Annotated in this window: 33 protein-coding genes; 23 read left to right on the forward strand and 10 right to left on the reverse strand. The window is 57.6% G+C overall.

What is annotated here, in order from left to right; all coding sequences use genetic code 11:
- The 3 genes from glpD (C8N30_RS18955) to C8N30_RS18965 all read left to right on the forward strand — a co-directional run.
- The coding region (glpD, locus tag C8N30_RS18955; protein ID WP_120222910.1) for a glycerol-3-phosphate dehydrogenase at positions 1-849 on the forward strand (849 nt) is incomplete at its 5' end.
- Positions 846-2339 carry a glycerol kinase GlpK gene (gene glpK, locus C8N30_RS18960; RefSeq protein ID WP_015063185.1) on the forward strand — a complete coding sequence of 498 codons (1494 nt, stop codon included), beginning with the start codon at positions 846-848 and terminating at the stop codon, positions 2337-2339. The genes glpD (C8N30_RS18955) and glpK, both read left to right, overlap by 4 nt.
- A 67-nt stretch (positions 2340-2406) precedes the next feature.
- A complete protein-coding gene (locus C8N30_RS18965; RefSeq protein ID WP_015063186.1) occupies positions 2407-3060 on the forward strand; it encodes a GntR family transcriptional regulator in 654 nt (217 codons plus the stop codon).
- A 3-nt stretch (positions 3061-3063) separates the two neighbouring features.
- On the opposite strand, the gene C8N30_RS18970 is transcribed toward C8N30_RS18965, so the two are convergent.
- The 5 genes from C8N30_RS18970 to C8N30_RS18990 all read right to left on the reverse strand — a co-directional run bounded on the left by C8N30_RS18970 (position 3064) and on the right by C8N30_RS18990 (position 8250).
- Positions 3064-4047 carry a class 1 fructose-bisphosphatase gene (locus C8N30_RS18970; RefSeq protein ID WP_015063187.1) on the reverse strand — a complete coding sequence of 328 codons (984 nt, stop codon included), beginning with the start codon at positions 4045-4047 and terminating at the stop codon, positions 3064-3066.
- A 177-nt stretch (positions 4048-4224) separates the two neighbouring features.
- Positions 4225-4878: a LysE family translocator gene (locus C8N30_RS18975; protein WP_015063188.1), complete on the reverse strand. Its 654-nt coding sequence runs from the start codon at positions 4876-4878 to the stop codon at positions 4225-4227.
- Positions 4879-4881: 3 nt separating this feature from the next.
- Positions 4882-5952 (reverse strand): isopenicillin N synthase family dioxygenase, encoded by a 1071-nt coding sequence (locus tag C8N30_RS18980; RefSeq protein WP_015063189.1) that lies wholly within the window; start codon positions 5950-5952, stop codon positions 4882-4884.
- Between the two features lie 63 nt (positions 5953-6015).
- Entirely contained in the window at positions 6016-7356 is a 1341-nt protein-coding gene (locus C8N30_RS18985; RefSeq protein WP_015063190.1) for an ATP-binding protein, read from the reverse strand.
- 129 nt (positions 7357-7485) lie between these two features.
- Positions 7486-8250 (reverse strand): SDR family NAD(P)-dependent oxidoreductase, encoded by a 765-nt coding sequence (locus C8N30_RS18990; protein ID WP_015063191.1) that lies wholly within the window; start codon positions 8248-8250, stop codon positions 7486-7488.
- Between the two features lie 224 nt (positions 8251-8474).
- Between C8N30_RS18990 and repA the strand changes: the two genes are divergently transcribed.
- From repA to repC, 3 genes are all read left to right on the forward strand, one after another.
- On the forward strand, positions 8475-9659 hold the full coding sequence (gene repA, locus C8N30_RS18995; protein ID WP_015063160.1) for a plasmid partitioning protein RepA: 1185 nt from the start codon (positions 8475-8477) through the stop codon (positions 9657-9659).
- 3 nt (positions 9660-9662) lie between these two features.
- Positions 9663-10622 (forward strand): plasmid partitioning protein RepB, encoded by a 960-nt coding sequence (repB, locus tag C8N30_RS19000; protein WP_015063161.1) that lies wholly within the window; start codon positions 9663-9665, stop codon positions 10620-10622.
- A gap of 153 nt (positions 10623-10775) precedes the next feature.
- Positions 10776-11876, forward strand: coding sequence for a plasmid replication protein RepC (gene repC / locus C8N30_RS19005; RefSeq protein WP_025060863.1), 1101 nt, complete (start codon positions 10776-10778; stop codon positions 11874-11876).
- A gap of 65 nt (positions 11877-11941) precedes the next feature.
- Here repC and C8N30_RS19010 read toward each other — a convergent pair whose 3' ends face one another.
- Entirely contained in the window at positions 11942-12283 is a 342-nt protein-coding gene (locus C8N30_RS19010) for a RidA family protein (protein WP_015063163.1), read from the reverse strand.
- A gap of 255 nt (positions 12284-12538) precedes the next feature.
- On the opposite strand from C8N30_RS19010, the gene C8N30_RS19015 reads away from it, so the two are divergent.
- The 14 genes from C8N30_RS19015 (at position 12539) to C8N30_RS19080 (ending at position 25867) form a co-directional block, all read left to right on the forward strand.
- Positions 12539-14833: a bifunctional salicylyl-CoA 5-hydroxylase/oxidoreductase gene (locus C8N30_RS19015; RefSeq protein ID WP_025060864.1), complete on the forward strand. Its 2295-nt coding sequence runs from the start codon at positions 12539-12541 to the stop codon at positions 14831-14833.
- Complete coding sequence (locus C8N30_RS19020) at positions 14830-15549, forward strand: SDR family NAD(P)-dependent oxidoreductase (RefSeq protein ID WP_015063165.1); 720 nt, start codon at positions 14830-14832, stop codon at positions 15547-15549. Before C8N30_RS19015 ends, C8N30_RS19020 begins: the two co-directional genes overlap by 4 nt.
- Entirely contained in the window at positions 15546-16022 is a 477-nt protein-coding gene (locus C8N30_RS19025) for a MarR family winged helix-turn-helix transcriptional regulator (protein WP_015063166.1), read from the forward strand. Before C8N30_RS19020 ends, C8N30_RS19025 begins: the two co-directional genes overlap by 4 nt.
- Positions 16023-16024: 2 nt before the next feature.
- The gene (locus tag C8N30_RS19030) at positions 16025-16825 is read left to right on the forward strand and encodes an enoyl-CoA hydratase family protein (protein ID WP_037967720.1); all 801 of its coding nucleotides are present in this window, start codon (positions 16025-16027) and stop codon (positions 16823-16825) included.
- Positions 16825-17976 (forward strand): acyl-CoA dehydrogenase family protein, encoded by a 1152-nt coding sequence (locus C8N30_RS19035; RefSeq protein WP_015063168.1) that lies wholly within the window; start codon positions 16825-16827, stop codon positions 17974-17976. Before C8N30_RS19030 ends, C8N30_RS19035 begins: the two co-directional genes overlap by 1 nt.
- Positions 17977-17979: 3 nt before the next feature.
- Entirely contained in the window at positions 17980-19617 is a 1638-nt protein-coding gene (locus C8N30_RS19040; protein ID WP_015063169.1) for an AMP-binding protein, read from the forward strand.
- A gap of 71 nt (positions 19618-19688) precedes the next feature.
- Complete coding sequence (locus C8N30_RS19045; RefSeq protein ID WP_015063170.1) at positions 19689-20831, forward strand: ABC transporter substrate-binding protein; 1143 nt, start codon at positions 19689-19691, stop codon at positions 20829-20831.
- Between the two features lie 61 nt (positions 20832-20892).
- Entirely contained in the window at positions 20893-21813 is a 921-nt protein-coding gene (locus C8N30_RS19050) for a branched-chain amino acid ABC transporter permease (RefSeq protein WP_015063171.1), read from the forward strand.
- Entirely contained in the window at positions 21810-22793 is a 984-nt protein-coding gene (locus C8N30_RS19055) for a branched-chain amino acid ABC transporter permease (RefSeq protein ID WP_015063172.1), read from the forward strand. The genes C8N30_RS19050 and C8N30_RS19055 overlap by 4 nt, the downstream gene beginning before the upstream one ends.
- Positions 22786-23535 carry an ABC transporter ATP-binding protein gene (locus tag C8N30_RS19060; RefSeq protein ID WP_015063173.1) on the forward strand — a complete coding sequence of 250 codons (750 nt, stop codon included), beginning with the start codon at positions 22786-22788 and terminating at the stop codon, positions 23533-23535. The genes C8N30_RS19055 and C8N30_RS19060 overlap by 8 nt, the downstream gene beginning before the upstream one ends.
- Complete coding sequence (locus tag C8N30_RS19065; RefSeq protein ID WP_015063174.1) at positions 23532-24218, forward strand: ABC transporter ATP-binding protein; 687 nt, start codon at positions 23532-23534, stop codon at positions 24216-24218. Before C8N30_RS19060 ends, C8N30_RS19065 begins: the two co-directional genes overlap by 4 nt.
- A gap of 13 nt (positions 24219-24231) precedes the next feature.
- Positions 24232-24630, forward strand: a complete 399-nt coding sequence (locus C8N30_RS19070; RefSeq protein ID WP_232222769.1) for an acyl-CoA thioesterase — start codon at positions 24232-24234, stop codon at positions 24628-24630.
- Complete coding sequence (locus tag C8N30_RS19075; RefSeq protein WP_015063176.1) at positions 24627-25037, forward strand: RidA family protein; 411 nt, start codon at positions 24627-24629, stop codon at positions 25035-25037. The genes C8N30_RS19070 and C8N30_RS19075 overlap by 4 nt, the downstream gene beginning before the upstream one ends.
- Before the next feature lie 77 nt (positions 25038-25114).
- A complete protein-coding gene (locus C8N30_RS19080) occupies positions 25115-25867 on the forward strand; it encodes an SDR family NAD(P)-dependent oxidoreductase (RefSeq protein WP_015063177.1) in 753 nt (250 codons plus the stop codon).
- Positions 25868-25870: 3 nt separating this feature from the next.
- Here C8N30_RS19080 and C8N30_RS19085 read toward each other — a convergent pair whose 3' ends face one another.
- The gene (locus tag C8N30_RS19085) at positions 25871-26629 is read right to left on the reverse strand and encodes an N-acyl homoserine lactonase family protein (RefSeq protein WP_025060858.1); all 759 of its coding nucleotides are present in this window, start codon (positions 26627-26629) and stop codon (positions 25871-25873) included.
- A gap of 24 nt (positions 26630-26653) precedes the next feature.
- Between C8N30_RS19085 and C8N30_RS19090 the strand changes: the two genes are divergently transcribed.
- Both C8N30_RS19090 and C8N30_RS19095 read left to right on the forward strand, forming a co-directional pair.
- Positions 26654-27784: a pyridoxal phosphate-dependent aminotransferase gene (locus tag C8N30_RS19090; protein ID WP_015063179.1), complete on the forward strand. Its 1131-nt coding sequence runs from the start codon at positions 26654-26656 to the stop codon at positions 27782-27784.
- Positions 27785-27892: 108 nt separating this feature from the next.
- Entirely contained in the window at positions 27893-28822 is a 930-nt protein-coding gene (locus C8N30_RS19095; protein WP_232222770.1) for a 2-dehydro-3-deoxygalactonokinase, read from the forward strand.
- 66 nt (positions 28823-28888) lie between these two features.
- On the opposite strand, the gene C8N30_RS19100 is transcribed toward C8N30_RS19095, so the two are convergent.
- The 3 genes from C8N30_RS19100 to C8N30_RS19110 form a co-directional block, all read right to left on the reverse strand.
- A complete protein-coding gene (locus C8N30_RS19100; RefSeq protein ID WP_025060859.1) occupies positions 28889-32335 on the reverse strand; it encodes a TonB-dependent receptor in 3447 nt (1148 codons plus the stop codon).
- A gap of 10 nt (positions 32336-32345) precedes the next feature.
- Entirely contained in the window at positions 32346-50933 is an 18588-nt protein-coding gene (locus C8N30_RS19105) for a beta strand repeat-containing protein (RefSeq protein ID WP_025060860.1), read from the reverse strand.
- 334 nt (positions 50934-51267) lie between these two features.
- Complete coding sequence (locus tag C8N30_RS19110) at positions 51268-52236, reverse strand: DMT family transporter (RefSeq protein WP_015063183.1); 969 nt, start codon at positions 52234-52236, stop codon at positions 51268-51270.
- A gap of 228 nt (positions 52237-52464) precedes the next feature.
- On the opposite strand from C8N30_RS19110, the gene glpD (C8N30_RS19115) reads away from it, so the two are divergent.
- On the forward strand, positions 52465-53279 hold an 815-nt coding region (gene glpD / locus C8N30_RS19115), incomplete at its 3' end, for a glycerol-3-phosphate dehydrogenase (RefSeq protein ID WP_120222911.1).

Raw genomic sequence — 53279 nt, forward strand, 5'->3', positions numbered from 1 at the left:
GGCGACATCATCCAGACAAAGCTGCGGGTAAACTCCTCCGAGGGGGTCCGTCTGGTGCGCGGCTCGCATATCGTCACGCCCAAACTTTATGATCATGACAAATGCTATTTCTTTCAGGGAAGTGACGGGCGCATTATATTCGCCATCCCCTACGAGACGGATTTCACCCTGATCGGCACCACCGATGCAGACCACGACGACCCCTCCCTTGCGCCCGTCTGCACGGACGCCGAGCGTGACTACCTCGTTAATTTTGCCAACCAGTATTTCGAGAATGACATAAGTGCCGATGATGTAGTCTGGACCTATTCAGGTGTGCGCCCGCTCTATGATGACGGGGCAAGCTCGGCCAGTGCGGCAACTCGCGATTACGTTCTCAAGGTCGATGACGCAGGTCCGCCGCTGCTCAACATATTTGGCGGGAAAATCACCACCTACCGTGTGCTGGCCGAAGATGCGATGGACATGATGGCCCCCTATTTGCCAGCGCTAAAGCCGAAATGGACCGCAGGAGCGGCCCTGCCAGGTGGTGATTTCGAGGTGTCAGAGGTGGACAGTCTTATCGCTGGCCTGCTGCGCGATTACCCCTTTCTTACGCCCGTCTGGGCAAAACGTCTGGTCCGTGCCTACGGCACCGATGCGCGAGGAATGCTGGGCACCGCCAAAGCGGCCTCCGACCTTGGCACGGATTTTGGCGCAACCCTGACGCAGACCGAAGTACGATACCTTATCACCCACGAATACGCGACCTGTGCCGCTGATATCGTCTGGCGCCGCTCGAAGCTGGGTCTGCGCATGACGCCTGCACAAATTACCGCCCTCGATGTCTACATGACGGAGCCCGCATGACCGCCAGCCATATCCTCGCAATCGATCAGGGGACGACGTCCTCGCGTGCTATTGTTTTTGATGCAGCAATGTCGATTGTGGCCAGCGCTCAACAGGAATTTCCACAACATTTCCCCCGGTCAGGCTGGGTTGAGCATGATCCCCGGGACCTGTGGCAAACCACGCTGCAAACCTGCCGCGGAGCACTTGAGAAGGCTTCGCTCACTGCTGCTGATATTGCGGCCATCGGGATCACCAATCAGCGTGAAACGACCGTGGTTTGGGATGTAGAAACGGGCGCGACACTGGGCAATGCGATTGTATGGCAGGACCGGCGCACCGCTGACACCTGCGCAGCCCTGCGCGATGCAGGCCACAGCGATATGGTGCGGGCGCAAACCGGCCTGTTGCTTGACCCGTATTTTTCCGGAACCAAACTGAAATGGATCCTCGACCATCATGATAGCGCCCGCGAGCGTGCCCGCGCGGGCAAGCTCAAATTCGGGACAGTTGACAGCTGGCTGATCTGGAACCTGACGGGCGGCGCGGCGCATGTGACTGATGCCACCAATGCGGCCCGCACGATGCTATATAATATTCATACAGGCGCATGGAGCGACGAGATTTGCGCACTCCTCGATATTCCGCAGGTGATGCTGCCGCAAGTGAAGGACTGCGCAGCTGATTTCGGCATGGCAGATCCTGCGCATTTCGGGGCCGCTTTGCCAATCCTTGGTGTTGCAGGGGACCAGCAGGCTGCCACCGTCGGACAGGCCTGCTTCATGCCGGGGATGATGAAGTCAACTTATGGCACAGGGTGTTTTGCGCTTTTGAACACCGGCACTACTGCCGTGACATCGCAAAACCGGTTGCTGACCACCATCGCCTACCAGCTGGACGGGGTACCCACCTACGCGCTTGAAGGATCGATATTTGTGGCAGGCGCAGTGGTTCAATGGCTTCGCGACGGCCTTGGTATTATCGCGGATGCGGCTGAGGCCAGCAAGCTGGCGCAGACTGCGGATACTGCACAGAACGTTATATTAGTCCCTGCTTTTGTGGGGCTTGGCGCGCCATACTGGAACGCGGATTGTCGCGGCGCCGCATATGGTTTGACCCGCGCAACCGGCCCCGCCGAAATGGCCCGCGCCGCCCTCGAGAGTGTCGGGTTCCAGACCCGCGACCTGCTAGAAGCAATGCAGGCGGACTGGCACGGCAGTGGTGCGGTCCCTACCCTGCGTGTGGACGGCGGCATGGCCGCAAGTGATTGGACCATGCAGTTTTTGGCCGACATCATTGATGCGCCGGTTGACCGACCCCGCATGACAGAAACAACCGCTCTTGGTGCCGCATGGCTTGCTGGTCAGCGCGCCGGAATTTATCCTGATATGCAGGGCTTTGCCGAAAACTGGGCACTGGAGCGCACGTTCACCCCTGAGATGGGGGCGGATACCCGCAAAAACCGCTATGCTGCATGGGGACGTGCTATTGCTGCAACGCTTGCTGTCTGATCTCCCATGGTCAAGCGGCGCAAACCTTGCGATGATGAACGCCGCACCCTCTTTTTCAGGTTCTCCAATGTCCACACCTGCTCCCCTGCCCGATCACGAAGTTACCTACCGCAAAGCGCGCGATCTGATCCTCTTCGGAGAGCTTGCCCCCGGTGAGGCCGTCACGATTAACGGTATCGTTGAGCGCCTTGGCACCGGCATAACCCCCGCGCGCGAGGCTATCCGCCGCCTTACGGCAGAGGGGGCATTGCGTGCCAGCGATAACCGCCGCCTGATGGTACCGAAACTAACACTCGAACAGTTACAAGAACTCACCTATGCCCGCACGGGAATCGAGCCGCAGATTGCGCGCCTTGCCGCCGTTGGGATGGAGACCGCGGATATTGACGCGCTGGAGGCGATCGATGCGCAGGTGAATGCCGCCCTTAAGGCCGGCGATATTCAGGCCTATTTGCGACAAAACCACGTGTTCCACTGGACGCTCTATGCCCATTCCGAAGCAGAAATTTTGATGGCTACAGCTGCTTCGCATTGGCTGCGGGTCGGGCCGTCATTGCGGGTGATCGTAAAGCGGGACCAGTCAACGCCGATGGCAGACATGCACGAAGTGATCATCGAAGCACTGCGCGATCAGGACTATGAAGCTGTCGGAGAGGCCCTGCACAACGATATTCTGCAAGGGCACTCCAACATCGCGCAAGGTCTCGAAGACGCGGATTAGGGTCTAGTCGCGGTAATACTCTTCGATGACTGCAACTTCGTCGCGGGATCCGAGGATAACCGGCACCCTCTGGTGGTGGCCTGTGGGGTCCACTTCCATAATCCGCCCCCGCCCCGTCGACGATGCACCTCCCGCCTGCTCAACCAGCATTCCCATAGGGTTCGCCTCGTACATCAGGCGCAATTTGCCACCCTGTGCCGCATTACCGCTGTCTTTGGGGTATAGGAACACACCACCACGGATGAGGATCCGGTGTACATCGGCCACCATCGACGCACACCAGCGCATGTTGAATTTCTTGGCCCTTGGCCCCGAAGCACCGCGCAGGCAATCATCAATATACTTGCGTACCGGCGCCTCCCACAAATCGTAGCGCGATGTGTTGATCGCGAATTCCTGCGTCTGCGGCGGAATGTTCATGGCAGGCTGGGTCAGCAAAAATTCCCCTGAGCCCGGGTGGTGGGTAAATCCGTCAACACCTTGACCGACGGTAATCACCAAGCCCGTCGAGGGACCATAGATCGCGTAACCCGCTGCAATTTGCTGCGTGCCCTTGATCTGAACGGCGGCAGCATCGGGCGCGGTTGCCGCGTCCAGCCGCACGATTGAGAAAATTGTCCCCACCGAGAGGTTCACATCAAGGTTCGAGGACCCGTCAAGCGGATCATAATAGACGACGAAATCACCCGCTTGCGGGGATTGTTTTCGCCAGTTCACTTCATCCACTTCCTCGGACACCAATGCAGCGACGGTCGGGTTTGCCCCGACGATCTGCTGAAAAATCTCGTCCGAGATGACATCGAGTTCTTTTTGCGTCTCGCCCTGGATATTTTCCGTATTGGCAGTACCCAGCACACCTGCAAAAGCACCGTGTCGCACGCGGTCTGCAATCATCTGGCAGGCGGTCGCGATGTCTTCCATCAACATCAGCAGATCCGTGTCTGTCTTTTGTCCCTGAAGCTGCGCACGCAAGGTTGTCTGTGTCATATCGTTTCCTTTCAGAGGCCCCTGCCTACCGGTTTTTGTCTCACACACCGCAGGCATTTCAATTGCCGTAGCGCCGCATACCTTTTGGGGGCTATCGCGATCAAGGGCAAGCCGCGGCGGTTGAGGCTGCTGCCTTTCAACATCCACAAAGCCGACAATCCCCCTGAAATGACGCCTTCAGATCAGGCCAATGTGCAGATTCACCGCAATCATAATCAGGATCAACCCCCCGGTCCACGCAAGCCTTTCACGAAACCTGCGCCGCTGGTTGATGGTGCGGGTCACCGCACCGCCCAAAATAGCAATCATCAGGTCGGACGGGATCGCCGTGAGCGGGACAAGGACGCCCAAAACAAGCAGTTGTAACCGGACATCGGAAACCCCCTCCGGTCCCGCACCCGCATATACGAACGGTGGCAGGAACAGAGCGAAGAATAACACCGTCTTGGGATTGAGTAACTCGACGACAACACCTTGCCAGACGATGGAAGATATCGGTTTCTGCGCGACTTTCTGGGCGGTAAACGAGGTTTGCGCCTCGCGGTGGGCATTGCGGATCATATTGAGCCCGAGCCACACCAGATAGGCCGACCCCAGATAGCGCAGGATGATAACAACCGACGGCACCTCCTCGAACAGTTTGGCCAGCCCCAGCGCGGTCGCCACCGCCAGTAACATCCCCCCCAGCGCCAGCCCGACAGCCGAAGCCAGCCCCGCCGCACGGCTTTGCCCGACGCTATGAGACAAGACATACAACATTGAGGGCCCCGGCGTCACACTAAGGAAAAATCCGGCCACAAGGACCGCCATCACATTCTCGATCGGTGGCATGGTTTAGCTCGCACCTTGTTTCAAACGGCCCTCGAACGGGTTATAAACCACGTCCTCTGGCAGGCCGGCGGCTCCGGCTTGCGGGCTTTTTGGCCGGTTTCGCAGATAGGGAAAATCCCGCACCAGCATACGCTCCAGATGCGCACCTGCAAAGAAAGGCTCATATTTCGCCGATTGACCAGCGCCAATCAGCTGGGAAAATGGTTTTATCAAGGTATCGTAGTTAGTTGCGACGAAATACGGAAGGGAATAACGCTCGGGGCTTAGGTTCAGAACCCGGTGCGGAGTGGAGCGGAAAATGCCGTTTGTCCATGCCTCCATCATGTCCCCGATGTTCACAATCAGCACATCAGGATCGACGGGGACATCAATCCATTTGTCGTCTTGTGTCATCACTTGCAGGCCCTGATTGCGGGTATGCAGTAGGGTGAGGCATTCGTAATCCGTATGCGCGCCCATGTTCACCGATTTATGCGCGACGGTCTGTGCCTGCCGCACGTAATGCAGCAGCCGCAGCTGTGAAATCGGTTTGTTCATATGGCCTGTCATGGCACCTGCAGGCAGGCCCAAATGCCCTTCGAGGGAGGAACAGATCAGCCGGCCTAACGCCGACACCTCACGGTAGTACTGCGCCACAGTATCCTGAAAGCCGGCCAGCATGGGCCAGACATTAGGCCCTAAAACACGATTGCCCGCGCAATAGTCGGGATCGTTGTGAGGCAGGTCGAGCCCCAGGTCGAATGCCTCGTAGCTACGGTTTACCTCGTCGGGATAGTCGCCTTTTTCGGTAAACGGCACGTACCCGCGATGATTGGTGCTTTTTGCGATATAGTACTGCTGTTTGAAGTCGTCCTGAAGGCCGAAAAACTGCTCTGCCACGCGGTAGACATCAGCGATGAGCGCGGTGTCGATACCGTGATCGCATATCCGGAAAAAGCCGATCGTGCGCGCAGCTTCACCTATGGCATCAGCTACCGACTGCACCTGCGCAGGGTCACCTGACCTCAGCGCTTTGACACTAATCAGGGGCAATTGCCCGTCTTTGTTGTCGACCGAAATTCTTGAAATCAGCATATCACCTCCAGCAGCTATTTACTTTTGGTTAACGGATTATGGTTAACAAAATCTTTCCCAACGTCACTTGGCAGGAAAATAGAGATGAAAAACAGATCCTTCTCTAGCGTCCGATACAACGTCGACCGTTCCGCCTGACTGCTGCATGAAGCCCAGCACCATCGACAGCCCCAGACCCTTCCCCTCGCCTACCTGTTTGGTCGTGAAGAACGGGTCGAATATCTGGTGGAGCCTGTCGTGGGTGATCCCGACTCCGGTGTCCGAAACGCTCAACCTGACATAATTGCCAGCGGCCAGATTGGTGGATAACGGCCGCTGGTGGCTAAGGTCGTGCACTGTGTTGCGCGTGCTGATTGCAATTCTGTCACCACGCCCCGGTGCTGCCGCCATCGCATCGCGGGCATTGCCGAGCAGATTGCCCATCACTTTTTCAAATACTTCCGGATCAAGCTCGACAGAGTGCAAGCCCTCCCCAAGGATCATGACAACCTCGTCCTGCGCTACTTTTTTAGGGTCAGCGCAATAGGCGCGTAGAATATCATTCAGATCTACACGTTGCGGGCTGAGGCGCGTGCGCTGCGAAAACGCCAGCATTGAGTCGATTACAACACCGCCGCGCGCCGCCGCGTCTTGGGCGGCCTTAAGTGTCTCACGGGGGCCGCCTTCTGGAACATCATGCTCCAGAAATTCCAGATTACCGGAAATGACTGTCATAAGATTATTGAATTCATGGGCAAACCGCCCGGTCAGTCGGCCCACGGCCTCCATTTTGCGCGCATTGAACAGCTCCGCCTCCAACGCTTTACGGTTGGTAGCTTCGCGGCTCAGCTCTGCGTGGGCCTCAACCAGATCGTGGTAGCGCTGTTTGGACCGGTCGGCCTCCGCCAACAGCTCCAGCTTGGCGGCCGTGAGGGCGGCAATCGTGATCAGCACCTCAAGTTCGGCGGGACCGAACGCACCCTTCTTGGGATGTTCGCTGTCGATGATACCAACCACACGATTGCCACAGACAATCGGAACACAAATCTCCGAACGTGCGCAAGACGTGTCAGAAATGTAGTTTTCGTCAAGGCTCAGATCATCCACAATCATTGGCGTGCGGCTTTTTGCTACCTGACCTGTAATCCCTGAACCAAACGGAATTTTTAGCGGGTTTAGGATGCTCCGGCCAAAGGGGTTCTTTTCCCCCATCGCGGCAACCTGAACCAGTTCGGTTTGCTCGTCATTGGCCTGATAGATCACACAATCAACAAAGCTCAGCGGCCCGACAACATTTTGCGCCACATACCAAAAAAGATCTTCCACCGTTGGAATTGTGATCAGATCGACCGCAAATGCATTGAGGGTTCTCAGCGTCGCGGCCTCGCTTATCCCGGCCTGTCTGTCGTTGTTGCGTCGCTGCATGTGTTATCCCTCTGTATCACTTGGCATATTTAACACAACGCAGGTTCTCTGAATAGGTATATCAAGAATTTTTCAACCATGGATTGTGCTTTCTTACGCGCAAACATTGTTTGCCACGGCTCCGACACCCTACCGTGGCGGCAACCGCACAGCCCCATCAAGGCGTATGGTGGTCCCGTTTAAAAACCGGTTGCGGATAATCTGGTCGGCAAGCAACGCAAATTCCGCCGGCGCTCCAAGGCGGGCGGGAAAAGGGATATTGGCCGTGATCTTAGCAGTGACATCTTCGGGCAAGCTTTCCATCATCGGGGTCAGAAACAAACCCGGAGCAATGGCCATAACGCGGATACCAGACTGTGCCAACTCGCGCGCGGCGGGCAGGCACATGGCAGCAATCGCACCTTTTGACGCCGCATAGGCCGCCTGCCCAAGCTGTCCGTCCTCGAACGCAACCGAAGCAGTGTTGATCACCACGCCACGTTCCCCGTCCTCCATCGGTTCTTGCTCTGCCATGCGGCGGGCGGCATGGCTCATCACATTGTAGGTGCCAAAGAGGTTAACCTTGAGCGTTTTTTCGAACACATCGAATGAGAGTTTGCCCTCGCGTCCGACAATACGGGCTGCCAGTCCCACGCCCGCACAACTGACTGCGATGCGGGGTGCGGCACCGAAATGCGCCGTCGTGGTATCAAACGCGGCACCCACCGCGGCCTCGTCGCTGACATCGGCCTGTACAGCGATTCCGCCGATTTCGTCGGCCACGGCCTGTGCCCGAAGGATGTCAAAATCAAGGATTGCTACCCGCGCACCCTGCCCCGCCAGATGCCGCGCCGTAGCTGCACCCAGCCCACTGCCACCACCGGTTACCAATGCAATTTGCCCTGAAATATCCATAAAAACCGCCCTCTCCATGCTTATACGCCCCCATGGATAACCGTTTCATTCACCAAGTATAGTCATTGTTTTTTCAGCCTTTATGGCCTGCCATTGCAGTCGCCCGCAGGAATCGGTTGCTAAACCGGTCACTTCTCCGCTAAGAAACGATATTAAAGGCGCTATCGGAATAAAGCGTTACTCAAAGAAGGCCGCAGAGCCTTTGGATACAGGTGTACAGGACAATGGCAAAGCGGCTCGCGCAATTTGATATTAATACCCGCATTCGCGAGAATGCGGAAGACCTCGCAGCAGCACTCGACAGCCATATGCTCAAGGTCTTCGCACCCGATGCGCGCAAAGTGCTGCGTCAGTTTTCGGCAGGCGAAGCGGCGCAAATGCTCGGGATCTCTACCAGCTTCCTGCGCAAGCTGCACTTCGACGAAAAAATCCCTGAAGTAGAGGCAAGCTCAGGAGGGCGCAGGCACTATGATGCGGAAACCCTGCTGGAAATACGAAAGATTCTGGAAACCACCGCTAAAGTACCGGGCACCTACATGCGCGGCCGTCGGGCCGACGACAAGGTTCAGGTCCTGTCATTCCTCAATTTTAAAGGCGGCTCCGGCAAAACGACCAGCGCCATTCACGCAGCACAACGTCTGGCCCTCAAGGGGCTGCGTGTTCTCGCGGTTGACATCGACCCACAAGCGTCCCTAACCACCCTGTTTGGCTATAGACCAGAGGTGGATTTTCTGAACTCCGGCACCATCTACGATGCAATTCGCTATGATGATCCCCTGCCCTTTTCACAAATCATTCAGAAGACATATTTCACTGGCATCGACCTCGCCCCCGGCGGCCTTTTGTTGCAGGAGTTCGAACACGAGACGCCGCAGGCGTTGCGCGCCAATGTTCAGCCCGCGTTCTATGCGCGCATGGCTGCCGCACTTCAGGAGGTGGAGGATCAATATGATGTCATCATCTTCGATTGCCCTCCGCAACTGGGCTACCTCACGCTGTCAGCACTATGCGCCTCGACCGGTGTGATGATCACTATTGTGCCAAACATGCTCGATGTGGCGTCTATGTCGCAATTCCTCCAGATGAGTGCCGACTTACTCGATGTAGTCTCTAAAGCGGGGGCAAATATGACTTTTGACTTCATGCGGTTCCTGATTAACCGCTACGAGCCTAACGACGGTCCGCAACAGCAGGTCGTGGCCTTTCTGCGGCAATTGTTCGGTGACGAGGTCATGGTGGCGCCGATGCTTAAATCAACTGCGATCAGCGATGCGGGCCTGACACAGCAGACCATCTACGAGGTCGAGCGCGCCGCATTCCATCGCCAAACCTATGACCGTGCGCTCGATTCACTCAATCTTGTGAACGACGAGATTGAATCGCTGCTACAACAGGCATGGGGGCGCTAACAGATGGCACGTAAAGGTATATTAGGCGGCGACATTCCCGCCAAGACAGAGCGACGCAAACCTGTGGAAGCGCCACACCAGCCACGCGGCGCGGTAGGTGCGTTGCAATCCTCACTGACCAAATTGCAAGAGAATGCCGTGCAGGAGATTGATGCAAGTTTGATTGACGATGCGGGCATCGAAGACCGGCTTGGTGTGGATAGTGCCGCGCAAACCCAGCTGCGCGAGAGCCTGAAAGCCTACGGACAACAGGTGCCTGTCCTGCTCCGCCCCCATGCCAAAAAGCCGGGGCGCTTTGAAATTGTCTATGGCCGCCGCCGCCTCAAGGCGCTGCGGGATCTGGGCATTCCTGTAAAGGCCATGATACGCCAGCTTGACGATCACGCCCTTGTCATGGCGCAGGGGCAGGAAAACACGGCACGGCAAGACCTGAGCTTTATCGAGAAAGCTTCTTTCGCTGCGCAATTGGCCGCCCAAAACTACGAGCGCCAGACGATTGCCGATGCGCTGTCGATTGATCTGCCGATGGTTTCGCGGATGCTCAAGGTTGGCACTGCTTTCCCCCTGCCCTTCTTGCGGCAGATTGGGTCTGCACCTGGGATCGGTCGCGACCGCTGGATGGCGCTGGCCAAGGCGCTGGAGGACAACAACAGCCGCGGGCACACAACCGCTCTGATGAACACGCCCGAATTCGGCGCGCTGGGATCAGATGCACGGTTCGAGGCGGTGTTCGAGCGCGCCGCCCGTGTCACCCCTGCCGCACCCAGGATCACCCCAAAACCGCGCACCCTGCGCGGCATCAACGGCAAGGCTTTGGCCGATATAAAATCAACATCCAAGGGAGTCACCCTGACCATAAGTGCAAAAGGCGCTGAAGGGTTTGACACATGGGTCGACGGCAATGCCGAGACGTTGCTGCAAGAGCTTCACGACCGCTGGCAACAACAGCGGCGCGAGGACTGAGGAAGTAGTAATAACAAAAAGAAAGGCACGACCCTAAGGACAAAAAGAAAAAGCCCCCCAGGATTACTCCCGGAAGGCCATTCTCGATCTTTGCACATCTGAGATAGCCGCCTCCGGAAACTCTGTCAACTCTGCATCACGGTGCAGGGGCGGATGCTTATTGTCTTTCGTGAAAATCCGATGAAACACTCCCACCAAACGTCGTTTGGGCGGCACATCTCGGCTGTCCCTATCAAACCCAAATCCGTTGTTTCCGACGCTATGGTTGAAAGCGCGGAGCAATGGGACAAATGGCATCTCCTCACCGCGCTGACCCAAGCTGCAGAGGAGTTTGGGCTGACCCACAGAAGCATCGCAGTCCTGCGCGCCCTGCTCAGCTTTCATCCCACGCGGGCGATCGGCATCACACCCCACAGCGCCATCGTGTTTCCCGCGAACAACACATTGTCACAGCGCCTTGGCGGTATGCCCGAAAGCACGTTGCGCCGCCATCTGGCCACGCTGGTCAGCACCGGTATTGTCAGCCGCCGTGACAGCGCAAATCGTAAACGGTTTGCAAGGGCAGCCTCAGGCGGCACACGCCTTGCTTTCGGTTTTGACCTGTCACCACTGGCACGGCTGGCAACAGATATCATGGCCGCCAGCGAGGCCGCACAGGCCAGGCGCACACACTTGCAAACCTTGCGTGCCGAACTTGCCGCTTTGCGTCAGGAAGCGATTGACCACAGCGGGCCGGATACAATGACTGATACCGCATTCAAACTACTGCGCCGCAAGCCCGATGAAAAAACGCTAAAGGCCGCAATTAGTGATCTACAAATTCGCGCTGACACAATAAAAACGAGCGCCGCTGACGCCCAAAATGAGCGGCACATACAACCTGAATCTAAAATATATTCAAAACTAGAACAGCAGTTGGATCAATGTAACACAACACAAGAACCTTCTTTTGAGGCAGTGGTTGGATCATGCACAGAGTACCTGAGCTTTTTTCCAGAGCCTGTGCGAAACTGGCATGACCTGTCTCGGGTTGCCTACGCGCTGGGGCCGATGATGGGAATAGACAGACCTACTTTGGAGCAAGCCAGCCGGCAGATGGGGCAGCGGCACGCAATCGTCGCTGTTTTATGCATCCTTGAAAATCTGGAGCGTATTGGAAATCCCGGCGGGTATCTTATGCGACTGGTCCAGCAATCCCGTGAGGGGCAACTGGACCTCGCAACGCTTCTTAACCAACGCACATTGCTGAAATGATCAGGAATTGTCAGCTGACAATCTGTATTATACATGTATTACAAAGGCTTGCATATTTAATGTCGTCAAAGATAGGCGGCTTCGACTATAAATTCCACCTTGAGTTCGGGGCGCGCCAGCTTTGCCTCGCCGCACGCGCGGGTAGGGGCATGGCCTGCGGGCACCCACGCATTCCAGACCTCATTGAGGCCCGCAAAGTCCTTCATATCGGCCAGCCATATTGTAACGCGCAATATATGCTCGCGCGAAGATCCGGCTTCTACCAGAAGCGCGTCAATCTTGGCCAGACAGGCACGGACCTGATCCTGTATTGTGTCGCCTTCTGCTACCTGTCCTGTAAGGTAGGCAACGCCGTTGTATTTCACGATTTTAGAAGAGCGTTGGCCGGGTTCGATGCGTTCAATCATAGATGTGTCCTGTAAGTTGAAAGTAATACATATGTATGGCTACGGACTGTGCGATAGGCAATCGGGCCTTCACGCGCAGTCGAGGGTGGTAATCTTCAACATCGCGTTGAGCACGAAGGCGCAGCACAGGCATGGTCAAAATTTAAGCGTTTTCTCGAAGTTCAAAAATATACTTCAACCCTAAAATATATTTGCTTGAAATAAATTCATTGCCGTCATAGCCTGAATTCAAATCAGTGGGAGCGAGGGTGGATGATGCGTATTGCGTGCCTTGGAGGCGGACCAGCAGGTTTGTATTTTGCGATCTCGACCAAATTACGAACCCCTGATGCAGAGGTGGTCGTCTTTGAGCGCAACAAGCCCGATGACACCTTTGGCTGGGGTGTGGTGCTGTCTGACGAGACACTTGCCAACCTCGAAGCGAACGACCCGGTCAGTGCCTCAGAAATCCGCGCCAATTTCGCCTATTGGGATGATATCGCCCTGTTGCACAAAGGCCAAAAACTGGTGTCCAGTGGCCATGGTTTTTGCGGCATCGGGCGTAAGACGATGCTGATTATTCTGTACAAGCGTGCGCAAGAGCTGGGTGTTGATCTGCGCTTTGAGACGGAGGTGGGCAAGGCCTCTGATTACATGAGCGAATTCGATGTTGTCGTGGCCTGTGATGGTCTGAATTCCAAAACACGGATGGAGTTCAAAGAGACATTCAAACCCGATATCGACACCCGCCTGTGCCAGTTTGTCTGGCTGGGGACGCGTCAGAAGTTCGATGATGCGTTCACGTTCATTTTTGAGGAAACGGAAAAAGGCTGGATCTGGGTCCATGCGTACCAGTTTGATGCGGACACCGCGACATTCATCGTGGAATGCAGCCAGAGCACGTTTGACGCCTACGGGTTTGGCGAAATGAGCCAGCAAGAAAGCATCGCGGTCTGTGAGGAAATATTCAAGGACCACCTCGGCGGTCACTCCCTGATGACAAACGCCAATCACGTCCGCGGTTCTGCATGGATACGGTTTCCGCGTGTGTTGTGCGAAAAGTGGAGCCATAAGAATGTTGTGCTGCTCGGTGATGCCTCTGCGACCGCGCATTTCTCGATCGGCTCGGGGACCAAGCTGGCGCTGGAAAGTGCAATCGCACTCGCCGAGGATATCGCAACACAGCCCACGCTCGACGCAGCATTCGCAAATTACGAGGACAAGCGGCGAATGGAAGTATTGCGCCTGCAATCGGCGGCGCGCAATTCGGTCGAGTGGTTCGAGGATGTAGAGCGCTACGTACATCTCGATCCGGTGCAGCTTAATTACTCCATGCTCACCCGCTCACAGCGGATCAGCCACGAGAATCTGCGCGCGCGTGATCCCGCATGGCTGGCCTCTGCCGAAGAGTGGTTCATGACGCAGGCGGGGGGCACCTCGAACGGGCCTGCACGAGCGCCGATGTTTGCTCCGTTTCGCCTGCGTGATATGCATCTGAAAAACCGTATCGTCGTCTCGCCGATGGCGCAGTACAAAGCAGTGGAGGGCGCGCCCACCGACTGGCATCTGATCCACTACGGCGAACGTGCAAAAGGCGGTGCGGCGCTCGTTTATACCGAAATGACATGCGTGTCCGCGCAGGGGCGCATCACGCCGGGGTGTCCGGGGCTTTATGCGCCAGAACATCGCGACGCTTGGGCGCGGCTAAACACATTCATCCATGCCGAGACGGAGGCAAAGACCTGTTGTCAGATCGGCCACGCAGGGCGCAAAGGATCGACGCGCATTGGCTGGGAGGGGATGGACCAGCCGCTGGCGCAGGGAAACTGGCCGCTGCTGTCGGCCTCGCCGATTCCGTGGTCGGACCAGAATGCAGTGCCAAAAGCGATGGACCGCGACGATATGGATGCCGTTAAGGCAGAGTTTGTTACTGCGGCGCACATGGCGCAGGAGGCTGGCTTTGACATGATCGAGTTGCATGCCGCGCATGGCTATTTGATCTCATCGTTTATCTCGCCGCTCTCGAACAATCGGAACGATGAATATGGCGGCAGTCTTGAGAACCGTATGCGCTATCCACTAGAGGTTTTTGCAGCGATGCGCGCGGTTTGGCCGGCGGCCAAGCCGATGTCGGTACGCATCTCCGCCAGCGACTGGGCCGGTGATGATGGTGTGACTGCGGACGAGGCGGTGCAGATCGCCGCGCTGTTCGAGGCGGCTGGCGCGGACATCATCGACGTGTCTGCGGGCCAGACCTCGACCAGTGCAAAACCGGTCTACGGCCGGATGTTCCAGACGCCGTTTTCTGACCGGATCCGAAACGAGGCCGGGATCAAGACTATGGCGGTGGGCAACATCTATGAGGCAGACCACGTCAACTCGATCCTGATGGCCGGACGAGCAGATCTGGTGTGCATCGGACGGCCGCATCTGGCTGATCCTTACTGGACGTTTCATGCTGCCGCCGCCGTTGGCGATCGCCACGAGGTCTGGCCGCTGCCCTATGATGCGGGGCGCGATCAGGCGTGGCGACTGGCTGACCGCGAAGCCGAAGTGGCGGGTCGCGTATGAGCCGCGTTCTGGTCACTGGCGGCGGGTCGGGCATCGGGCGCGCTGTCGCGCTCGATTTTGCGGCACAGGGGCATGACGTTACCATCGCCGGCCGGCGAATGGATGCGCTGGAGGAAACGGCGCAGGGCACAAAAATGAACTGCCATGCCGTGGACATCACGGACGAGGCGGCGGTGCGCGCACTGTTCGATACGCCTTTTGACATCGTCGTGGCCAATGCCGGAACGGGGGCTGCAATGCGGGTGGCCGATACGCCGCTGGACGTGTGGCAGAACACGCTTGCCGTCAATCTGACAGGGGTATTCCTGACCTTCCGCGAAGCGCTGCGCGGAATGGGGCAGGGGGGGCGTCTTATCGCGCTCGCCTCTACGGCGAGCCTAAAGGGCGGTGCGAATATCGCGGCCTATGCGGCGGCAAAGCATGGCGTTCTGGGCCTTGTACGCTCTCTCGCCATTGAGGTGGCGCGGGACGGGATCACCTGTAACGCGGTCTGTCCCGGTTTTGTGGACACAGAAATGGGGCAGGCGGCCGTGACAGGCGTGATGGAACGCTTAGATACCCCCCGCGACAAGGCCGAGCGGATGGTCGTTTCGGGCAATCCGATGCGCCGCATGATTACAACTGATGAGGTGACAGCGGCTGTACGCTTCCTCGCGTCGCCAGAGGCATCGATGGTCAACGGTCACGCGCTGAGCGTTTCGGGGGGCGAAATATGATACGGGCGGAACCTCTGGACAAGCCGCTCACACCGTCAAAGGAACGTCTGCGCCTGTGGCTGCGGTTTCTCAAAACGACACGCACAATCGAGGCGACACTGCGCGAGAATTTGCGCCGCGAATTTGCAACAACGCTGCCCCGCTTTGACGTAATGGCCGCCCTGTCACGCTATGACGAGGGGCTCAAGATGAGCCAGCTTTCGGGCGTGCTGCGTGTGTCCAACGGTAATGTAACGGGCATTGTTGACCGGCTGGCCGATGATGGCCTGCTGGTGCGTGTGCCGGTGCCTGGTGACAGGCGCGCCTCGCTGGTGCGGCTGACAAAGCGCGGCACACAGGAGTTCGCCCGTCAGGCCGCAGCGCATGAGGCGTGGATCAATGAAATGCTGGGCGAGTTTCCGGCGGAGGAGGCGCATCACATTGCTGCGCGCCTCGAACAGCTTGGCACCAGTCTGGATGAGGAAATAAAATGACAATGCGCACCAATGTTGAACACTTCAAATGCGAGATTGTGGACGGGATTGCGACCATCGCACTGGACCGGCCAGAGCGCAAAAATCCGCTGACTTTTGAAAGCTATGCCGAGATGCGCGACTGGTTCCGTGATCTGCATTATGCCGATGATGTAAAAGCAGTAGTGTTTGCCTCGAACGGGGGTAACTTCAGTTCGGGCGGGGATGTGCATGATATCATCGGGCCGCTCACAAAAATGTCGATGAAAGAACTGTTGGCATTCACGCGGATGACCGGTGATCTGGTCAAAGCGATGGTAAATTGTGGCAAGCCGATGATCGCGGCAATCGACGGCATTTGTGTGGGGGCAGGGGCCATCATCGCCATGGCCGCCGATCTGCGCATTGCCACGCCCGAGGCTAAGGTCGCATTTTTGTTCACACGCGTTGGCCTTGCGGGGTGTGATATGGGCGCTTGTGCGATTTTGCCGCGCATCATCGGGCAGGGCCGCACGGCCGAGCTTTTGTACACAGGTCGCGCAATGAGCGCGGACGAGGGGCACGCTTGGGGCTTTCATAACAAGCTGGTCGCGGCGGATGATCTAACGGAGGAGGCGCATGCACTGGCGACACGCATCGCCGCGGGCCCGAATTTCGGCAACATGATGACCAAAACGATGCTGGCGCAGGAATGGTCAATGTCGATCGAACAGGCGATCGAGGCGGAGGCGCAGGCGCAAGCGATCTGCATGCAGACCGTGGATTTCGAACGGGCCTACAACGCCTTTGTTGCTAAAGAAAAACCAGTGTTCGAGGGTAACTGATGGCCGATAAATCATTCCTCACATGGCCCTTCTTCGAGGAGCGTCACCGCACACTTGCCGCTGGTCTGGATGATTGGGCCGGTGAGCATCTGGGGCAGATCGATCACAGTGATACCGATCAGGCCTGCCGTGATCTGGTGGCTGCGCTGGGGCAGGGGGGCTGGCTGAACCATGCGGCTGTTGATCCTGCGGGCGTTGACGGCCTCGATGTGCGCAGCCTGTGCCTGATCCGCGAGACATTGGCGCGGCACGACGGTCTGGCCGATTTCGCCTTTGCCATGCAAGGGCTGGGCACGGGGGCAATTTCGCTGTTTGGATCTGACGCCCAAAAAGCGGAATGGTTGCCGCAGGTGCGCAGCGGAACAGCAATTTCGGCTTTTGCGCTGACAGAGCCGCAATCAGGCTCTGATGTGGCCAATTCGACGATGACTGCCGCGCGCGATGGTGACAGCTTTGTGCTGAACGGTGAAAAAACATGGATCAGCAATGGCGGGATCGCGGATGTCTATACCGTCTTTGCCCGCACGGGCGAGGGGGAAGGCGCGCGGGGGCTTTCGGCGTTTGTCGTTCCTGCGGATACCCCGGGCCTTGAGGTGGTGGAGCGGTTGGAGACGATTGCGCCGCATCCGCTTGCGACCCTGCGGTTCAGCGATTGTCGCGTGCCCGCAGCCGCCCTTATCGGAGAGAGGGGTGCGGGTTTCAGAATTGCGATGTCGGTACTGGATGTCTTCCGCTCGACCGTGGCTGCGGCTGCTCTTGGATTTGCGCGCCGCGCATTGGACGAGGCGCTGACCCGTGTTACCACACGCCATGTGCAGGGTGCGCCGCTGTTTGATTTACAGATGGTACAGGGGCACATTGCCGACATGGCCGTTGATGTCGATGCTTCCGCGCTTTTGATTTATCGGGCTGCATGGGCCAAGGACAATGGCGCGCCGCGTGTCACCCGCGAGGCGGCAATGGCAAAACTGTTTTCGACCGATCAGGCGCAAAAAGTGATCGACCGCGCCGTGCAGTTGCATGGTGGTGACGGGGTCCGCTCCGGCCAGACCGTCGAAAAGCTCTACCGTGAAATCCGTGCCTTGCGCATCTACGAGGGGGCTTCTGACGTGCAGCGGGTCATCATTGCACGGCAAACATTGGGGCAATAAATCATGACAATCGCCAGCGCGCACACCGATACTTTCGCCCGCGATAACCTGCCGCCGCAGGAAAGCTGGCCCGTCTTCAATCTGGATGCGTTCCCCTACCCCGAGCGATTGAATGCCGCGGTAGAGTTGACAGATGCAATGGTTGCAAAGGGGTTCGGCGATCATACCGCGCTGATCGGCAACGGGCGACAGCGCACGTATAAGGAACTCACCGACTGGACAAACAAGCTTGCGCATGTGCTGGTCGAGGATATGGGCGTGCAGCCCGGCAATCGTGTGCTGATCCGGTCTGCCAATAATCCCGCGATGGTCGCCTGTTGGTTGGCCGCGACCAAGGTGGGGGCGGTTGTCATCAACTCGATGCCGATGCTGCGCGCTGGCGAATTGGGCAAATATGTTGATAAAGCGCAGATCGAATTTGCCCTCTGCGATACGCGTCTAATGGAAGAAATGGAGATTTGCGCCGCCGCTAACCCGACGCTCAAGCGGGTGATGGGATTTGACGGCACGTGCAACCACGATGCAGAGTTGGACAGGCTGGCGCTGGAAAAATCGGTCCGGTTTACCTCTGTGCAAACCTCGCGTGATGATGTGGCACTTCTGGGCTTTACCTCAGGCTCGACCGGCGATCCAAAAGCGACGATGCATTTCCACCGCGATCTGCTGATCATCGCGGATGGCTACGCCCGCGAGGTGTTGGGTGTCACGCCTGATGATGTGTTCGTTGGCTCGCCGCCGCTGGCGTTTACCTTCGGCCTTGGCGGACTGGCCATTTTTCCGCTGCGGTTCGGCGCGGCCGCGACCCTGCTCGAAACGGCATCGCCTCCCAATATGATCGAGATTATCCAGAAGTACCGTGCCACGGTTTGCTTCACTGCGCCCACTGCCTACCGTGCGATGCTGCGGGCGATGGAGGAGGGCGCGGATCTGTCGTCCCTGCGTGCCGCTGTTTCAGCGGGCGAGACGCTGCCCGCGCCTGTCTATGACGAATGGATTGCCAAAACGGGCAAGCCGATGCTTGACGGGATCGGGGCGACGGAGATGCTGCATATTTTTATCTCCAACCGTTTCGACGATCACCGTCCTGCGTGTACCGGCAAACCCGTCAGCGGATACGAGGCCAAGGTCGTTGGGCCCGACGGTGCGGAACTGCCTCATGGGACGGCGGGGCGTCTGGCTGTGCGCGGACCTACCGGCTGCCGCTATCTGGGTGGACAGCGTCAGGATGAATATGTGCAGGATGGTTGGAACATTTCCGGCGATACATTTGTGCAGGCCGAAGACGGGTATTTCCATTTCGCGGCACGCAACGACGATATGATCGTCTCAGCGGGCTATAACATCGCTGGGCCGGAGGTTGAGGCGGCACTGTTGGCGCATGGCGATGTAGCGGAATGCGCTGTCATCGCGGCGCCGCATGCCGAGCGTGGGATCATCGTCGAGGCGCATGTGGTGTTATCACAGGGGGTCGCGGCAACGCCTGCACAGGAAAAGCTGCTTCAGGATCATGTGAAATCGGTCATTGCACCCTATAAATATCCGCGCAGTATTGTGTTCACTGCAGCACTGCCAAAAACACCCACCGGAAAAATCCAGCGCTTCATGCTCGTGCCGGGGGGCGCATCCAAATCGCCCGACTGAACCGGGCGTAGAATACGACACCGAACCAAGGGCACAACGCCCACACGATAACCAACAAACGGGAGAGACTCATGAAACTGAAATCACTCATTTTGTCCGCAGCACTCGCGGCGCTTGCCTCTGGTGCATCCGCCGAGGGCGAAGGCATCAAGGTCGGCATGATCACCACGCTGTCGGGCGGCGGTGCCGGTTTGGGCATCGACGTGCGCGACGGCTTTATGCTCGCGATTGCGCAATCAGGCCGCGAGGATATTGATGTGGTCATCGAGGACGACCAGCAAAAACCCGACATCGCGGTCCAGATCGCCGACAAGATGATCCAGTCGGAAAAGGTTGATGTAATGACCGGTATCATCTGGTCGAACCTCGCAATGGCAGTGGTGCCGTCTGCGGTCGCACAGGGAAAATTCTATCTGTCGCCGAATGCGGGCCCCTCCGCGCTCGCCGGTGCGGGTTGCAACGAGAATTACTTCAACGTCGCATGGCAGAACGACAACCTGCATGAAGCGGCAGGCGCCTATGCCACCGGCGCGGGCTACACCAACAGCTTCATCCTTGCGCCAAACTATCCCGCCGGTCAGGACGCGCTGACGGGGTACAAGCGGATGTACACGGGCGAGTTGTCGGGCGAGATATTCACAACGCTGGGCCAGACCGACTATGCTGCCGAGATTGCGCAAATCCGCGCCTCGGGGGCCGATAACGTCTATTTCTTCCTGCCCGGCGGCATGGGGATTTCCTTCCTCAAGCAATATGCGGACAGTGGTGTCGATATCCCGCTCGTCGGTCCTGCGTTCTCTTTCGATCAGGGGATTTTACAGGCGGTTGGCGATGCTGCACTTGGTGTGGTGAACACCAGCCAGTGGAACAAGGACATTGATAACGCCACCAACAAAGCCTTTGTAGAGACGTTTCAGGCCGAATATGGCCGCTTGCCATCGCTTTACGCCAGTCAGGGTTTTGACACGGCAAATCTGCTGATTTCCGCGCTGGACGTGGCACAGCCTTCTGACGCGGAGGCATTCCGTGCCGCACTGAAAGCTGCGAATTTTGACAGTACCCGTGGCGCGTTCAAGTTTGGAAACAACAACCACCCGATCCAGAACATCTATGCGCGTGAAGTGATCAAAGAGGGTGATGTTTACACCAACAAGATCATTGGTGTAGCGCTCGAAAACCACGGTGACGCCTACGCTGCCGACTGCAAAATGTAAGCGAAACCACCTGCTTCGGGCGGGCGCGCGTCTGCCCGAAGTCCCTCAAGGAAGGCCCATCATGTCCACAATCCTGATCATCGAGCAGATTTTGAACGGTCTGCAATTCGGCATCATGCTGTTTTTGATGGCAGCCGGCCTCACGCTGATTTTCGGTGTGATGGGGCTGATCAATCTCGCTCACGGCTCGCTTTATATGGTCGGCGCATTTGCGGCGGCGGCGGTGGCGGGGTGGACTGGATCATTTGTGCTGGCGCTGGTGGGTGCGATGGCGGCGGCCGCGATCGCGGGTGTGCTGGTCGAGATGCTGGTGATCCGGCGGCTTTATGCGACCGATCACCTTGATCAGGTGCTGGCGACCTTCGCGCTGATTTTGATATTTTCCGAAGGGACGCGTTGGGTGTTTGGCTCGTTCCCGCTGTTTTTGAATATCCCCGATTACCTGTCGGGACCGGTGACCCTACCAGGCGGCATCCAGTATCCGTTTTACCGGCTGGTGCTGATTTTTGCCGGACTTTTGGTGGCTGGTGCGCTGGGTCTGCTGATCACCCGCACCCGCCTTGGCATCCAGATCCGCGCAGGCGAAAATGACCGCGAGATGATTGCCGCTCTCGGGGTGGATATCTCGAAGCTTTATACACTGGTCTTTGCCCTCGGGGCGGCCCTTGCCGGATTGGCGGGTGCACTGGTGGGCGCGATCCAGTCGGTGCAGGTCGGAATGGGTGAACCTGTGCTGATCCTTGCGTTTGTGGTGATCGTGATTGGTGGCATCGGGTCGATCAAGGGGGCGTTGATCGGCGCGCTTCTGGTGGGGCTAACTGATACCCTGGGTGGTATTTTTCTGCCGCAGGTGTTCAAGCTGTTCATGGAGCCATCGGCGGCGCAAACCTCCGGCTCGGCGCTTGCCTCGATGGCGATCTATATTCTGATGGGGGCCGTCCTGATCTGGCGCCCGACCGGATTGTTCGGAGCACGCACATGATCGCCGAGCGTTATGTCAATGCCGCCGTGCTGGTGCTGCTGCTGGCTGTCCCGCTTTGGGCGCTGGCGGCGGACGAGCCGTTTACGATTACATTGGCTACCCGTGCGGCGATTTTCGCACTCGCAGCTGTCGGGCTTAATATTGCTCTCGGGCTGGGCGGATTGGTGAGTTTGGGGCATGCTGTATTTTTTGGCATCGGCGGATACTCAATGGGTATTCTTGCCTACCATGCGCAGACGTACACGCCGCTTTTGGACGGGCCGCTGGTGATTGCGGGCACCAATTCGATGCCGGTGATCTGGCTGGTCGCGATGCTGACCTCGGCGCTGGCGGCACTGTTGATCGGTCTTTTGTCGCTGCGCACTGCGGGCGTGTATTTCATCATGATCACGCTGGCCTTCGGGCAGATGTTCTATTTCTTTTCGATCAGTTGGAGCACCTATGGTGGTGAGGACGGGCTGTCGATCTATGTGCGCAACCAGTTTCCGGGTATCAATACGCTGGTGCCAATTAACTTTTTCGCAATTTGCTTCGGGCTGTTGTGCACGGTGCTTTTCTTCAATGCACTGCTTGCACGCTCTCCCTTTGGTCTGGCGCTCAACGCTGCACGGCAAACGCCTCAGCGGGTGCAAACCATCGGCCTTGATCCGACACGGCTCAAGCTGGTGGCTTTTGTGATTTCAGGCGTCATTACGGGGCTGGCGGGGGCGCTGTTCGCCGATCTGAACCGGTTTGTCAGCCCCACAATGTTCAGCTGGCAGATGTCGGGCGAGATTATGGTTTTCGTTATTCTGGGGGGTGTCGCGCGGCTGTGTGGTCCTGTTGTTGGTGCCGTCACATTTGTGATGCTCGAGCATTTTTTGGGGGGGCTCAGCGAATATTGGCATATCTATCTCGGCGCACTGTTGCTGTTGATTGTGCTGTTTGCGCGCGGCGGTCTGGTGGGACTGGTCGCGGGTCGGGGGGTTGCGCATGACTGATCCTGTTCTTGCCACGCACGGCCTGCACAAGACATTTGGCGCGCTCAAGGCAACTGACGATGTGTCAATCGAGCTGCGGCAAGGCGAAATCCATGCTATCATCGGCCCGAACGGGGCGGGGAAATCCACACTTATCGCACAGATCTGCGGCGGGCTGCGGCCTGACGCGGGGCGGGTCGAACTGTCGGGCCGTGACGTGAGCGCGCTCGACACCCGTGCGCGGACGCGTGCGGGTATTGGGCGCACTTTCCAGATCTCCGCACTGGCGATGGAAGATACGGTGTTGCAAAATGTGCTGCTGGGGGCGATTGGAGCTGCCGGCTCGCCGTGGCGGTTTTTCAAACCCGCACTGGGGGATACGGCCCTGCGCGAACATGCGGTCGAGGCGTTGCGCCGCGTAGGCCTCGAGGATCATCAGGCCGTTGTGACCGCCGAGCTAAGCCATGGCCAGCGCCGCCAACTGGAGGTAGCCGTAGCGCTGACCCTTACACCCAAGGCCTTTGTGATGGACGAGCCGATGGCCGGGCTGGGGGCGGAAGGGTCCAAAACCCTCACCGGATTTCTGGACGGATTGCGCGCACAGGCCCCGATTTTGCTGGTCGAGCATGATATGGACGCGGTATTTGCCCTCGCCGACCGGATCAGCGTGCTGGTTTATGGCCGGATCATCGAAAGCGGGACCGTCGCCGAGATCCGCAACAGCCAAGCGGTGCGCGAAGCCTATCTGGGGGAGGGCGCATGACGCTTCTCAATCTTGAGCATATCGCAGCCAGCTATGGCGCGTCACGGGCGCTGTTTGACGTTAGCCTCACGGTTGAGGAAGGCGAGGTCGTGGCCCTGATGGGACGCAACGGCATGGGAAAGACAACCACCGTTAAGGCGATCTGCAGGATGATCCCTGCCACGGGCACCTTGTTGTTTGACGGCACGGACATCAGCGCGTTGCCCAGCTACCGTGTGGCGCGGCTGGGGGTGGGGCTGGTGCCCGAGGGTCGGCGTTGTTTTGCCGATCTTACGGTGACGGAAAATCTGATTGCTGCCGCGCGCAAGGGGCCGTGGGATATGGCCCGCGTCACAGCACTGTTTCCGCGCCTCGCAGAGCGTCAGTCCCAGCGGGCCAAAACCCTGTCCGGCGGGGAGCAACAGATGCTTGCCATCGGCCGCGCGCTGATGACAAATCCGCGCCTGCTTGTCCTCGATGAGGCGACCGAGGGATTGGCGCCGATCATTCGGCAGGAGATATGGGCCGCAATTGCAAAACTCAAAACCGAGACGGGTATGGCAATCCTTGTGATTGATAAATCCATGGCAGAGCTGCGGCAGGTCTGTGACCGCGCCACCATTCTGGAGCGTGGCGCATCTGTCTGGACGGGGACGATGGCGGCACTGACGCCCGACATCTCCGAGCGGCTGATCGGGGTGTAACATGACGTTTTCCATGAACCAGAAGGTTTTATTCAAACACTGCGATCCCGCGGGCATCGTATTTTATCCCCGCTATTTCGAGATGATCAACGATTGCGTCGAGGCGTTTTTCGCGGAGTGCGGCACCCCCTTCGAGGTGTTGCTGAAGTCGGCAGGCGTTCCAACCGTGCAGATCGCCGCGACATTCACTGCCCCCAGCAGGCATGGTGACCAGCTTGTGCTGGCTCTTGATGTGCTGCGCATCGGAGCTTCAAGCCTTGATCTGGAAATCAACGCCGACGCGGACGCAGGCGCGGCGCGGCGGTTCACTGCAAATTCGACCCTCGTATATCTTGGCGTAGCGGGGCGGCCGACAAAATGGCCTGATGCCTTGCGCCTTAGTTTCACATCCCACCTCCGGAGTACCCCATGACAAATACAGTAATTCAACCCGCAGGATGGGCCCCGGCCAAGGGATACGCCAACGGTATGCTGTCCGCTGACGGTACACTTTATGTGGGTGGGCAGATCGGATGGACCGCGGAACAGGTGTTCGAGACGCATGATTTCATCGGCCAGATGGAGCAGGCTTTGCGTAACATTCTGGATGTGGTTCAGGCCGCAGGCGGGCAGGCCGAAGACATCACGCGCCTGACGTGGTTTGTAATCAACAAAAAAGAATACCTCGCCCGCCAGCGCGAGATCGGCGATGTGTACCGCCGCGTTTTGGGTCGCCATTTCCCTGCAATGTCGATGCTGGTGGTCGCCGGTCTGGTCGAGGACGAGGCCCTGCTTGAAATCGAAGCGACGGCATTTATCGCGGGCGCAAAACAGGTGTGAGGGTGCTGTAGTTCGTTGACCAAAAGGCAGCGAAAAGCGTTGCGCATGGCGTAGTACGCTAAAATCTGGAACATAAGATGACTGATTACACGAGGGAGACAGGCGTGAATAAAATTGCGGTAGTAACAGGTGCGGCTGGCGGGATGGGGCGTGCAATTGTGGCGCGTCTGATCGCGGACGACATGACGGTCATTGGTCTGGATGTCGATGCCGCAGGCCTTGAGGAGATGGGGGCCGATCCTGCCTTTAAGGGAATAGTCACCGACCTGACCAGCAGTGCGGCCATTGCTTCGGCCTTCGCGCAGATCGCCGCCGCGCATGGCGGTGTTGACGCGCTGGTCAACAATGCGGGCACTTGTTTCATGTCCGAATTCCCCGATATCCCCGAGGATGAATTCGAGCGGCAGATGGCGTTAAACTTTACCGGCGCGTTCCATTGTTGTCAGGCCGCGATCAAGCTGATGGAGGGGCGGGACGGTGTGCGCAAGATCGTAAATATTTCGTCGAATGGCGCATATAATTTCGACGCGTTCGATCCGCCGCACTACCGCGCAAGCAAGGCCGCCCTCGACACGCTGACAAAGGATCTGGCCCGCCGCTATGCGACCCGCAAAATTGCAGTGAATTCGATTGCACCCGCAATGACGGAAACGCCACTGTTCGGCGTAGTGAGTGCGGAGGTGCTGGCCAATGCAATCGCGCAGATGCCCCATGGCCGTGCGATGCAACCCTCGGAAATTGCCGCATGGGTCGGGTTCCTGATCTCTCCTGCCGGCGATATTTCGAGCGGCAATGTGATCATCCTCAATCAGGGCCGCGATGTGCGCTAGGCCTCAGGTGAACCAGTCGGGCGCTTTGCGCAGGTTCGGCCACTGTTCGGGCGAATGGCCGAATATCACCTGCGCGCCGCGCGCATCAGCGATCTGCATCAGGCGGGCACCATGATGGATGGCAAGCGGTACATCCCAAGATCCGGCAAACCCCTCATCAATCTCACTGGCGCGGCTGATCGCATCAGAGGTGAGCAGCACAGGCCCCGTGTCCGGCAGGTCAATCATGAACGCCAACTGGCCAGGTGCATGGCCCGGGCAGAGGAAAACCTCGAATCCCGCTCCCAGTTCGAAATCTGCACCAACAAGAACATAATGGGCCTCGGGCCATTCCATCGCCTGCTTGCCCGACCAGTAAAGGGGGCGGGGCAGGGCGCGCTCTGCCTCCGAAATAAGGATTGGCGCATTGGGAAACGCATCCATGTGACCCACATGATCGATATGCGTATGGCTCTGGATCATCAGTGTGACATCGGCGGGCGTCAGTCCCAGTTTTGCCAGTTGCGCAGCGGGCATATTATCGTGCGTCACCGACAGGACGCGGCCAAAGCTGCCCAGATCGTCCTCTTGCGTGGCGGCTTGCGCATCGTGCGCGTATTTTTCGGGAAATCCGGTGTCGATGAGTACCGTTTCACCGGCATCGGTCTGGATCACGAACCCGCAAATGCCGATAATCCGGTCATTGGCATGGACCTGAAACAGGCCGTAATCCAATACTGCCAGACGAATGGGTTTGCCCTTTAGGCGCGTAATATTTTCCATACTCAAACCAAACGGGGACCTGCGATGAAAGTCAAGATACACACATTGTTCCAATACCTTCTTGAGACGACCGAGGCAGCACCCGAAGCCATCGTCGGCTTTTCGCTGTCGCAATCGCCGCGTCTGGGGGATTTCCTTGAAGATCTGGATCCTGACCTCCCACTTGACTGGAACAACCGTGACTTCAGCGGTTTGCCGGAGCTGAAGGATCATGTGATCCGGCAGGCGGGACTGACGGGGATTTGTACGGCAGGCGATGTTCTGATCACCGCGGGCGCCGCCGAGGCCAATTATCTGGCGATCATGCAACTGCTGGAGCCGGAGGACGAGATTGTAATTGAAACGCCGGGCTGGCCGCAGGCGGAGGTGCTGGCCAAGGCCATCGGCGCAAAGGTGGTCAAGGTGACGCGCAGAGAGGCCGAGCGCTGGCACCTGCCGCTGGGGCAGCTTGCGGATGCGATCACCCCGCGCACGAAAATGATATTCCTGACCAATCCCAACAACCCGACCGGCGATATGCTGGATGCATCAGAGTTGGAACAGATTGTGAAGATGGCTGACCGCGTTGGCGCATGGCTGTTGGTTGACGAGGTCTATGCCGGTCTGGAATGGGAAGGGCCGCGCGCGCCCAGTATTGCGGGTATGTATGCGCGGGGCATTACAACTGGCTCGGTGAGTAAGGCGCTGGGGCTGCAAGGGCTGCGTACGGGATGGATGATCTGCGGGGATGCGGGAATGATCCGCGACGCGGTGATCCTGCGGGAGAATTCGTCCGAGATTATGAACATCATGGGTGAGGTGATTGCCGAAATTGCGCTGCGCCCTGCGCGCTATGTTCCTGCGATGGAGAAAGCCCGCAGCGAGGGGCGGGCGAACCTGGCGCAGATGAACGAATGGGTCGCAGCACAGAATGGGCTGGACTGGATCAGTCCAAGTGCCGGACTGATCGGGCTGGCCCACCTGCCCGAGGGCATCGACAGCGATCCCTTTGCGCGCTTCCTGCTGGGCGATCCTTACCGCACCTTCCTGTTGCCAGGCAGTGCGTACGACCAACCCCGACACATCCGCCTCGGGGTAGGGGGCGGTGCTGCTGTCAATCTGGAGGAGGGGCTATCGCGCCTGTCCCGCGGATTGCGGGATTATGCGCGCCGGTAGCCAACAGCCGCGCGGGGCCTCGATAGGTTGCGCGTTATCGCCAAGATTTGTACGACAGACCTGCGCAGAACGTGGCAAGCGCGGAACGCAATCTTTCAGGCGCCACAGGTGAAACGGAACAGGGGTGCGAAGCATATGCAGGAAACAGCCGAATGGATCGCCGTTGATCTGAGCAACGGATGCCTGCGGGTCTGGATCATGGGCGCGAACGGGGAGCCAATCGCGCAGGCGGTGACCGACAAAAGCGCCGTGATAGAGACACATAGCGGGTTCGAAACCGCGTTGCTGGCGCTGGTCGCGCCCTATCTTGCGCAGGATCACCGCGTCACGTGTGTGATCTGTTCCGGTGTGGCGGGATGGAATGTGCCTTATGTGGCTACGCCCTGTACCCCACCGCAAAGAGTGATCGCGGCATCGCCAGCGTTTGCCGATCCGCGCATTAAATTGTATATTCCGCCTGCCCTGAAACAGATGTCACCCCCCGATTTGATGGGTGGCGAGGCGACGACGATCGCGGGCTTGCTGCGCAGCCAGCCGGAATTCGATGGCGTTTTGTGCATGCCAGGTTTGCATACAAAATGGGTTCACATCAGCGCGGGTGAGATTGTCAGTTTTCAAACCTCGATGACGGGGGCACTGTTTGACCTGCTGTCGCAGCAATCTGTCTTGCAGCAATCTGTCGCTGGCACCGCTTGGGATGCGCAAAGTTTTCTGACCGGCGTTGGTGATGCCATGGGTCGGCCGCAGGCCATCGCCTCACAGCTTTTCGGGATACATGCGGCAACTTCGTTGCTGGATATGTCAGGCGGCGCGGCGCGCGCGCGGCTGTCGGGGCTTTTGATCGGGCTGGAGCTTGCAGGCACGCGGCCCTATTGGCTGGGTCGCCATGTTGCCATTATCGGGGTAGGCGATACCGCATTGCATTACCGCACTGCATTGGCGGAGCAGGGTGTTCAGGGGCAGCTGCTGGAGGCGCCACCGCTCGTGCTTGCGGGTCTTTGCGCATCATATGAAAGCACGCAGAATAGCGCTAAATAAACTTGTAAGGTTTATTATGTAATAAAATCGGGCATATCGCACCACGCGCTATGCCCGAGTGCATCCCTAGAACTTTGCGATAAAGTTGATGAACACGCCTTCGTCGTCATATGTCAAATCGGTTAGATCATCCGAGAAACTGCCGGTGTTATACCCGAGGCCCAACTTTACGTTGTTGCCCAGATGGTAATACGCAGCCCCCAGCATCCCCACTTCTGACAGGCCGGCGTCCGAGGCTTCCAGATAGCGGCCTTCGATCAGCAGATCCCACTTGTGCGTCAGGTGATAGCGCCCGTTCACCACGCCCAAAAACGCGTCGTTATCGGCCAGTGCGATGGTGTCATCCGGTGCTGATTTGCCCCAACGGCCACCCAGTTTTCCGCCTAAGGTCCACTGCGGATTGATGTCGTATGATCCATCTAGGGACAAAACATGGCTGGTCTGGCGCGGGCCACGGCCGGTTTCGCCGTCAATTTCCTGACCCACGGAATCCTTCAGAAAGCGGTACTTGAACAGCATGTTAAAGCGGTCATTGTCCACGGGCCGGAACGCATATCCAAGCTGCGCATCGGTATATTCGCCAGACTGGATAGAGCTGTTGTCCGTATCCGTGTCGGCGTAATCAAGCGAGAACAAAAGCTGCTGCCGCTCGTCGATTTTGTAGCGTGCCGAGGACACGAACAGGAACGCATCACTGTCGCGGTTTGTGCCAAGTGTCTCACCGCGATCACGGCGGAATTCGGCACGGGCACGCCATGACAACCCGCCTTCGTCCTCAAACCGCGCCCCCAGCGACAGGCCCTTGCGGTCAAAATCACCATTGAGATCATCGCGGACCTGACCATACTCAAAGCTGCCCAACAGGGTCAGTTGTTCGGTGGTGCGGTATTCGACGCCATAGGTGTTGGTCAGCGACTTGTGGCTCCCAAACATGTCATAGGTGTTTTCGCCATAAACATCGATATCCGTGCTCAGCTGACGGCGCCCACCTGCCACGTACTGGCCGCGGTCCTTGCCGATCAGATCTGTGCCTGCGAACTCGCGGTCGGGATCAAGGCGGTAGCCAAAATACAGATTATCGGTTTCATTACGTTGGTACGAAATCAATGCCGATCCGGCGGCACCCAGTGACCCGTCGGAAATCTCGCCCTCAAGCGTCCATTTTTTGGCAAAGCGGTATTTGGCCCCTGCCCCGACGCGATTATTACGTTCCAGACCGCCTGACCGGTCCAAGGTACCTTGCCCGTAGATGTACCATGCGAAATCGTCACTTTCAGTGAATGTTGCCCGCAGGGCAGCATCCGTTCGCGTCCCGTTCTCGTCGGGGTCGCCGGCAGGCGTCGTCCGTTCGAGGTGTTCTGCCCCGAATTCGAGCTTTATCCGGTCCGAGACGAGATAGGATATTTCGGCCCCGCCTTCGCGCTTGATACGACCATCAGCGTCATTGAAGCTGTCGAAGTAAAAGCGAAAAGCGGTACGCTCGCTGGCATCAACATCCAGTGAAACACCCCAAAGCTGCTCGTCTACACGGGTTTCGTAATCTAGCGTAGAGAAGCCTGCATCGCGGTCCTCGTAGTAGAGCGACACAGAACCGGGGGTTTGCAAGCCGATGTCCTGTAGATCTACACGTGCGCGGGCCGAGACTGCCTCGCCTGTGCCATCGGTGACGCCCGCGGTTGGATCATTTTGAATGATCAGGCCACCATCGTTGGAAAAGCTGGAGCCAAAGCCCGGCCCTTCGGTTTCGGCATATTCCAGCGCCAGATAACTGCGTTCGCTGACTTCCCAAAGAATATCCACGGATTGGGCGGTCTGGTCGGCTACATCGGTTTGCTCGACTAGACCGGTATAGCCAAGCCGCAGGTTGTCACCCGCCCATGTCTCGGCACGGCCACCATAGCTATAGCCATCCACGTCACCGGCGACTGGAGTGTATTCATAATTGGCAACCAGCAGCACATCAAATTCGCCGCCCGGCTGCGTGACGACTGTGCCTGAGGTGGTTGAGCCCGTCAGTGGTTCCGACAACAGGATCGTACCCTGAACATAGTTGATGCGGTAATCACGGCCCGCCGTCAGGGTGCGGGTGTCAACAACACGTCCCGTATCCCTGTCGCGTATTTCGACGGTCAAAGTCTCTGAATCAACCGAGATATCCTGCCGCTGCAAGAAATAGACCGATCCGCCGGTGCCCAGAAAGCTGTCACGTCCGGGCAAGTTGTCCGGGCTGGCGGCATAGGCCTCGATGGACACACGCGATTGGCCGCGTGATGTGGTTTGCGGGCTGCGATATACCCCCTGCGCGCCATAAAGCGTGCGCTCGTTGCGCAGGTAATAGCCGCCCGAAACGCTGGATTTGTAATTACCCCACATAATGTGGCTGCCATCGCGCTCCGCCCGCAGGAAGAATTTGCCATCTGTTGGCGCGCCCTCTTCATAGGTGCTGTCGTCACCATAGGTCGGGTAGGCGTTCTCGCGTTGTAAACGCAGCAGCACGTTGTAGGGGTCTTTTTTGTCGAGGTCACGGAAGATATCTGACAGTTCTTCTTCGCCGGTATCAACAGATCCCGTCAGGATCCAACCATTCTGGGTCTTGCCTTTGGTATAGCCTGCAATGCGGCCATAGCTGTAGCTGCGGTCAAATTCACCACCCGCAGCACTGACGCCGCCCTGCGTTCTGAGCCCATAGGTCAGATCGACGATGCCGGTATAGAACCACTCCGAGCGCGGAATAGAGATGTCGCGCTCGACATAGGTGTCTTCCCCTGCGCCGTTGACTTTCACGGCAACCGATTGATCACCCGCAGGCAGGATACGTTGGAGTACAAAGGCGCCTGACGGATCGGGGCGCACGGTTTCACCCAGCGTGCTGACAACGGCGCCGGGGCGTACATCGGTACCGCTGACCGTTACCGCGCCGCCATAGACGGGAATGCGGCGTATGCCACCACCATCGATACCCAGTTCGGGTGGAGGGGCCTCCAGATCGGTCACTTCGCCGGGATTTGGTGTGCGTAGGGGCACGGGGCGGGTTTCGTCATAGCGTCCTTGCGCGTCATAGACACGGTAGACCATGATCAAATCATCGCCTTGCGGCACTTGCAGGTTGGCGGTGCCGTTGGCGGCAATGGGTGCGGTTGCAACAACGCGCGGCCCGCCACGGGCCGCCGTGTCGATCAAGCGGATTTCGCCGCGGGTGACATACGCGGGATAGTTCATCTGGCTCTGCACCTGCATTACATCACCCGCACGCGGAGTGCGTTCGTTGGTAATTAACGCGGTCAGACGCGGCCTGACCTCAAGGCCGTCAAATGTGACCTGTAGTTTTGCGCGTTCCAACACACGGTCTTCGCGGGCTTTCGTCGTGGACAGACGTGGATCGCCGGACACCGCATTGCCATCAATAGAGATGACAAAACCGGAACCGTCTTGTGCCTGCCCTGCTGCCGAGAGGGCCAACAAGGAAACACCCGCAAGAATGGCGATGCGAGGGAATTTAACTGGGCTACGCATTACATTTCCCTCATTTCGTTTTCGTTACTGTTTTTTCGATGACAAGTTTGTACTTGCCCTTTCCGCGCCAGCGGTCGCGGATCAGCTTCTCCAGAGTGCGCAGGCGGGCGCGGCCCACATCAGGTGCTTCACCGTCTTGCAGGATATAGGTCAACTGGAGCACAGAGGGCTTTTGGGCGATCTGCGAAATCAACCCGTCCACCGCATTGGCCAATGCCGGCTGGGGCGCGGTATCGCCCGCTACAAACGCTGTGGCTGTCAGATCAATATCGACCACATTCCCCAGACGCGCACCAAAGTTCAGCTTGGCGAATTTGCCGGCTGTCAGGCGGACCACCCGCGGGTTTTCCGTGGTGACGTTGAAGCCGGTGGGCAGCGTACGGGTATCCAGTTTCAGCATGAAGTTACTACCGATGTTGCGCGGCAACGCGGCACAAGGCAGCGAATAGCGGCCGTGCTCATCTGTCGTGATAAGGATGCCGTCAGGGGTAACGAGGCGTACGCCTGCAAGGCCCGGTTCTGATTGGTCTTCACGTTGTGGGATTGCATCCAACTTGCCGAATTTACCGCCACCGACATAGCTGTCATCGATAATCGGCTCAGCCAAAGTACCTGGTCCGTCCTGATAGCCATTGCCATTACGGTCGTTGAACACGCGGCCAATCACGTCCGAGCAATCAAAGACATGTTCCGGATCAACCCTTACCGCAGCTTCGGCGATGTTGGAGACGGTCCTGCCAAAGCTGTTGTCGAGGTAGGTGCGGTTGGTGCGGGTGCCAAACTCGCCCGTGCGCGCAACACGCACGGCGAGGGTCACAGTCGTCGTCGCCCCCGACGCCAGATCATCGCGCCATTCCAGCGTACGACCAGTGATCACAGGATCAACCGCCACACCGTTCACGCGGCCCGTCCCGGGCGTATAAAGCAGACCTGAAGGCAGGCGATCAATGATGCGCGCATTCAATATGTCCAACTCGGTGTTGTTGGTAAATGTGAGCGTATAGTTCACGGTTTCACCAAAGACTGCCGTGCGACGATCTGCTGTTTTGGTCGCAACAACGTCCGTTAGCCCCTCACAGGTGCGGATCGGGATGTTGTTACCGATCAGTATCGGATCACCCGCCGCTACTGTAAAGCTGGTGTAGAAAGGATTTGCCGTTGCGGTAGAGTCTGTGAGCAGACCAGTTTCACCCGCAGGCAGCGATCCAATGACACCTGGATTGGCGGGCGCAAAGCTGGTCGCATCCAGATTTCCAAGAGTGAGGCGATCGACGGAGGCCTGTGTATCATCGGGATAGGTGATGCCCAGCACATAAGTCCCCGGTGAGGTGACAAAGAACTGGTAGGTGCCATCCGTCCCGCCGCGCACAACCGTGATTGGCCCCGAGGTGCCGGCACCGGTTTGGGTAAACCCGCCGCCAGAGACACTTACCAGACCGCCGGTCAGCAGGCGACCGTCATCTTCGCAATAGAATGCGCCGGTCGGGTCATAGTCGAACTGGTCGGCGATCCCGTCGCCATCGCGGTCGGCGGTCGGCGATTCAAGGTAGTCAGGAATGCCATCGCCGTCCTGATCCGTGGTCAGTACAACAACCTGACCTTCGGTCGGTACGGCAAGTTGGGTAGACACAACAGAAGCCGTGTTTGGCGCACCGGGTTGGCCAGTGGCTGTGGCATAGACCATCTCAAGGGTGATTACGCCTGTTGCACCGGGCGCAAGGGAGGCATCCCCGCTCAGCAATTCGGTAACCGAATTGCCGTTATAGGTCGTGTTCGCGGTCCCGTCTGCAAAGCCCGTGATGCTGACAGTAGGCGGATAAGTTTCCGCCAACAGCACTGCGGGCGACAGGAAGGCCACCAGATCGTCGCGCACCCGAATACCAGATTGCGTGACGTTGCCTGTGTTCGTGACTGAAATGGTAAATGTAGCGCGCTCGACCGTCGGGAAGAGGAGCGCGTTGGTGCCTGCTGCTTTTACAATCTCGAAGCTGGGCAATGCTGCAACGGGCACAACAGTCGGGTCATCGAGTCCGTCCCCGTCGTCGTCTGACACGTCAATCAGGGTCCCGCCTGACGGTGTCAGGGCGGTTGCTGTGACAGTGTTGACGAGACCGCCGACATCAACGTCTTCTTGTGTCAGCACCACGCTGACCGTGTATGTGGCAATTTCGCCGAGGGCGAGCGTGCCCGCAGGTGATGGCGGTGTGCCGTCTGACCCGACAAATGTGACAGGTGGCGTACGTGGGTTGGCCTCCCGAATATCTGTAGTGATGTCCGCCATGGTGATATTGTTCAGCGTTACATTGCCAGTGTTGCGCGCAGTGATGATAAAGTCGACGGTTTCACCGGCCAGCGCGCCAATTGCATCGGGATCGGCAATCTTGATCACTTCCAAACCGGGTTCCAGATCAATGACCAGTGCAGTTGGGTCATCCTTGGTATTGCCGTCATTGGGATTGCCGTTGTTGGAAATACCTGTAACCGCATCCCCGTTGGGATCCAGCGCACTTATCAACGCGGTGTTCAACAGTCCGCCTGCGTCAATATCGTCTTGGGTCAGCAGATGGTTCACTTGCCATGTGGCTGTCTGTCCCGGTGCCAGAGCTGCAGGGACGTTCACCTCAACCGCACGCGCGAGAACAGGCGTGCCGTCCAAGCGTGTCATGCTGTCCGAAGCCACAAGATTGGTCAGGTTCTGGTTGCCAGTATTCAGCGCGTTGATCTCGAAAACGATGGTTTCACCTGCGGTGGTGCCGCTGCTTACAATCGTCTTTTCGACGCTGATTGCTGGCGCTGGCGGAGCGATGAATTCGGTCACATCGCCGGTGGAGTCGCCGTCACTGTCAATGCCATCATCCGATATATCGCTCACGCGGCTGTTTTGCAGATCACGCGCATTTACTGTCACCTGATTGAGCAAGCCGCCGGCATTAATGTCACTTTGGCGCAGCCTTCGGGTCGCAGTGTAAACCCACGTTTCATTGACATCCAACTCACCGTCGCTGTCCAGGTCCGTGGAATCACGCAGTGCAAAAGGCGCATCCAGCGTGACAGCTCCGCCACCCAGTCGCGTCATCGTGTCGATTACCGCCACATTTCGAAGGCTGATATTACCGGTGTTGCGGACAAACAGGGTGTAATTGACCGGCTGGTCCAGAACGGCCGGAGCCGGAGCCACCACTTTGGTTGCTTCAAGGCTGCCATTGCGGACAGGTCCCGGTGTGGTCACATCTGCGGTATCGCTGGCGCTAGAGCCACGCGGACCATCGCCTGTGACGGTGGCCGTGTTGTCGATGCTGCCAGCATCCACATCTGCCTGCGTAATCACCCGCTCCAAGGAGCAGCTGTTGTTGGTCGCTCCGGGGAGCAATGTGGCAATCGAGCAGCCGTAATTGGCATCCATCACATCTGTCACGGTGAGGTTTCTCAGCGTAACATTGCCTGTGTTTTCGACGGCGAACAGATAGGTCAGCGTGCTTCCAACAGCGCCAAACGGCGTTGGCGTAGCGGTCTTAGTCAGGACCATTGCCGGGTCCGGTGCCGGCATGTTGAGGACCAGTGTCCGCTCATCATCTACACGATCACCCTGCGGGGTAATCCCGCGTGTTGTGGCGATGTTTGTGAGGGTGCCGGAATCTATATCGGCCTGCGTCACGACATAGGTGCCGGTACACTCAAGGACTTCGTCCCGCTCCAAAACCTCTTGGGCGCAGGTAAAGTTTGTGAGCATGGGATCGCTGATCGACACGCCGCGCAGGGATTGGTTGCCCGTATTGGTGGTCGTTAGCGTATAGGTCAGCACCTGACCTGCGCCCGTCACCGTCAGGGGGGCGGCAGTTTTTTCCAACTCGATCGCGGGTGCCAGATCGGCAGCAACGGTGACGCTAGAGGGGGGCGACGTGACTTGGGTATCGTCGGCACCAAAGAAAGTTTGTGCAAAGGCTTCGTTAAAGACCTCTCCGCGGTCCAGATCGTCCTGCGTTACGAGATAGGTGCCACCACACGTCAGGGTTTCTCCGGCGGAAAAGTCTGGATCGGCTGCTGTCGAGGTAAAGCACAACACCTGCCCGAACAATGTGTCGGTCACTGTCACGGGGGACGCAAATGCACGCGTTCCGGTATTGGTGATCAGGAAGCTATAGGTGAGTTGATCATCCACTTCAGAGAATGTCGAACCCGTCTGCACTGTCTTGAGAATGCTTAGCGCTGGAACGCCCCGTTCGGGGATTGTCGCAGAGGCAAGCGGCGAGGTGGTGGTGCCGTCACTCGCGCTGGCAAGGTTGGTGACGCTGCCCAGATCCACATCGGTGGCGGTCACGGTATACGATGCGCGGCAGACATAGGTGCCACCAGGGGCAAGGCCCTCTGCCGGGAAGGCATCACAGGTAATGTCGCTGCTCGGGATTAGGTTGTCAGTCACTACAACTGGCGTTTTGATTGTCACATTTCCAGTGTTTGTCGTGGTATAGGTGTAGACCGCAACTGTACCTGTGGTGAAGTCCTCTGACGAGATCGGATCAGCAACTTTTTCCAAAGACAGCGCAGGGTTTTGTTGCGCCAGAATGGAGGCCGTTGCAGGTAGCGATGTTGTGCCATTCGCACTCGCTGTTGCGGAGTTGTCGATGCGACCTGCATCAATATCGTCCTGTGTCACGGCGTATGTCGCGCTACAGGTCAGCTGTTCCAGCGGTGGCAAGCCACCTGCGGGTACCGCAGGACAGGTAATTGTTCCGCCTGCATCGGTGATCAGTGGATCGGCCACGGTTATCGGACCAGCAAAGGTTACATTGCCGCTGTTGGTCACGCCGAAAACATATGTCAGCAGTTGACCTACGCTGTCAAAACTCGCGGGGGCATCATCTGCCAGCCCTTTGACAAGCGTGAGTTCGGGCGCGGCTGGCACGGTCAGAACAGTCGGGTCGTTGACCGTATTTCCGTCACCGTCATCGCCATTGTCGGTGATGTCGCTTACAGGCGATCCCACAGGCGGGGTGCCAACGACACGTGCGGTGTTCACGATGCCGCCTGCATCAATATCTTCCTGCGTCAGGGTGTAAAACGCGCGGTAGGTCGCGAATTCGTCCGGCTCCAAAACGCCGACAGATGACCCAGCGGAAGCGCCTGTAAAGACGGGCTGCGTTGTCAGTTCAAGGGCCGTGCCATCCGCGCGCGTCAGCGTGTCACTTGCAACAGCCACACCGGTTAAAGTGACGTTGCCCCTGTTGCGGATCACGATTTCAAACCCGATGGAGGCGTCGACAACCGGTTCGCTGGAGGCGATGGTTTTCTCACCCTCGATCCTTGGCATACTGGGTATGCGCGTGGCCGTTGGGTTGTTATCGCCATTGGCCGGAACGCCATCATCCGAGGCATCGATGACCAGTGCATTATTCGGCGCAATACCGCGCGCGGTGACCTGATTACTTACCCCTCCGGCGTTAATGTCGTCCTGCGTCAGGATGTGTTGGACGGTATAGGTCCAGATTTCGCCGACTTCCATCAACGTTAGGGCATTGGCATCGCCGCTGACATATGCAGGGATCGGTGCCGGTTCTATATTGACGCCATTGAGACGGCGCAGAGAGTCCACCAGACTGATGCTGCGCAAGGTCTGGTTGCCTGTGTTCGCTACGGTAATCGAATAAGACAGTACGTCACCAGCGGTCGGAGGTGTCGACAGCCCTGTTTCGTCAACAGTTTTAACGACCGTCAGTTCGGGATTGTTGAGCTGCGGTGTAATCGTCAGCGGATCAACAAAAGTTGGCGTGCTGCCATCCGGCCCGGTTGCCGAAACGGTCGCAGTGTTGCTCAGAACGGTCTGGGTATCGACATCATTTTGCGTCACTAAATATGTCGCTGTGAAGGTTGCGATGTCACCGGGGGCAAGGCTGCTCCAGCTGCCATCGTTTGCAACGGCGTCGTTGCTATCACCCGCAGGAGCGGTATCCACAGTCAGTGCATCCCCCGCAACCGGAAGCACCACAGTGCCGGATGCAGATGTGTGCAAGTCACGCACTCTCGCGTTGCTGAGGGTCAGGTTACCGCTGTTTGTTACGGTGTAGGTATAAGTAATCACTTCGCCCGCAGCGACATCGCCTGTAACATCAGCGCTCTTTTCGAGCAGGATTTGAGGGTTGGCGATGGCCGGAACGGTGACGCTGTCGGTTTCTTCTCCGGGTGTGGCGGGCAAGGGGGCCTCAGGGGACGACGCGCGGGCGATGTTGGTGATCGCGCCGGCGTTCATATCCGCCTGCGTGACCGTATAAGGTGCTTCGCAGCGCAAAGTGCCGCCCGGTATGATGCCCAGTGCAGAGATCGGTGCACAGGTCACATTTGCAATGCGGTCATCGGTGATTTGCGGCTGTGCGGTGAGCGTGATGTTGCCGCTGTTTGTGATCAGGTAAACATAGTTTATGACCTGACCCGCGCCGGTGACCTGCCCGACGTCCGCCGATTTCACGAGGCTGAAGGCTGGCATGTGATCAGGGCCGCGTACGAACAGATCGCCCGTGCCTGTCACCGTTGGCGCATCCGGTGTCGCAGCAACGGCAGTGCCATTGGCCACGTTGACAAAACCGCCGAACGGATCGGCCCCGCCATTCAGCGCATCCACGTCGGCCTGCGTTGTTGTGTAAGAGACAAGGCACCTGCTGTCTTCCTGACCCGGTGCGAGGGTGCCGATATTACAGCTCGCAGGTGTGGTAACGCGTGCGTCTGACAGCGTGATATTATCGAGGGTGATATTGCCTGTGTTGCGCGCCGTCAGGCGGAACTGGATAACCTGATCCGGTCCGGTAAATGCGGCCTGTCCTGCTGCTGGTGTCGGCACCAGTGTTTTGGCCACATCCAGCACAGGTGCAGGCACTGTTAACAGCGCGGAGACCGTCGCCTCACCGCGAACAGTAGCACCTTGTGGTGTCTGTGCAGAGGTTGCGGCCACGTTAATCAGCGATTGATTGTCTATGTCTGCCTGCTTCACGCGGTAGGTGCCGGTACAGACCAACGTAGCGCTTGGGATCAGCACTACGTTTGCAGGTGCTGGCACTTCGCCAACCGTACAGGTCAGTACGGGCAGCATGGGATCTCTGATCGCAACGCCACTGAGGGTCTGATTGCCGCTATTGGTCGCGGTTAAACGGTAGGTAACCAACTCGCCAACTGATACGGATCCGGTCGGGGCGCTGATCGCTTTGGCCAATGTGAGCAACGGAGCGGCATCCGCATTAACTGTTTTGGTTGCCGCCGGTGAGATCACTGAAATCTGGTTCGGTGTGCCGGGTGCAAACACGGTCTGCGCAACGGCCTCATTAGTGACAAAGGTCGCGTCCAGATCTGCTTGGGTGATGGGATAGGTCGCTTGGCAGGTCGCAATATCCCCCACACCGAACACCCCGTCGGCTGAAGCGTCATGGCAGACAATTGGTGTCGGGATCCGGTTGTCCGTCACAACAATATCTTCGGTGAGGCCGGTATTGGACGTGTTGGTAACAACATAGCTATAGGTGATGATATCGCCCACTTCGGCGTAGGTGATATCGTTCGGGACAGAGTTCTTGACGATGCTCAGGGACGGATCAGCGCCCACCGGATAAATGGCGCTGTCACTGGGTGAGGTAACGGGCGTGCCGTCAAAAGAACCTGTGGCAGATGCGGTGTTATTGGTTGCTCCGAGCTGTAGATCGCTCAATCCAAGGGTATAACTACCATCACAGGTCAGCGTATCTCCAGGGGCAAGGCTGCCGCCCGGCACTGCGGGGCAGCTTGCATTTGTCGCAAGTGAATCATTGATGGTGATTGGCCCATCTATTGTCACGTTGCCATCGTTGATCAGCGCGAATTCATAGGTCAGCACAGTGCCGATATCGAACAGGTCCGGCGTTGCTGCCAACAGCGTTTTGGTCATACTCAGGGATTTGGTCTGTATCGCGGGGGCTGTTGCATCCACTGGTGCGGATTGAACAGGTCCGCCATCAAACAGCGCCTGCGACGTTGCTGTGTTGGTGACAAAGCCGCGATCTAGGTCTTCCTGCTCGGCGGTCCAAACCTGTTCACAAGTAACTGACGCCCCCGGTGCCAGTGGTCCGGTTGCACAGGCAAGGCCAGTGCCGATCTGGTCGTCATCCAATGTAACAGGTCCGGCGAGCGTTACGTTTCCGTCATTTGTGACGGTAAAGGTATAGGTGATCTGATCGCCTACCGCGTCAAAGCTGCCTGCTGATGTGGCTAAGATGCCTTTGGTTGTAACAAGGGCAGGTCTCTGGATTGCAGGGCTCACCACAGTAGAGGGCAGCGTGTTCCGCGGTGCTACTGTCGGGTCGCCCGGATTTACGGGGATCAGTGGTTGGTCAATGCTGGCAGTGGCCGTGTTAGACACATCGCCACGGTCCAGATCGGCCTGCCCGATACGGTAGCTGCCCGTACAGGTGGCGCTTGCTCCCACAGCCAATGGCGGCGCAGGACACGTCACACCACCAAGCCCTTGTGCATCAATGATCGGGTCGCTGATCGTGAATGGCGCGGTCAGGGTTATGTTGCCTGTGTTTGTAACCACAAATTCGAACGGAATGATCTGGTTGACGGTATCAAATGGCACAGGAGCGCCTGCGGCCAACTGCTTTACCATCATGAAGGCGGGCGCACCCTGAAGGTTCACTTCTGTAGGGTCATCGGTGGTGTTGCCATCGGCGTCATTACCATCGTCAGATATATCGCTGACAGGTATCCCACCGGGCGCCGTTGCCTCGACGACAGCAGAGTTCCGTACGCCACCTGCATCAATGTCTTCTTGAAGAAGTTCATAGCTGACGCGGTATTCCCATGTCTCGCCAACTTCGAGTTCGCCTGCGACCCCGGCGTCACCGCCAGTCGGGACAGGAATCAGGTCCAGCCGTGTACCGTCACGACGGTTGAAGGTATCCGTGAGCTCCACATTGCTGAGGGTCACGTTGCCTGCATTGCGCGCAGTGATCACAAAGCTGATGGAGTCACCGACCTGAACAGGGGTTTGCAGGCCGGTCACGTTCGCCACTTTGGTCACATCCAGCAATGGCGCGCGCGGGATCGCTGTGATCGTCGGATCATTATCATTCGCGCCGGGCGTTGCATCGTCCGAGGCATCCGAGATCGTGCCGCCACCGGGCAGGTCGCCTGCCGCGAGTGCTTCGTTGCTGATTTGCCCCGCGTCGATGTCAGCCTGCGTGACCGCATAGGTCGCGGTAAAGACCATCGGCACTGTTCCAACAGGCAGGTCCAGCGCGGGACCGCCACCCAGTGCCGCACCACCACTTTGTAGGGTCGGTACGGGGGATGTTCCCGTACCGCTGAATGTGGTCTCGCTTATTACAGGGTCCAGCACAGACACGTTGCCCGCATTCGTCAGCGTGTAGGTATAAGTGATGATATCGCCCACACCCGCAATGCCGTCAGCACCGGGATCAAACACCGAAGTTTTTACCAAGCCGATCGCCGGGGCGGGAGGAAAGATTGTGACAGTCGGATCATTATCGGCAGGGTTTGCGCTGCCATCATCAGACTGGTCACTGACCGGATTGCCCGCAGGGTTGGTCGGACTGCTGACAGCAATGCTCGCCTCGCCGACAGCGACGTTGGCCACGCCGCCCGCGTCAATCGCGGGTTGGGTCAGGACGAATTGGGCCAGATAAGTCCATGTTTCGCCGACATCTAGAAGGCCATCACCGTCAATATCACCATCGTCAAATGTGGGATCACTGCTGAGCGCCAAAGCGCCGCCCTTTGCATCCTGCAATGTATCATCCACCGTTGGCGCGGTCAGCGTGACGTTACCGGTGTTTGCAACAGTGATCGTATAATCAATCACATCACCGGGTTTTACCGGTGTGCTCAGCCGCGGGGTCGCTACCTTTACCGTTTGCACCGAAGGCACCCGCACAATTGGTGTTTGTGTCGGGTCATCGCCGTCCAGATCGGCCGGATCGGATAGATCACTGACCGGATTGCCCGCAGGGTCATTGGCGCTGGCGGTGGCTTGGTTTTCGACCGTGCTGGCGTCAATGTCGTCCTGCGTCAGGATATAGGTCGCTGTGAATATAATCGTGTCACTGCCAACAGGCAGATCAATGGTTGCCGGATCGCCCCCAATGGACTGTCCGCCGCTGGCATATACGGGTTCGGGCACGATCCCCGCCCCGCCAAAACCGGTTTCGATAATGCTCACATCATAAAGCGTCTGGTTACCGGTGTTGCTGATAGTGTAGGTATAGGTGATCGTATCACCCACATCGGCACGGCCATCCGCGCCAGTGTTTACAACACCGGTTTTCAACACATCGATATCGGGATCCGTGTCAAACAGCGCGATCGTCGGGTCATTCGCCGGGTCGTTGTCAGCGTCAGGCCCGTCAGTGGCACCCGCATCATCATCCGAGATATCCGAAACAATATTGTCGGCAAGGTCCCGCGCCACAGCGGTCACCGAGTTGGAGAGCCCACCCGCATCTAGGGCCTGTTGGTCCATCGTAAAGCTGGCAGCGTATTCCCAGATTTCACCAACATTCAGGAAACCATCGCTATTGGTATCGCTGGCAGGCAACAATGCAGGTTCAGACGCCAGGGACAATGCTTCCCCTCTGGTATCCAGCAGCGTATCGGTAAGCACAGGGGCTCTAAGCGACTGATTGCCCGTGTTTGCCACGGTAATTACGAAGCCGATGGTATCGCCAACCTCTGCCGGAGAGGACAAATTTGTCGCGCCAATACGCTTTTCCACGACCAGCTGACCAGCGCGGGGCAGTTGCGTCACGGTCGGATCTTGTGAATCAGGGGCCGCGCTGTTGTCATCGGACACATCGCTGCCTGGCACACCGGCAGGGCTCACGCCCGACGCGGTGGCCTGATTGGACACAGCGCCTGCGTCCAGATCGTCCTGCGTCAACGCATAAGTCGCGGTAAATAACAGCTCTCCGTTGCCGACAGGCAGATCGAAAATCGCGGGATTGCCGCCAAGGTTCGCACCACCGCTTAGGTAGACCGGTAAGGGTGTTGTCCCTGTTCCGCCAAAGTCGGTTTCAGCAATGACCACATCCAGCATGTCCAACAAGCCGGTGTTGGTGATGGTATAGGTGTAGGTGATTGTATCATCCACATCCAACACGCCATCGCCGCCATCGTCCGTAACCGCGGTTTTAATCACCGCAATCTGTGGAATGCCGTTCAGCACAACATCTGTTGTTACGGCATTGCCCGGTACCGGAAGGCGCTGTGGATCATCTGCAGTAACGGCAACAGCGTTACGGATTCCGCCCGCGTCGATCGCAGGTTGCGTGACGTCAAAGCGGGCGGTGTAAACCCACGTCTCGCCAATATCGAGCTTGTTGTTGTTGTTGGTATCGCCAAACGCCGGGCTGGCCAGAGCCGGTTCAACTTCGAGGTCCAGCGGATTGCCGTCGATGTCCGTCAGCATATCGGTCAATACAGGCGGATCAAGTGTCTGGTTGCCTGTATTCTCGACCTCGATCCGGAAGGGTATTTGCTGGCCAACCACGGCAGGTGTGGTGATGTTTGTTTCATCTGCTGTCTTTGTCACAGCGATCTGGGGCGCCTTGTTAATCGTCGTGACAGACGCGTCATCCTGATTTGAGGCTGGAGGAGTTCCGACAGGGCCGGTGCCCGTAACGGTAACAACGTTTGCCAGCGTAAATTGCGCATCAACATCTGCCTGAGTGACCGTGTAGGTGGCGGTGAATGTGACGGCATCACCGGGGCCAAGTGTGCTCCAGATACCGGGTCCGGCTGTATCGACCGATGTTCCGGCTTCGTTGATATCTGTGGTCAGGACATCCCCGCCAACGACAAGGGGTGCTGTACCACTGGCCGAGGTATGCTGGTCATCCACCGTGACATTTTCGAGGGTCACATTGCCCGTATTCGTGACAACATAGGTATAGGTGACATCTTCGCCCACAGCCACGTTAACAAGCGGGCTCGCCGTCTTGGCGACTGTAATCGCAGGTGTCTGTACCGCATCGATTTCCAATGTGGCGGTATCATCCGGCGATGGCACGACCTGAGAGCTGCTAACAGTAGCTATGTTGGTCACGCTGCCGCTGTCCAGATCGGCCTGTGTCACATTATACGTTGCAGTACAGCTGTAGTCAGTCAACGGGGCCAAACCGCCTGCGGGAAATGGCTCGCAGGCGAAGGTGCCGATTTTGTCATCGGTGATTTGTGGCACTTCGGTCAGTGTTACGTTGCCGAAATTGCCAACGGTATAGGTGTAGGTAACCAACTGGTTATACGTGTCAATTTCCGTCAAATCAGCCGTCTTCGACAGAATGAAATCAGGCTCCCGCTCGGGGCCAATGACCAACACTTCACCGCTGCGCGTGATCGCCGGCAATGCCGCGTTGTTCGGAGTGGCGGTAACGTTTGCAACGTTCACAAATCCACCGAAGACTGTCGTACCGTCCCTGTTGATCGTGTCGATGTCTTCCTGGGTAACTTTATAGACGAATTCGCAGGAACTATCGGTCGCGCCAGGGGCAATGGGACCAACGGTGCAACTGGGGGGCACAACCGACCGGCTATCGGTGATGGTGGCAGTCTGCAACGTGATGTTGCCCGTGTTTTCTACAGCAATGACAAAGGTAACTTCCTGATCGACCGAACTGAAATCAGACTCAGGGCCCACGGGGCGAATGGTGGATTTTGTCACAACCATGTCCACGACCGGATCTTCGATAATAACCGTGTTCGTCGGCTCCCCCGACAACGCGACACCCTGTGGATCAGTGGCCCTGCCAGTTGCTGTGTTAACCAGTGTCTGCGCGTCTACGTCCTGTTGCCGAACCGTATAGATACCCGTACATACCAATGCCTCACCGGGCAGAAGGGTAACATTTGCAGGCGCTGAGGTGCCGGCGGGGTTCACGATACATGACAAGTCGGGGACCAGCGGGTCGGTCAATGTCACGCCGAACAGAGTTTGGTTGCCTTCATTGCTGGCCGTCAATTGATAGGTCAGATCCTGATCCAAACCAGCGCCATCCGGAATGGGTGTAATCATTGCTTTGGTCACGATCAGCGACGGGTCTTCCGCGATTGTGATAGTTTCAGCCGCGTTGGGTGAGACTACATTCGTCGCATCTCCAGCAGTCCCGAATACAGTTTGCGCGGTGGCGTTATTGGTCACAAAACCACGGTTCAAATCGGCTTGGGTCAGTGGGTAGGTAAAGTCGCATGTAATGGTACTTGCCGGCAGCGGATTTTGTGGATCAGGGCTGCTTGGCAATGCTGAGCCTGCTGTCTTACACACCAGCGGACCCGGGATTTTGTCATCGACAATCGTGATTTCCCCGACCAACCCGACATTGCCTGTATTGGTTACAAAATATCGGTAAGTCACGATATCCTGAGTGCTGTCATATGCGGCAGTGCCATCGACAGGCGTCGCTGTGACGGGCAACTCTTCTTTTACCAGCGACAGTGCCGGTTTCGCATCCACAGGAAAGATCGCATCGTCACTGGGCGATTTTACGGGCTGGCCGTTGAACTGTCCGGTTGCCGTCACAACGTTTGTTGCAGCGCCGAGTGCGAGGTCGTTGTTGGTAATGACATGCTGTGTTGTACAACTGAGTGTGTCATTCGGCAGAAGTGCGTTGTTGGTCAGGGCATCACAGGTAAAGCCGGAAGGGAACGGTACGAGGCTGTCGCTGAAAGTAATCGGACCGTCGATGGTCACGTTACCGAGGTTGGTAACGACGATTGTATAGTCAAGGCGCTGACCGGCATTGAACGTGGCACCCGATGGGCCAACGAATGATTTTTCAATGCCAAGTGCGATGTTCTGAACCGCATTGATCGTGACGCTATCTGTGGGTGAGGCAACTGCCACAGTTGTGTTGTCGCGATCCACAAAGGTGGTATCAGCGTTCGCAACATTGGTTACTGTCCCATCATCAAGCGCGTCCTGATCCGCGCGATAGATCTGCTCACAGGTGACTGTGCCCCCCGGCAAGATCGGCGGCGCTCCACAGGTTAACGTACCGCTGATTTTATCATCTGTGATCGTGATCGGATTGAGCAATGTGACATTGCCGCTGTTGGTCACGACATATTCAAAAGTGACCGGATCGTTGACTGCCCTATAGCTGGCCGCAGACCCTGTCTTGACCCGCTTGTCGATGCTGAGCGCAGGCCGCTGGGTGGCGTCGATACGCACAATGTCCGGCGCGGACGACACGGTAACGGTCGTCGGACCGCCCGGTGTCTGCGGGATAACAGGCTGCGCGATTGTCGCCGTAGCGGTATTTTCAATAAACCCGTCGTTCAGCATCTGCTGCGTTACAGTTGATGTCGCGGTGCATTCGATAGAGTCACCAATCGCGAGGCCAGCACTGGGCACAGCGGGACAGGTCACTCTGGCAATGCGGTCGTCAGCAATCGTAATGGGACCCGTCAGGGTGATATTGCCTCGGTTGAATACATTGTAGGTATAAGAAAGAGTTTGACCAAGCGTGTCATAGGTCCCGACAAAGCTGGTTGCCTTTTCGACCTCAAGCGCGGGGAGCTGCGCAGGCCCTGTAACGGTCACTTCGTCCTGTGCAGTGACCACAGTTGACCTTCCCAACGATCGGCCCGTAACGCCAACGGTATTGGTATAGCTGCCCAGATCGACGTCGAGCTGATCGAACGCTTTCGTTGCGGTCAGTGTAGCACCACCGGAACATGAACTGGTGGTCGCACCCGGCAACAGATCATCCAGCGGACATGAAAAGCCCAGATCGGGATCGTTCACTACCAGACCTGTCAGGGTCACATTGCCGTTGTTGGTTACAGCAAAGGTATAGGTTTCGCTGTCCGTGGCCGAGGTATACACACCGTCGGCGCTTTCCTTTGCGATGGTGACACGCGCATTTTCAGCAGGGCCACGAACCACGGCAGTCGAAGTTTGATCAGCCGGATCGTTCACACCGGCGGGCGCATCAACGGTTATGCTGGCGGTGTTTGTGATCTGACCGGCATTCACATCTGCCTGTGTGGTAAGATAGGTGGCAACACAGGTGCGGTCCGTACCACCAGGTGCCAATGTCGGAATGGTACAGGCCACAGGCGTCCCGAAGAACGGATCGTTAATCGCGATATTGGTCAGGGTAACGGTGCCGGTGTTCACAACGGTGAGCAAGAAATTGATCGTCTGGTCCGCAGCGGTAAAGGCGGCAGGTGCTGTCTTGGCAAAATTATAGCTGGCAGTGCGCAGTGGACCATTAACATCCCCATCGCTGGTTTGCGTTGTGATCTCGGGAGACGACAGCGTCGCCGTATTCAACACTTCGCCACGGTCGATATCGGCCTGCGTCACCGTGTGCTGGTACGTGCAGGTCCGGCTGATCGCAGTCGGAGCAAGGGTGGCGATAGTACAGCTATATCCCGCATCCAGACTGTCCGTGACATTCAGGTTCGTCAGCGTTTGCGTGCCTGTGTTCTCGACCTCGAACACATAGGTGATCTGTTCCCCGACTGCGGAAAAGCTTGTGCGGTCCGGCTGCTTGTCGATGCTCGCAACCTTGGTGCCCGCACCTGCCTGCAAAGTTGCAGTGCTTGTATCGGTATCGCGTTGTTGTGGTCCCTGTGCGGGCTGGGCTGTAACCGTGGCAGTGTTGAAAATCGTCTCGAGGTTCACATCCTGTTGCTTGACGGTATAGGTTCCCGTGCAACTGTCACTGCCGCCGGGCGCGATGTTTTCCAGCGTACATACAAGGCCGGGAATCCGCGGGTCCGTCACAGTCGCGCTGCGTAGGGTCACGTTGCCCGGGTTGGACACCACAAAGGTATAAGTCAGCGTATCATCGAGCAGCACAAATTCGGCAGGGCCCTGCTTGTCCAACTCAACCATCGGGCTGGCGATGACAGGGACAGTCGCGCCTGCGGCGTCCGAAGTGATAATCGTCGTCGCCCCGTTGTTGTCATACGAAAAGCTGGCCGTGGCCGTGTTCAGCACTTCACCTGCATCAAGCTCGGCCTGCGTGATCCCGCTGCGCGTACCGGTACAGGTAAAGCTGGCGCCGATGGCAAGGGTCGCAGGTTGCACACAGACAGCAGGTGCTGTCAGGCGTGCGTCAGAAATGGTTATCAATTCTTCTGGGTTGCGCAGCGCACGATCGCCGGTGTTGGTGACGGTAAAGGTGTAGGAGATGCTGTCTGCCGGCAGGCTAACCGAGGCGGTGTTCGCGACTTTGGCAAGAGAGATCTCGGGGTTAAAGTCGGGTGAGATCTGCGCACTGACCTGATTGGACCGTATTTGACCTGCGGCCGCTGTCGCTGTGTTTACCACAACACCAGCGACGATGTCGGTAGGTGTCAGCACATAGTTGGCTGTACAACTACGCGTCTGATTGCGGTCCAGCGGCGCTGCAAAACAGGTAAAGGAGCCAATCTTGTTGTCTGTGATCGTAATCTGGGTAATGCCAAGGTTATCCGCCAGACGCACGTTGCCGGTGTTGGTTACGTCAAAGGTGTAAACAACGGTGTTGCCTGCCTGAAAGTTTGCGGGCGTAACAACGGGTGCGGTTTTAACCAGACTGATGGCCGGTTTCTGGTCTGCGGGTACAGTGACGGTGTCAGTGTTGGAATCGATTGTATCACCAGCGGGTCCGGCAATTGTAGCGGTCGCGGTGGCCGTATTTGTAACACCGCCATTATTGATGTCTGACTGGGTTGTCGGATAAACGCCCGACTGGCAGGTGATCGATGTGTCCGGCGCAATGATCGCAGCAGAGCATATGACCGCGACCCGATCGTCCGCGACAGTCGGGACCAATAGATCGACGTTACCTGTGTTGGTCAGGATATAATCATACTCAAGCCCGACGCCTATTTCACCAAACTGGCTGGGCGATCCCGCATCGAGCTGCTTGTCGAGGGTCAGACCGGTTGTGCGCACAGCGGGCACAGTCGCACTGTCGGTGTCACTATCGCTTTGACCGGCCACAGTGATTGAGGCGGTTGCCGTGTTTTCAAACTCACCGGCGTTGATGTCGGCCTGCACGACAGTATAGCTGGCCGTACATGTGACGCTGTTTCCCGGCGCCACAGGGCCTGCAGGGCAGGTCACGGCACCCGCAGTCGGATCGGTCACGACAGGCGCTGTCGGGAAGGTCACATTACCATTGTTGCGCACAACAAGCTGATAGCTGAGCACATCGCCAACACTATCATAATCTGCGGTAAGCGCTGTCTTGGTCAGCTCAAGGTCGACGGTGGCGGCCGGGCCCGGCAGTTCAACAGTATCCCTTTCGGTCAGCCGTCCGTTTTGGGGCGTGTCCGCCGATACAACGAGTGTATTGCTGAGCTGGTTTGCGCTGTCAGCGGCAAAGGCATCCACATCGGACTGCAAAACCGTGTAGCTGCCAGCGCATGTGAAGTCATCTTCTGGCGCAAGGTCAGGCACGTTACACACCAGTGCAGGGATCAGACTGTCGCTCACTGTGAAGTTTCTAAGCGTCACATCGCCGTCATTCCGGATCAGAAAACTGTAGGGCACAGTGGTGCCGGCATTGCCAAAAGCGGTGAGCGTCGTAGACTTTTCCACAAACAGAACCGGCGAGGCCGCAGGGCCCGTCACGGTCACGGTGTCGGATAATGTACCAAGATTGCCAAAATCCGGCACACCTGTTGCGCGTGCAATATTGGTGACCTCTTGCTGGTCAAAATCTTCCTGCGTGATCCGGTAGGTCGCGGTACAAACGGCAAAATCGGCTACGCCGCCAGGGTTCGTATCATTGATGACTGTCTTGTTACACGAGGGCGGCGCGGTCTTGTCATCGACCACGGCCAATTGCCGGATCGGGACCGACCCGATGTTTGTTACCGTATAACTGTAAGTAATAAGGTCACCCACAGCGTCAAATGTGGTGGGGCTGGCCGATTTCTCCAGCGTATAGCCGGGAGCAACTGTGACGATGTCACGGTTGGCCAGATTATTGCCGCGCGTGAAATCCCAGTAGTTGTCGTTCGGATCGCGGTCAAAGACCTGCGTAGTAGTCTGTCCTGTGGACAGGATGTTGGACAGCAAGGCCGAATTGGTCGAACTGAACCAGCCCGTGTTGAACGTGTTATTCCCAAATCCCTGCACCTGACCAAAGCTGGTTGTGCCTTCGTTGTTGGTAATGTCGGTCCGGACGTCCGACCAGTTACCAACGGTAAATCCATTGAGCCGCAGCGTGATGTCGTTTTGGTCAAAGCCGTTGACCTGCGTGTCGCCGTCATATGCCGAGAAGCGGACATAGACGTTGGACAGCCCGCCGCCGAAATAACTCGTACAACTGGCAAAGCCGCAATCAAGCGTCAGCGGATTATTGATGGTAAAGGGATTTCCACGGAATGCCACTGGCTCTCCGCTGTTCTGAAACCCGATAAACGCTCCCGCGGGATTGGAAAACTGATAGTAAACGTTACCATTCAGACCAACCAGAACAAAGGCCACACCACCAGCTTCGGGGTATTCGGCAGGTAGGGAGAGGGATGTGCCGGGGACGTTTCTGGTGAATGGTGTCGCCGACACTGATTGAACAGCGAGAAAGACAAACGCCGCTGAGATAATAAAAAATTCAACACGTTCCAAATGAACTTTTTCATACTAATCCAGCCACTTTGTCACCATACCAAGGGATGCAACAAATTAGCGTTTTTAAACTCAAAACACTGCTGAATTCCCGCATAGATTATGTTCAGCGATTGCCCTGCCAAACAAGGGGGAAAAGTTTTCGCCGCCTGCCAATGTGACCGTTTTTATCGCGATGTGACTTAAATGTTATTTGGCGCTACAAGGTTAACAGTTACATCCAGCTGTTATTTGTAATGCTCTTTGGGTCAAATACGGTATGAGATCGGCAGCTAATATCCCGCCTACCAACGGTTATCGCGCACACCTGAGAGTGGCCCGCAAACCGGTCCGATCAGCCGCTTTCGGTCTTTGGCTCGCGCTCCACCATATCGATTTGCGCACCGGCGCCTGAGACATAGCGGCGGCCGGATTTCAGAACCGGAGTGTTCTTCGACGCCCCCACGCTGCGTTCGCGCAACACAATATAGAGCCCGCTCAGCATCACGATGCCCGCGCCTACCCATGTGCTTGGGTCGCCAACCTCGTCAAATATTAGGATGCCGTATCCGGCGGCCCACAAAATCTGGCTGTATTGCATCGGTGCCACAACCGCCGCATCGCCGCGCCGGTAGGCCGCGATAATGCAAAGCCCCGCAAAAAACGCGAGGATCGATACAATGCCCATGAGCCCCAGATGCGCCAGCGGCATCGGCACATAGACCATCGGCAAAAACGCCGCCATCATCAGGAAATTGGCCACCATAGGATAGAGCATCAAGACCGCGCTCCGCTCGGCCCTCCCGATCTTGCGCACCACGACCGAGGATGTTGCACTGCCCAGAGCGGCCACAAGGGCCGCAAGATGGCCCGTTTCAAACGGGGCGGCACCAGGGCGCAAAACTACCAGAACACCGGCCAGTCCCAGCAGAACCGCGAACCAGCGGTGTGGCCCGACCCTCTCGCGCAAGATGGGGATCGCCAGCACGGTGATCAGCAGGGGCGTGGCAAATAAAATCGCATAAACCTGCGCAAGCGGCAGCACCGAAAACGCATAAAACGCCGAGGATGCCGTGAGAACTGCCGCCGCCGTGCGCAGGGCGGTCCACCACGGATGCACCGGCCGCAGTGTTCCGGCTGTCGCGTCGCGCATCAACATTACCGTTGCCAAAGGAAAGCTTAGCAAGACAGAAAAGAATATGATCTGGAACGGGGAATACGTCGCGCCAAGGTATTTCACCACCACATCGTGGGTGGCAAACAGGGCAAAAGAACACAGGGCGATCAGTGCCGCCTTGAGATTGGATCGAGAAGTCTCGGGCATCGGGTCGTCCTGTTGCGGCTCCGCTCTGGTCTAACGCCTTTGCCCGAAGGGTCAAGCGGCGCGCGCGGGCCGCTGCGACAAAGCATATAAAACCTTTGGTGCATACAATTCATGGGGCAAAGTGTTTGGCTGCATGGCCTTCCACCCTGAATCGCCGCGTCATTGTTGCAGGTGGCGCAGCAGGACAGTACATGGTTTAAAACTGCTCTCAAACATCAGGCGGGGACCATGCCGGCACCAAGTAACAGTAAAACACCAGTCGATCTTTTCATCATTGGTGGCGGGGTGAACGGGTGCGGTATTGCACGCGATGCGGCGGGGCGGGGTCTGAGTGTAACGCTGGCAGAGATGAACGATCTCGCCTCCGCCACCTCCTCCGCCTCGACAAAACTGTTTCACGGTGGCCTGCGCTATCTTGAATATTTCGAGATTAACCTCGTGCGCCACGCCCTCAAGGAGCGGGAGGTTTTGTTGCGCGCTATGCCCCACATTTCATGGCCTATGCGCTTTGTCCTGCCGTATCATGCCGATATGCGGTATGAGGGCGAAACGCCGGTTTCAAAGATCCTGAGCATTGTGATGCCATGGATGCGCGGCCGTCGCCCCGCGTGGCTGATCCGGTTGGGGCTTTTTGTGTATGACAATCTAGGCGGACGAAAATTGCTGCCCCCCACCCGCAGCATCTCGCTTCGCGGCACCCCTGAGGGTGCTCCGCTGGAGGCGCGGTTTGAGAATGCGTTCGAATATTCCGACTGCTGGATCGAGGACAGCCGCCTTGTTGTTCTGAACGCCCGCGATGCCCAAAACCATGGGGCGCGCATCCTGACACAGACAAAAGTAATCTCCGCTAACCGCGTGGGTGATATGTGGGAAGTGCAAACAGATGGTCCTGCTGGTCCGCAGTCGCACCACGCGCGCATCCTTGTGAACGCAGGCGGCCCATGGGTCGGCGACATCATCCAGACAAAGCTGCGGGTAAACTCCTCCGAGGGGGTCCGTCTGGTGCGCGGCTCGCATATCGTCACGCCCAAACTTTATGATCA

The sequence above is a fragment of the Sulfitobacter guttiformis genome (genome assembly GCF_003610455.1).
GTDB classification, from domain to species: domain Bacteria; phylum Pseudomonadota; class Alphaproteobacteria; order Rhodobacterales; family Rhodobacteraceae; genus Sulfitobacter; species Sulfitobacter guttiformis.

Coding starts and splice junctions, on each gene's coding strand:
- C8N30_RS19030 (WP_037967720.1), top strand. CDS start 16,025: ATGCGCACCAATGTTGAACACTTCAAATGCGAGATTGTGGACGGGATT.
- C8N30_RS19025 (WP_015063166.1), top strand. CDS start 15,546: ATGATACGGGCGGAACCTCTGGACAAGCCGCTCACACCGTCAAAGGAA.
- C8N30_RS19050 (WP_015063171.1), top strand. CDS start 20,893: ATGTCCACAATCCTGATCATCGAGCAGATTTTGAACGGTCTGCAATTC.
- C8N30_RS18965 (WP_015063186.1), top strand. CDS start 2,407: ATGTCCACACCTGCTCCCCTGCCCGATCACGAAGTTACCTACCGCAAA.
- repA (WP_015063160.1), top strand. CDS start 8,475: ATGGCAAAGCGGCTCGCGCAATTTGATATTAATACCCGCATTCGCGAG.
- C8N30_RS19065 (WP_015063174.1), top strand. CDS start 23,532: ATGACGCTTCTCAATCTTGAGCATATCGCAGCCAGCTATGGCGCGTCA.
- C8N30_RS18970 (WP_015063187.1), bottom strand. CDS start 4,047: ATGACACAGACAACCTTGCGTGCGCAGCTTCAGGGACAAAAGACAGAC.
- C8N30_RS19015 (WP_025060864.1), top strand. CDS start 12,539: ATGCGTATTGCGTGCCTTGGAGGCGGACCAGCAGGTTTGTATTTTGCG.
- C8N30_RS19090 (WP_015063179.1), top strand. CDS start 26,654: ATGAAAGTCAAGATACACACATTGTTCCAATACCTTCTTGAGACGACC.
- C8N30_RS19040 (WP_015063169.1), top strand. CDS start 17,980: ATGACAATCGCCAGCGCGCACACCGATACTTTCGCCCGCGATAACCTG.
- C8N30_RS19045 (WP_015063170.1), top strand. CDS start 19,689: ATGAAACTGAAATCACTCATTTTGTCCGCAGCACTCGCGGCGCTTGCC.
- C8N30_RS19085 (WP_025060858.1), bottom strand. CDS start 26,629: ATGGAAAATATTACGCGCCTAAAGGGCAAACCCATTCGTCTGGCAGTA.
- C8N30_RS19075 (WP_015063176.1), top strand. CDS start 24,627: ATGACAAATACAGTAATTCAACCCGCAGGATGGGCCCCGGCCAAGGGA.
- C8N30_RS19010 (WP_015063163.1), bottom strand. CDS start 12,283: ATGATTGAACGCATCGAACCCGGCCAACGCTCTTCTAAAATCGTGAAA.
- C8N30_RS19060 (WP_015063173.1), top strand. CDS start 22,786: ATGACTGATCCTGTTCTTGCCACGCACGGCCTGCACAAGACATTTGGC.
- C8N30_RS18990 (WP_015063191.1), bottom strand. CDS start 8,250: ATGGATATTTCAGGGCAAATTGCATTGGTAACCGGTGGTGGCAGTGGG.
- C8N30_RS19055 (WP_015063172.1), top strand. CDS start 21,810: ATGATCGCCGAGCGTTATGTCAATGCCGCCGTGCTGGTGCTGCTGCTG.
- C8N30_RS19020 (WP_015063165.1), top strand. CDS start 14,830: ATGAGCCGCGTTCTGGTCACTGGCGGCGGGTCGGGCATCGGGCGCGCT.
- C8N30_RS18980 (WP_015063189.1), bottom strand. CDS start 5,952: ATGCTGATTTCAAGAATTTCGGTCGACAACAAAGACGGGCAATTGCCC.
- glpK (WP_015063185.1), top strand. CDS start 846: ATGACCGCCAGCCATATCCTCGCAATCGATCAGGGGACGACGTCCTCG.
- C8N30_RS19110 (WP_015063183.1), bottom strand. CDS start 52,236: ATGCCCGAGACTTCTCGATCCAATCTCAAGGCGGCACTGATCGCCCTG.
- C8N30_RS19070 (WP_232222769.1), top strand. CDS start 24,232: ATGAACCAGAAGGTTTTATTCAAACACTGCGATCCCGCGGGCATCGTA.
- C8N30_RS19035 (WP_015063168.1), top strand. CDS start 16,825: ATGGCCGATAAATCATTCCTCACATGGCCCTTCTTCGAGGAGCGTCAC.
- C8N30_RS18985 (WP_015063190.1), bottom strand. CDS start 7,356: ATGCAGCGACGCAACAACGACAGACAGGCCGGGATAAGCGAGGCCGCG.
- C8N30_RS19080 (WP_015063177.1), top strand. CDS start 25,115: ATGACTGATTACACGAGGGAGACAGGCGTGAATAAAATTGCGGTAGTA.
- C8N30_RS18975 (WP_015063188.1), bottom strand. CDS start 4,878: ATGCCACCGATCGAGAATGTGATGGCGGTCCTTGTGGCCGGATTTTTC.
- C8N30_RS19100 (WP_025060859.1), bottom strand. CDS start 32,335: ATGCGTAGCCCAGTTAAATTCCCTCGCATCGCCATTCTTGCGGGTGTT.
- repB (WP_015063161.1), top strand. CDS start 9,663: ATGGCACGTAAAGGTATATTAGGCGGCGACATTCCCGCCAAGACAGAG.
- repC (WP_025060863.1), top strand. CDS start 10,776: ATGCTTATTGTCTTTCGTGAAAATCCGATGAAACACTCCCACCAAACG.